Origin of the sequence: Paracoccus sp. P2 (assembly GCF_046335115.1) — a bacterium.
Lineage (GTDB): Bacteria > Pseudomonadota > Alphaproteobacteria > Rhodobacterales > Rhodobacteraceae > Paracoccus > Paracoccus pantotrophus.
Map to the genome: position 1 here is coordinate 1 of NZ_JBGOSN010000036.1, position 41229 is coordinate 41229.

The 41229-nt window shown below is 69.7% G+C and carries 37 protein-coding genes and 1 tRNA gene; 26 read left to right on the forward strand and 12 right to left on the reverse strand.

Annotated elements, in window-relative coordinates:
* The first annotated feature begins 321 nt into the window (after nt 1–321).
* From ACDP63_RS18355 to ACDP63_RS18420, 14 genes are all read left to right on the forward strand, one after another.
* On the forward strand, nt 322–1623 hold the full coding sequence (locus ACDP63_RS18355; RefSeq protein ID WP_024845214.1) for an efflux RND transporter periplasmic adaptor subunit: 1302 nt from the start codon (nt 322–324) through the stop codon (nt 1621–1623).
* A 37-nt stretch (nt 1624–1660) separates the two neighbouring features.
* On the forward strand, nt 1661–4783 hold the full coding sequence (locus ACDP63_RS18360) for an efflux RND transporter permease subunit (RefSeq protein ID WP_024845215.1): 3123 nt from the start codon (nt 1661–1663) through the stop codon (nt 4781–4783).
* Nucleotides 4784–4927: 144 nt separating this feature from the next.
* Nucleotides 4928–6331 (forward strand): LapD/MoxY N-terminal periplasmic domain-containing protein, encoded by a 1404-nt coding sequence (locus ACDP63_RS18365; protein WP_024845216.1) that lies wholly within the window; start codon nt 4928–4930, stop codon nt 6329–6331.
* Complete coding sequence (locus ACDP63_RS18370; RefSeq protein ID WP_024845217.1) at nt 6328–7005, forward strand: response regulator transcription factor; 678 nt, start codon at nt 6328–6330, stop codon at nt 7003–7005. Before ACDP63_RS18365 ends, ACDP63_RS18370 begins: the two co-directional genes overlap by 4 nt.
* 3 nt (nt 7006–7008) lie before the next feature.
* Nucleotides 7009–8439, forward strand: a complete 1431-nt coding sequence (locus ACDP63_RS18375; RefSeq protein WP_409928393.1) for a short-chain fatty acyl-CoA regulator family protein — start codon at nt 7009–7011, stop codon at nt 8437–8439.
* 106 nt (nt 8440–8545) lie between these two features.
* A complete protein-coding gene (locus tag ACDP63_RS18380) occupies nt 8546–8908 on the forward strand; it encodes a response regulator transcription factor (RefSeq protein WP_024845219.1) in 363 nt (120 codons plus the stop codon).
* Nucleotides 8909–8916: 8 nt separating this feature from the next.
* Nucleotides 8917–9159, forward strand: coding sequence for a hypothetical protein (locus ACDP63_RS18385; protein ID WP_024845220.1), 243 nt, complete (start codon nt 8917–8919; stop codon nt 9157–9159).
* A complete protein-coding gene (locus ACDP63_RS18390; protein ID WP_024845221.1) occupies nt 9149–11815 on the forward strand; it encodes an ATP-binding protein in 2667 nt (888 codons plus the stop codon). Before ACDP63_RS18385 ends, ACDP63_RS18390 begins: the two co-directional genes overlap by 11 nt.
* A gap of 59 nt (nt 11816–11874) precedes the next feature.
* Nucleotides 11875–13044 (forward strand): FliM/FliN family flagellar motor switch protein, encoded by a 1170-nt coding sequence (locus ACDP63_RS18395; protein WP_024845222.1) that lies wholly within the window; start codon nt 11875–11877, stop codon nt 13042–13044.
* A 183-nt stretch (nt 13045–13227) separates the two neighbouring features.
* Complete coding sequence (gene infA / locus ACDP63_RS18400; protein WP_010397442.1) at nt 13228–13446, forward strand: translation initiation factor IF-1; 219 nt, start codon at nt 13228–13230, stop codon at nt 13444–13446.
* Nucleotides 13447–13472: 26 nt separating this feature from the next.
* A complete protein-coding gene (locus tag ACDP63_RS18405; RefSeq protein WP_231486862.1) occupies nt 13473–14105 on the forward strand; it encodes a Maf family protein in 633 nt (210 codons plus the stop codon).
* Entirely contained in the window at nt 14102–15163 is a 1062-nt protein-coding gene (locus tag ACDP63_RS18410) for a ribonuclease E/G (protein ID WP_409928394.1), read from the forward strand. Before ACDP63_RS18405 ends, ACDP63_RS18410 begins: the two co-directional genes overlap by 4 nt.
* Nucleotides 15160–15309 (forward strand): DNA gyrase inhibitor YacG, encoded by a 150-nt coding sequence (locus ACDP63_RS18415; RefSeq protein WP_024845225.1) that lies wholly within the window; start codon nt 15160–15162, stop codon nt 15307–15309. Before ACDP63_RS18410 ends, ACDP63_RS18415 begins: the two co-directional genes overlap by 4 nt.
* A 75-nt stretch (nt 15310–15384) precedes the next feature.
* A tRNA-Phe gene (locus tag ACDP63_RS18420) sits at nt 15385–15460 on the forward strand.
* A 454-nt stretch (nt 15461–15914) separates the two neighbouring features.
* On the opposite strand, the gene ACDP63_RS18425 is transcribed toward ACDP63_RS18420, so the two are convergent.
* The 7 genes from ACDP63_RS18425 to ACDP63_RS18455 all read right to left on the reverse strand — a co-directional run bounded on the left by ACDP63_RS18425 (nt 15915) and on the right by ACDP63_RS18455 (nt 23051).
* The gene (locus ACDP63_RS18425) at nt 15915–16217 is read right to left on the reverse strand and encodes a single-stranded DNA-binding protein (RefSeq protein ID WP_024845226.1); all 303 of its coding nucleotides are present in this window, start codon (nt 16215–16217) and stop codon (nt 15915–15917) included.
* Between the two features lie 709 nt (nt 16218–16926).
* Complete coding sequence (locus ACDP63_RS18430; RefSeq protein ID WP_409928395.1) at nt 16927–17853, reverse strand: LysR family transcriptional regulator; 927 nt, start codon at nt 17851–17853, stop codon at nt 16927–16929.
* A gap of 61 nt (nt 17854–17914) precedes the next feature.
* A complete protein-coding gene (locus ACDP63_RS18435; RefSeq protein WP_024845228.1) occupies nt 17915–18736 on the reverse strand; it encodes a sugar phosphate isomerase/epimerase family protein in 822 nt (273 codons plus the stop codon).
* Nucleotides 18737–18743: 7 nt separating this feature from the next.
* Complete coding sequence (locus ACDP63_RS18440) at nt 18744–19355, reverse strand: NIPSNAP family protein (protein WP_024845229.1); 612 nt, start codon at nt 19353–19355, stop codon at nt 18744–18746.
* Entirely contained in the window at nt 19352–21085 is a 1734-nt protein-coding gene (locus ACDP63_RS18445; RefSeq protein WP_409928396.1) for an FAD-dependent oxidoreductase, read from the reverse strand. Before ACDP63_RS18445 ends, ACDP63_RS18440 begins: the two co-directional genes overlap by 4 nt.
* A 38-nt stretch (nt 21086–21123) precedes the next feature.
* Complete coding sequence (locus ACDP63_RS18450; RefSeq protein WP_024845231.1) at nt 21124–21960, reverse strand: IclR family transcriptional regulator; 837 nt, start codon at nt 21958–21960, stop codon at nt 21124–21126.
* A complete protein-coding gene (locus ACDP63_RS18455; protein WP_024845232.1) occupies nt 21957–23051 on the reverse strand; it encodes a Gfo/Idh/MocA family protein in 1095 nt (364 codons plus the stop codon). Before ACDP63_RS18455 ends, ACDP63_RS18450 begins: the two co-directional genes overlap by 4 nt.
* 258 nt (nt 23052–23309) lie before the next feature.
* Between ACDP63_RS18455 and ACDP63_RS18460 the strand changes: the two genes are divergently transcribed.
* The 6 genes from ACDP63_RS18460 to ACDP63_RS18485 all read left to right on the forward strand — a co-directional run bounded on the left by ACDP63_RS18460 (nt 23310) and on the right by ACDP63_RS18485 (nt 28793).
* Complete coding sequence (locus tag ACDP63_RS18460; protein ID WP_024845233.1) at nt 23310–24125, forward strand: shikimate dehydrogenase family protein; 816 nt, start codon at nt 23310–23312, stop codon at nt 24123–24125.
* Nucleotides 24126–24270: 145 nt separating this feature from the next.
* On the forward strand, nt 24271–25395 hold the full coding sequence (locus tag ACDP63_RS18465) for an ABC transporter substrate-binding protein (protein WP_024845234.1): 1125 nt from the start codon (nt 24271–24273) through the stop codon (nt 25393–25395).
* An 84-nt stretch (nt 25396–25479) separates the two neighbouring features.
* A complete protein-coding gene (locus tag ACDP63_RS18470; RefSeq protein WP_024845235.1) occupies nt 25480–26355 on the forward strand; it encodes a branched-chain amino acid ABC transporter permease in 876 nt (291 codons plus the stop codon).
* Nucleotides 26352–27326: a branched-chain amino acid ABC transporter permease gene (locus ACDP63_RS18475; RefSeq protein ID WP_024845236.1), complete on the forward strand. Its 975-nt coding sequence runs from the start codon at nt 26352–26354 to the stop codon at nt 27324–27326. The genes ACDP63_RS18470 and ACDP63_RS18475 overlap by 4 nt, the downstream gene beginning before the upstream one ends.
* The gene (locus ACDP63_RS18480; protein ID WP_024845237.1) at nt 27323–28069 is read left to right on the forward strand and encodes an ABC transporter ATP-binding protein; all 747 of its coding nucleotides are present in this window, start codon (nt 27323–27325) and stop codon (nt 28067–28069) included. Before ACDP63_RS18475 ends, ACDP63_RS18480 begins: the two co-directional genes overlap by 4 nt.
* Nucleotide 28070: 1 nt before the next feature.
* On the forward strand, nt 28071–28793 hold the full coding sequence (locus ACDP63_RS18485; RefSeq protein WP_024845238.1) for an ABC transporter ATP-binding protein: 723 nt from the start codon (nt 28071–28073) through the stop codon (nt 28791–28793).
* An 11-nt stretch (nt 28794–28804) separates the two neighbouring features.
* On the opposite strand, the gene ACDP63_RS18490 is transcribed toward ACDP63_RS18485, so the two are convergent.
* From ACDP63_RS18490 to ACDP63_RS18505, 4 genes are all read right to left on the reverse strand, one after another.
* Complete coding sequence (locus ACDP63_RS18490) at nt 28805–29005, reverse strand: hypothetical protein (protein ID WP_024845239.1); 201 nt, start codon at nt 29003–29005, stop codon at nt 28805–28807.
* A gap of 149 nt (nt 29006–29154) precedes the next feature.
* The gene (locus ACDP63_RS18495) at nt 29155–29907 is read right to left on the reverse strand and encodes an SDR family NAD(P)-dependent oxidoreductase (protein ID WP_024845240.1); all 753 of its coding nucleotides are present in this window, start codon (nt 29905–29907) and stop codon (nt 29155–29157) included.
* Nucleotides 29900–30679: an SDR family NAD(P)-dependent oxidoreductase gene (locus ACDP63_RS18500; protein WP_028710379.1), complete on the reverse strand. Its 780-nt coding sequence runs from the start codon at nt 30677–30679 to the stop codon at nt 29900–29902. Before ACDP63_RS18500 ends, ACDP63_RS18495 begins: the two co-directional genes overlap by 8 nt.
* On the reverse strand, nt 30676–32361 hold the full coding sequence (locus ACDP63_RS18505; RefSeq protein WP_024845242.1) for an FAD-dependent oxidoreductase: 1686 nt from the start codon (nt 32359–32361) through the stop codon (nt 30676–30678). Before ACDP63_RS18505 ends, ACDP63_RS18500 begins: the two co-directional genes overlap by 4 nt.
* Nucleotides 32362–32475: 114 nt before the next feature.
* Here ACDP63_RS18505 and ACDP63_RS18510 point away from each other — a divergent pair, with 114 nt between their 5' ends.
* The 3 genes from ACDP63_RS18510 to ACDP63_RS18520 all read left to right on the forward strand — a co-directional run bounded on the left by ACDP63_RS18510 (nt 32476) and on the right by ACDP63_RS18520 (nt 35983).
* The gene (locus ACDP63_RS18510; RefSeq protein ID WP_024845243.1) at nt 32476–33375 is read left to right on the forward strand and encodes a helix-turn-helix domain-containing protein; all 900 of its coding nucleotides are present in this window, start codon (nt 32476–32478) and stop codon (nt 33373–33375) included.
* 75 nt (nt 33376–33450) lie between these two features.
* Entirely contained in the window at nt 33451–34011 is a 561-nt protein-coding gene (locus ACDP63_RS18515; protein ID WP_024845244.1) for an NIPSNAP family protein, read from the forward strand.
* A 91-nt stretch (nt 34012–34102) separates the two neighbouring features.
* Entirely contained in the window at nt 34103–35983 is a 1881-nt protein-coding gene (locus ACDP63_RS18520) for a bifunctional sugar phosphate isomerase/epimerase/4-hydroxyphenylpyruvate dioxygenase family protein (protein ID WP_024845245.1), read from the forward strand.
* Here the strand turns inward: ACDP63_RS18520 and ACDP63_RS18525 are convergent.
* Nucleotides 35980–36873: an NAD-dependent epimerase/dehydratase family protein gene (locus tag ACDP63_RS18525; protein WP_024845246.1), complete on the reverse strand. Its 894-nt coding sequence runs from the start codon at nt 36871–36873 to the stop codon at nt 35980–35982. The genes ACDP63_RS18520 and ACDP63_RS18525 overlap by 4 nt on opposite strands.
* A gap of 117 nt (nt 36874–36990) precedes the next feature.
* Between ACDP63_RS18525 and ACDP63_RS18530 the strand changes: the two genes are divergently transcribed.
* The 3 genes from ACDP63_RS18530 to ACDP63_RS18540 all read left to right on the forward strand — a co-directional run bounded on the left by ACDP63_RS18530 (nt 36991) and on the right by ACDP63_RS18540 (nt 41209).
* On the forward strand, nt 36991–38676 hold the full coding sequence (locus ACDP63_RS18530) for an FAD-binding protein (protein ID WP_036747959.1): 1686 nt from the start codon (nt 36991–36993) through the stop codon (nt 38674–38676).
* A gap of 248 nt (nt 38677–38924) precedes the next feature.
* Nucleotides 38925–40313 (forward strand): MFS transporter, encoded by a 1389-nt coding sequence (locus ACDP63_RS18535; protein WP_028710377.1) that lies wholly within the window; start codon nt 38925–38927, stop codon nt 40311–40313.
* Nucleotides 40314–40375: 62 nt separating this feature from the next.
* On the forward strand, nt 40376–41209 hold the full coding sequence (locus tag ACDP63_RS18540; protein ID WP_024845248.1) for a shikimate dehydrogenase family protein: 834 nt from the start codon (nt 40376–40378) through the stop codon (nt 41207–41209).
* The last annotated feature ends 20 nt before the right edge of the window (nt 41210–41229 follow it).

Consider the following 41229-nt stretch of genomic DNA (forward strand, 5'->3'; position numbering starts at 1 on the left):
CGCAGGCCAAGGCCGGCGCCGGCAGATGGATCGCCTTCTGCAGCCACCAGAGCGGCCTCGCGCCGCCCATGGCGGACAGCCGCCCGCCGCGGTCTGCGTCAACAGCAAAGCGAAACCGACCGGCAGAGCCAGAGAGCGGCTTAAGTCACCCCAGAGCCCGCCCAATGATCGCGGAGTGGCTCAACGGGCCGCCCGCTGCCCCAAGCCTGCGGCCGGGTTTCGCCGGTGGCGCAACGTCGCGGACCGAAGCGGTTTCGGGATTGATCATCCCATGCGAAACTGTTCGTTATGCAACCGTCAGCAAATAGCCGGAGCAAACCGATGTTCGCGCTATCGCGCCGCATGGCGATTTCCGTGATCCTTCCGCTCGCGGCGGGGCTTTCTCCGATGGCCGTCCTGGCCCAGGATCCCTCGCAGATGCCGCCGCCGGCCGTGACCGTGGTCACGCTTCACGCCCAGGACGTGCCCTTGACCACCACCCTGCCCGGCCGCGTCACCGCCTCGGCCGAGGCCGAGGTGCGGCCCCAGGTCAACGGCATCGTCACCGAGCGGCTGTTCGAGGAAGGCAGCCATGTGAAGGTCGGCGACCCGCTGTTCCGCATCGACGCCACCACCTACCAGGCCACCGTCGCCCAGGCCGAGGCCGCCGTGGCCCAGGCCCGCGCCCAGGCCGAGGCGGCGCGCCGCGAGGCCGAGCGCGTGGGCGCCCTGCGCGACCGCCGCGTCGCCAGCGAAAGCACGACCGACAATGCCATCGCCGCCCGCGATTCGGCCGAGGCCGCGGTCAAGGTCGCCGAGGCGCAGCTGCAGACCGCCCGCATCGAACTGGAACGCACCACGATCCGCGCCGAGCTGGACGGCGAGATCGGCCTGGCGCAGACCAGCCAGGGCGCGCTGGTGACGGCCAGCCAGCCGACGCCGCTTGCCGTGATCCGCAAGCTCGACCCGGTGCATGTGGACGTGACGCAATCGGCCGCCGAACTGATCCGCTTCCGCCGCGAGATGGCGGCGCAATCCGCCGAGGGCCAGCCGGACCGCAAGGTGACGCTGCGCCTGGCCGACGGCACCGAATACGCCCAGGAAGGCCGGCTGACCGCGGCCGAGCCCTATGTGAACGAGACGACCGGCGTGGTGACGCTGCGCCTGGCCTTTGCCAATCCCGACCGTACCCTCTTGCCGGGCATGTATGTCCAGGCGGTGGTGCAGCAGGCCACGGCGCGCAACGTGATCCTTGCCCCGCAGGAAGGCGTCACCCGCGACCGCCGCGGCCAGCCCGTCGCGCTGGTGGTCAATGCCGACAATGCGGTCGAGCAGCGCCAGCTGACCATCCTTCAGGACATGGGCAATAGCTGGATCGTCAGCGCGGGGCTGCATGACGGCGACCGCATCGTGGTCGAGGGCCTGCAGAAGATCGGCCCCGGCATGACCGTGACGCCCGAGGAACGCCAGGCCGCCGCGCCCCAAGCCGCGGCAGGCGGGGCCGCCGAAGCGGCCGCGCCCGCAGCCGGCACCGGCGAACAGCCCGCGGGGCAATCCCCGCAAGAGCCCGCAGAGCAACCCGCCGCGGAAGCCGCGGGTGCAGAGACCGCAGCCGAGGCCGGCGCCGCACAGCCGACGAACTGACCCCGGACGCCGCGAGGGAACAGCACAGGAACCGCACATGGCCCGCTTTTTCATCGACCGTCCGGTCTTCGCCTGGGTGATCTCGATCCTGATCATGGGGCTCGGGCTTCTGTCGATCGCATCGCTGCCGGTGGCGCAATATCCGCAGATCGCGCCGCCCTCGGTGACGATCCGCGCCACCTATCCCGGCGCCTCGGCCGATACGGTCGCCAATACCGTCACCCAGATCATCGAGCAGCAGATGACCGGGCTGGACGGGCTGCGCTATTTCTCGTCCAGCTCGACCTCGGCCGGAACCTCGACCACGACGCTGACCTTCGAGACCGGCACCGATCCCGACATCGCCCAGGTGCAGGTGCAGAACAAGCTGGCGCAGGCCACCGCGCTTCTGCCCGAGCCGGTGCAGCGCCAGGGCATCACGGTCGAGAAATCCGCCTCGGGCTTCCTGATGGTCGTCGGCCTGACCTCGTCGGACGACCGCTATGAACAGGTGGACCTGGCCGATTACCTGATCTCGAACCTGGTCAACGACCTTTCGCGGGTCGATGGCGTGGGCTCGGTCCAGGTCTTCGGCGCGCAATATGCCATGCGCATCTGGCTGGACCCGTCGAAGCTGGCCGCCTATGAGCTGACCCCCTCGGACGTGGTGGCGGCGGTCTCGTCGGAAAACGCGCAGATCTCGGCCGGCTCCTTCGGCAGCCAGCCGGCGCCGCAGGGGCAGATGCTGAACGCCACCATCACCGCGCAATCGCTGCTCTCCACCCCCGAGGATTTCGAGCAGATCGTGCTGCGCGCGGAACAGGACGGCGGCCTGATTTTGCTGAAGGACGTGGCCCGCGTCGAGATCGGCGCCGAGGACTACATGACCAATGCCCGTTACAACGGCCAGCCGGCCTCGGGCATGGCGATCAGCCTGGCCTCGGGCGCGAACGCGCTGGACACGGCCGAGCGGGTCAAGGCGCGGATGGAGGAGTTCGCCCGCTTCTTCCCCGAGGGCATGGAATACGTCATCCCCTTCGACACCACGCCCTTCGTGCTGATCTCGATCGAAGAGGTGGTCAAGACGCTGATCGAGGCCATCGTGCTGGTGTTCTTCGTCATGCTGCTGTTCCTGCAGAACTGGCGCGCGACGCTGATCCCGACGCTGGCGGTGCCGGTGGTGCTGCTCGGTACCTTCGGCGTGCTGGCGGCGCTTGGCTTCACCATCAACACGCTGACCATGCTGGCCATGGTGCTGGCCATCGGCCTGCTGGTGGACGACGCCATCGTCGTGGTCGAGAACGTCGAGCGTATCATGGAAGAGGAAGGGCTGGAGCCGCGCGAGGCCACCCGCAAGTCCATGGGACAGATCACCGGGGCGCTGATCGGCATCGCGCTGGTCTTGTCGGCGGTCTTCGTGCCCATGGCCTTCTTCGGCGGCTCGACCGGGGTGATCTACAAGCAGTTCGCCATCACCATCGCCTCGGCCATGGGCCTGTCGGTGCTGGTGGCACTGACGCTGACGCCGGCGCTTTGCGCCACGCTGCTGAAGAACGAGCACGGCCACAAGACCCGCGGCTTCTTCGGCCTGTTCAACCGCGGCTTCGACCGCACCATCCATGGCTATGGCAATTCGGTGAACTGGCTGATCCGCCGGCCGCTGCGGATGATGCTGATCTATCTGTGCATCGGTGCGGCCATGGTCCTGCTGTTCCTGCGCACCCCCACCGGCTTTCTGCCCGACGAGGACCAGGGCATCATGTTCGTCCTGATCCAGGGCCCGACCGGCGCCACTTCCGAGCGCACGGATGCGGTGATCGACCAGATCCAGCATTATTTCGCCGAGAACGAATCCGCCAATGTCGAGTCCTTCTTTGGCGTCTCGGGCTTCAGCTTCGCCGGATCGGGGCAGAACATGGGCATCGCCTTCTTGCGACTCAAGGACTGGGACGAGCGGCCGGGTGCCGAGCAGTCGGTGCAGGCCATCGCCGGGCGGGCCTTTCCGGCGCTGATGGGCATCCGCGACGCCATGGCCTTCCCCATCGTGCCGCCCTCGGTGATCGAGCTGGGCAACGTCTCGGGCTTCGACTTCTACCTGCAGGCCCGCGCCGGCCAGGCGCATGAGCAATTGCTGGACGCGCGCAACCAGTTGCTGGGCATGTCCGGGCAGGACGGCCGCATCGCCTCGGCGCGACCGAACGGGCTGGAGGACGCGGCGCAATACAATCTCGACATCGACTGGCGCAAGGCGGGCGCCATGGGGGTCTCGGCCACCGATGTGGGCAGCCTGCTCTCGGTCGCCTGGGCCGGGCGCTATGTGAACGATTTCATCGACCGCGGAAGGATCAAGCGGGTCTATGTGCAGGGGGAATCCGAATCGCGCGCGCTGCCGACCGACATCGACAAGTGGCGGGTCAGGAACAGCTCGGGCGGGCTGGTGCCGTTTTCCAACTTCGCCGAGGGCCGCTGGAGCTATGGGCCGCAGGGCCTGGACCGCTATAACGGCGTGCCCGCCATGCAGATCCAGGGCAGCCCGGCGCCCGGCGTCTCGTCCGGGCAGGCCATGGCCGCGATCGAGGAACTGGCCGGGCAGCTGCCGGCCGGCTTCGACGTGGCCTGGACCGGGCTTTCGCTGGAAGAGCAGCAGGCCGGCAACCAGACCATGCTGCTTTACGGCCTGTCGCTGGCGGTGGTGTTCCTGTGCCTGGCCGCGCTTTACGAAAGCTGGTCGATCCCCTTCGCGGTGATGCTGGCCATGCCCATCGGCGTGCTGGGCGCGCTGGTCGGGGCCTGGCTGGGCGGCTTCGACAACGGCGTGTTCTTCCAGGTCGGCCTGCTGACGGTGATCGGCCTGACCGGCAAGAACGCCATCCTGATCGTCGAATTTGCCCGCGAGCAGGCCGAGCAGGGCAAGCCGCTTTACGAGGCGGTGGCCGAGGCGGCACGCCAGCGGTTCCGGCCGATCATCATGACCTCGGTCGCCTTCTCGCTGGGCGTGCTGCCGCTGGTGCTGTCCACGGGCGCCGGCGCCAACGGCCGCAACACCATCGGCGCCACGGTGCTGGGCGGCACGGTCTCGGCCACGGTGCTGGGCGTGCTGTTCGTGCCGCTGTTCTTCGTGCTGGTGCGGCGCGCGCTCGGCCGCCCCGAACCGGCCGAGCCCGCCGGCTCGCACGCCTGAGCCGGGCACCGCATCTCCAGGGGCCGGGACTGCATCCCGGCCCTTTCGCTTTGGCCCCTTCGCGGGACGCGCAGCCCGCTTGCCCCGCCCCGATCCGCATCCTAGTCTTTCCTTGGGGAGCCGCCGCAGGCGGCAGGGAGAGACATGGACGCAACCAGCCACATCGCGGCTGCCGATGACGCGCCGGCCCGGCACGGGCGGCCGCATGGCGTGGCGTTGCGGCTTCTGGCGCTTGGCGGCTCGGCCCTGGCCTGGCTTGCGATCTGCGCCGTCGTCGCCTCGGTGCTGGTCCTCAATGCCCGCGGCTCGGTCCGGGACGAGACCGGCTCGGCCTTCCGGCTGGCCAATGCCTTTGCCACGCTGCACCTGCCCACCGCCTTCGAGCGGCGCGACATGATGGAGCAGGCCGCCCGCATCGCCGCCGAAATCGAGGCGCAGCGGCACCTGTCCGCCGAGCTGCGCGACGCCTCGGGTCAGCCGGTCGCGCTGGCCCTGCCGCCGCGCCTGCCGCCCGGGCGGGTGCCGGAATGGTTCGCCGCGCTGATCCGCCCCGAGCCGCAGCGCGAGCTGATCGCCATCGCGCAATATCCCAATGTGCTGGGCGTGCTGGAGATCCGCAGCGATCCCCGCGACGAGATCGCCGAGGCCTGGGCCGATTTCCGGCTGATCCTGCCGCTGCTGGCCGCCATGGCGCTGGCGGCAATCGGCGTCACCATGGCCATCACGGCGCTGGTGCTGCGGCGGCTGGGGCTTCTTGGCGCGGCGCTGGACCGGATGCGGGCGGGCGATCTGGACCATCCCGCGCCGCAGACCGGGCTGGCGGAACTGGCGGCGCTGACCGATGGCGTGAACGCGCTGGCCGCACATCTGGCCGAGGAGCGGGCCGAGAACCGCCGCCTGCAAGGCCGGATGCTGACCCTGGCCGAGGCCGAGCGCGCCCGCATCGCCAGCGACCTGCATGACGGCATCGGCCCGCAGCTTTTCGCGCTGCAGGCGGCCGTGGGCCAGGCCGGCCGCGCCGCCGAAACCGCCCGCGATCCGGCCCTGTCCGAGGCGCTGGCCGCGGTCTCGCGCCACGCCCGGGCGATCCGGCAAAGCGCCCGCGCCGCCATCGACGACCTGCGCCTGGCCCCGGCCGAGGGCGCGAGCCTGGCCGAGATGCTGCAAGAGCTGCTGATCGAATTCGCCGAGATCGCGCCCGACACCGCCATGACGCTCGGCTGCCCGCCCGACCTGCCCGAGCCGGGCGAGGCCGGGCGGATCGCGCTTTACCGCTTCGTGCGCGAAAGCGTGCTGAATGCGCTGCGCCATGCCGCGCCGGCCAGGATCCGGGTCGAACTGGCGCGCGAGGACACGGGCATAACCGCGCAGGTCGCCGACGATGGCGGCCGCCCCCCGGCAGCAGAGCGCGCGGGGCTGGGCCAGACCGGGATGCGCGACCGCGCCGACGCTCTGGGCGGCCGCTACCGGCCGCCGCGGCGCGCGGGCGGCTGGACCCTGACCGAATGCCATCTGCCCTGCCCGACCGACCAAGGACCAGCCCGATGACCGCAACCGCCCTTGCCCCGCCCGACAAGCCCCTGCGCGTGCTGATCGTCGACGACCACCCGGTCGTCGCCGAGGGCTGGGAATGGATCACCCGCGGCCGTCTGGATTGCCAGGTGATCGCCGCGGCCACTCCCTCGCAGGGCTGGCGGGCCTGGCGGCGGCAGGCGCCGGACGTGATCGTCGTCGACCTGACCATGGGCGAAGCCAGGCTGGCCGGGCTGCGGCTGATCGAGCGTCTGCGCGCCGCGGGCGCGACCCAGCCGATCCTGGTCTTCACCATGCATCGCAGCCCGATCATCGCGCGGCGGGCGCTGCAGGCCGGCTGCAACGGCATCACCATGAAGGACTCGCCCTCGGAGGAGATCTGCGAGGCGCTGCGCGCGGTGGCGGACGGCGGTGATTACGTCCCGGCCGACCTGGCGCGCCGCATCGCCCTGCTGGAGCGGCCCGGCGCCACGCCGCCGCGCCCGCGCCTGACCCCGCGCGAGCTCGACATCCTGCGCGCCATCGCCGAGGGGCTCAGCTATCGCGAGATCGCCGAGCGGGCCAATATCAGCTACAAGACGGTGTCGAATGTCAGCCAGACCCTCAAGGACAAGCTGTCGGCGCAAAGCTTTGCCGACCTGGTCGTCAAGGCGATCCGTCACCTGGAGGAAACCCGCGACGGGATCTGAGCCATGCCACGTTCCTTGCCCCGCCATCCCGTCGCCCGCCCCCTGATCGGCACCCGCATCCGCGAGCGCCGCCTGTCGCTCGGCCGGCGCCAGACCGAGGTGGCGCGGCGGGCCGAGATCTCGGCCGCCTATCTGAACCTGATCGAGCATAACCGCCGCCCGGTCGGCGAGGAGCTGCTGTCGCGGCTGGCCGAGGCGCTGGAGATCGACGCGACCGAACTGGCCTCGGACCGCGAAGAGGCGCTGGTGGGCGCCCTGCGCGAGGCGGCGGCGCGCGCCGCCGACCAGCCCGGCGCCCCGGTCGAACTGGACCAGATCGCCGAATTCGCCGCCCGCTTTCCCGGCTGGGCCTCGGCGCTGGCCGGGGCGGCGCGCCGCGCCGATGCGCTGGAGCGCCGGCTGATCGCGCTGTCGGACCGCATGACTCGCGACCCCTATCTGCTGGCGACGCTGCACGAGGTGCAATCGGCGGTGACGGCGCTGCGCTCGACCGCCTCGATCCTGGCCGNGGCGGCGCGCCGCGCCGATGCGCTGGAGCGCCGGCTGATCGCGCTGTCGGACCGCATGACTCGCGACCCCTATCTGCTGGCGACGCTGCACGAGGTGCAATCGGCGGTGACGGCGCTGCGCTCGACCGCCTCGATCCTGGCCGAGACGCCCGAGATCGAGCCGGAATGGCGCGACCGCTTCCACGCCAACCTGGACAGCGACAGCCAGCGCCTGTCGCGCACCGCGCAGTCGCTGGTGGCCTATCTGGACAGTTTCGAGGACGAGGCGGTGCCGATGTCGCCGCAGGAGGAGGTCGAGGCCTGGATCGCCGCCGGCCAGCCCGAACCCGCGGATGCGGCGGAACTGGCCTCGGATGCAGCGCGGGCCATGGCGCAGGATCTCTTGGCGGCGCAGGCCCGCGACCGCGCCGCCCTACCCGACGCGGCGCTGGCGGCGGCTGTGGAAGAGGCGGGCGAGGCGGCGGGCGATCCGGCGCTGATCGCCGCGCGGCTGGGGCGGCCGCTGGAGCTGGTGCTGCGCCGGCTGGGCATGCTGCGTCCCGGCCCCTGGGCGCAGGCCGGGCTGGTGGTCTGCGACGGCTCGGGCGCGACGCTGTTCCGCCTGGCCGCGCCGGGTTTCGAGCTGCCGCGTCCGGGCGAGGGCTGCGCGCTCTGGCCACTGTTCGAGGCGCTGGCCCAGCCGCAATTGCCGGTGGCACGGCTGATCGAGACCACGAACGGCAACCGCTTCGCCGCCTGGGCGGTGGCCGAGCGGCTGCTGCCGATGGGTTTCGGCGGCCCCGCGCTCAGCCGGGCGCAGATGCTGCTCCACCCCGCCCCCAGCCGCGACGGCCGCCCGGCGCTGGCGGTGGGCCCGGCCTGCCGCATTTGCCCGCGCCCGGCCTGCGCCGCCCGGCACGAGCCCTCGATCCTGGGGCCGGTCTGATCCGGAGGCGGTCTGATCCGGAAGCGGTCTGATCCGAAAGCAGCCTGGTTTTGACAACGCCCGCGCCCGCCGCCATGATCGCCGCGAATCTCCAGGAGGGTCGCCCGTGACCGCAAGTGTCGATGTGCTGCTGATCGAAGACGAACCCAGCATCGCCGAGGCGGTCCGCTTCATCCTGTCGCGCGAGGGCTGGCAATGCGAGCAATGGCCCGAGGGCAGCGACGCGCTTCAGCGCATCCGCGCGCTGGCGCCGCGGCTGGTCATCCTCGACGTGATGCTGCCCGGCCGCAGCGGCGCCGAGGTGCTGGCCGACCTGCGCGCCGATCCCGAGCTGCAGGCGCTGCCGGTGCTGCTGCTCAGCGCGCGCGGCATGGCGAACCTGCCCCAGGGCGCCGACCGGACGCTGGCCAAGCCCTTTGCCAATGCCGATCTGCGCGCCATGGTGCGCGAGCTTCTGGACGCGGGCTAGGGTCGCGCATGCGCCGGCTGTTTCTGGGCCGCGACGCCTATCGCAAGCGCCGGCTGGGCGATGCGGCCCGCGTCCTGCCGGTGCTGTTCGCGGTGCTGGTGGTGTTGCCGCCGATCTGGCTGCCGCAATATTTCAGCTACGGCCGCGGCGCGGTCTGGCTGGCGGCAAGCTGGGCGCTGACCATCGCCGCGACCGCCGCGCTGCATCGCGCCATCGGGCGCGCAAAGCCGGAGGACGAGGATGACGCCTGAAACCCTGGGCGCCGCCTCGGTCGTCTATGTCGCGCTGATGTTCCTTCTGGCCCATGCCGCCGACCGCGCCGCAGCCGCCGGCCGCTGGCGCTGGATGGACCGGCCGGTGATCTATACTCTGTCGCTCTCGGTCTATTGCTCGGCCTGGACCTTCTACGGCGCCGTCGGCTACGCCACCCGCTCGGGGCTGGAGTTCCTGACCATCTATCTTGGCCCCGGCATCGTCTTCGCCGGCGCCTGGTGGGGCCTCAGACGCCTGGTGCGGGTGGCGCGGCTGCATCGCGTGACCTCGATCGCCGACCTGATCTCCAGCCGCTTCGGCAAATCCGCCGCGCTCGCCGCGCTGGTGACGCTGATCGGCGTGTTGGCCTCGACCCCCTATATCGCGCTGCAACTGCAATCGGTCTCGATGGCGCTTTCGGCCTTTGCCAGCAGCGGCCATCCCCTGCCCGGCAATATCGCGCTGTGGGTGGCGGTCGGGCTGGCCGCCTTCGCCATCCTGTTCGGCACCCGCAACCTGGCCGCGAACGAGCGCCACCACGGCGTCGTCATCGCCATCGCGGTCGAGGCGGTGATCAAGCTTGCCGCCTTTCTCGCCGTCGGCGCCTATGTGCTGTGGGGCATGGCCGACGGGCCGGCCGACGTGCTGGCGCGCATCGACCGCATGGCCGTCTCGGCCGGAGGCGAGGGCTGGCAGATCCGGCCCGAACGCTGGTTCACCCTGATCGCCCTGTCGGGCGCCGCGGTCATGGTGCTGCCGCGCATGTTCCACGTCCTGGTGGTCGAGGCCAATGACGAGAGCCGCCTGCGCCAGGCCGGCTGGGCCTTTCCCGCCTATCTGGCCGCCATGTCCTTCCTGGTGCTGCCCATCGCCGTAGTCGGCATGGACCTGCTGCCCAAGGGCTCGAATCCCGACCTTTACGTCCTGGCCCTGCCCCTGTCGCAGGGGCGCGACACGCTGGCGGCGCTGGTGTTCCTGGGCGGCTTTTCCTCGGCCATGTCGATGGTGGTGGTCAGCGCCATCGCGCTGTCGACGATGATGGCGAATCACTGGCTCGTGCCCTTGTGGCTGTGGCTGCGCCAGACCGCGCTGTCCGAGCCGGCCCAGGCACGCGAGGATCTGGGCACCTTGATGCTGAACGCGCGGCGGCTGGCCATCGTGGCGGTGATCGGCGCGGGCTGGCTTTACCACCGCACCACCGGCGGCACCACGGCGCTGGCCGCCATGGGCACGGTCGCCTTTTCCGGCATGGCGCAGGTGCTGCCCGCCATGGTCGCCGGGCTGGTCTGGCGCGGCGCGACCCGGCGCGGCGCCATCGCCGGCATCGTGGCCGGGGCGCTGATCTGGGGGCGGGCGATCTTCCTGCCGTCGCTGGGGCTGGCCGCGCCGCCGGCGTTTCCGGCCGGGATCGACGCCTTCGCCGGCGCGGTGCTGCTGGCGCTGGCGGTGAACCTGCTGCTTCTGGTGCTGATCTCGCTGGTGGATTTCCCCGAACCGACCGAGCGGTTGCAGGCGCTGTCCTTCGTCCATGCCATCGCCCCCGATGCCTCCGCCAGCGAAACCGCCCCGGCGATCCAGGCCGAGGCGCTGCTGACACTGGCCGGGCGGATCTGGGGCAACGACCACGCGCTCGAGGTGTTCCGCAAGGCCGCCGAGGGCCAGGGGAAATCCGGCTATCTGCCCGACCTGACGCCGCGCTTCCTGGCGGGTTTCGAGCGCCACCTGGCCGGCACGGTGGGCGCGGCAACCGCCTCGGCGCTGATGGCGCGGGTGGGCGGACGCGGCTCCGTTACCGTGGCCGAACTGATGGAGGTCGCGGGCGAGGCCAGCCGCGCGCGCGAGGACAACCGCCGGCTGGAACTGACCTCGGCCGAACTGGCCCGAACAGCCGCCATGCTGCGGGAAAGCAACGAGAAGCTGACCGTGCTTTCGGCGCAGAAGGACGCCTTCCTGGGCCAGATCAGCCATGAGTTGCGCACGCCCATGACCTCGATCCGCGCCTTTTCCGAGATCCTGATGGAGCCCGACCTGCCCGCCGCCGACCGCAGCCGCTTTGCCGGGATCATCCAGGACGAGGCCGGGCGCATGACCCGGCTGCTCGACGACCTGCTGGATCTTTCGGTGCTGGAATCGGGCCGGGCGCAACTGAAGCCCGGCATCGTCAACCTGCACGACCTGATCGAGCGCGCGCTGGCCGCGGGCGGCGCAAGCGCCGCGGGGCGCGATTTCGCCATCCGCCGCAACCCCGTGGCCGAGCATCTGCCGGTCATCACCGACCCCGACCGACTGTTGCAGGTGCTGATCAACGTGATCTCGAACGCGCGGAAATATTGCGACGCCAGCGAGCCGGCGATCCGCATCGACGCCCGCCGCAGCCCCCAGGGGGGAACCGAGATCGACATCCACGACAACGGTTCGGGCATCCGCCCCGAGAACCGCGCGCTGATCTTCGAGAAATTCGCCCGGCTGGACGACCCCTCGCGCGCCGGCGGCGCCGGGCTGGGGCTGGCGATCTGCAAGGAAATCATGGGCTTCCTTGGCGGCTCGATCAGCTATCTGCCGGGCCAAGGCGGCGCCTGCTTTCGCATCGCGCTGCCGCCCCGGCCGCCGCGCCCACATCGCGGGACGGAAAGTGCCGAAAATGCGACGGGTTAAACCTTTTCGCAACCGGTCCATGCCATCTTGCGCCAAAGCCAGCATCGATTCGGACCGCAATGGAAAGCGCAGCAAGGCAACAGTCGGACGACCCCGGACAGGCCGGGGCGGAACGGGACGGGTCCGCCGCCCCGGCGCCCGGCCAGGTCTTGCGCCGCCTGATCGCCGAACGCGACCGGGCCCGCGCGGCGGCCGGCCCTTCGGCCCGGCAGGTCGCGGAATTCCGGCTGGAACGTGCCGCCGCCACCGCCCTCGCCCGCGCGGCCGAGAAGCAATTGCACCTGCCGGTCTTCGTCGAAAAGGTGGAACGGTCGGGCATGGTGCTGGCCGAACTGCCCGAACTGCTGCCCGAGCGTGCCTTGCTGGCTGTGCTGGGGGGGCGGCGTGACGCGCTTGGCGTGGCCGCGCTTTGCCCCGGCCTTCTGGCCGCGCTGATCGAGATGCAGGCGATTGGGCGCGTCACCGCGCGCGCCGCGCCGCCGCGCAGGCCCACGCGGACGGATGCCGCGATCTCGGCCGATTTCGTGAACGCGCTGCTGGCCGAACTGGGCCGGGAATGCGCGTCGCAGCCGGGCTGCCCCGATTTCGGCGCCTTCCGCTATGCCACCTACCTGGACGATCCCCGCCCGCTGTCGCTGATGCTGGAGGATGGCGAAATGGCGCGGCTGGACTTTCGCTTCCGCCTGGGCAGCGGAGGGCAGCGCGACGGCCGGCTGATGATCGCCCTGCCCGTCGAGCCGGGAACGCTGGCCGATCCGCCGCTCGGCGCCGGAAACCCGGCGCGACTGCCCGCCCCATCCAAGGCCGCGCCCGCTCCGGCAACGCTGGCCGGGCCGATGCAGCAGGCGCCGGTGCGGCTGGCCGGCATTCTCTGTCGTCGCAAGCTGAGCCTGCATCAGCTGCGCAGCCTCACGCCCGGATCGCTGCTGCCCCTGCCCCAGAACGTGCTCGACGATGCCAGGGTGGAAACCGTGCACGGCCAGATTCTTGCGCGCGGACGGCTGGGCGAAAAGGACGGCTTCCATGCCATCCGCCTGCGCGGTACCGGCCAGGGCGTGGCGCCGGCGGCCCCTTTGCCTATGCAGGACGGCTGGCGGGCGGACAGCTTCGCCCCGCCGCCGGAGGGCGCAGCGCCCGCCGACCAGGCCGAATTGCCGCTGGCGGATCTTGACCATCCCGATGCCTTCCGCCTTGCCGAGCCGGTGCCGCCCCTGGTCAGCGCCGGATGAACCACCGCCGCGCCGCCCTGCCCGAATGCCGCAATCGCGCAACTTTTCCGCGAAATCCCGGCGCCGACAGGCCATCCGACCCAGGAAAGCCCGCCCAGGTCCAGATTCCCCTTGAAAAACCGCCCGTCTGGACGCATGTAGCTTGCGCCCGCCCAAGGCGCGGGTCATCCTACAGGAGAGAACATGGCCAAGGAAGAAATGCTCGAATTTCCCGGTGTCGTGAAGGAACTCCTGCCCAACGCGACATTCCGGGTCGAGCTAGAGAACGGCCATGAGATCATCGCGCATATGGCAGGAAAGATGCGCAAGAACCGCATCCGCGTCCTCGCCGGCGACAAGGTCCAGGTGGAAATGAACACCTATGACCTGACCAAGGGGCGGATCAATTACCGCTTCAAGTAAGCCCGCCGACCGTCCGGGAGCCTAGGATGACAGCGGTGCAAGATCTGCGGGATGCTGCCCAGTCCCCGCTGCAAAGCGCCGCCGCGCCGGCGCTGGTTCTCGGCTCGGCCAGTCCGCGCCGGCTGGAACTGCTGGCCCAGATCGGCATCGTGCCGGACAGGATCCTGCCGGCGGAAATCGACGAAGCCCCGCAGCGCGGCGAAAACCCCCGCGACTATGTGCGGCGCATGGCGCGCGAAAAGGCCGCGGCGCTTGCCGGTCACGCCGGAGACGCCGTTCTCTGCGCCGATACCGCCGTGGTGGCCGGGCGCAGGATCCTGGGAAAACCGGCCGATGCCGCCGAAGCGCGGCGCTTTCTGCAGCTGCTCTCGGGCCGCCGGCACCGGGTGCTGACCTCGGTCGCGCTGGCCCATGGCGGCCGGCTGCGCGAGCGGCTGGTGGAAACCGTCATCCGCTTCCGCCCCCTCACCGCCGCGCAGATCGACGCCTATCTCGCCACCGGCGAATGGCAGGGCAAGGCCGGCGCCTATGCCATCCAGGGCCATGCCTCGGCCTTTGCCATCTGGATGCAGGGTTCCTACAGCGGCGTCGTCGGCCTGCCGCTGGCCGAAACCGCGACGCTTCTGGCTGCCATCGGAATTCAAGGAAAAGCAATATGAAGGGACGCCAGATCGTCCTGGGACGGATTTTCGGCCGCGATGCGGCGGCGCTGATGCAGGACGGCAGGCTCGAGGATCTGATCGTCGATCCGTCCGGCGTCACCCCGCTTGCCCCCGGCGCGATCTGCCGCGCCAGGGTGGACCGGCTGATCAAAGGCCAGGGCGGCGTCTTCCTGCGCCTGCCCGAAGGCGCACGCGGCTTCCTGCGCGACCGCTCGGGCCTGCGCGAAGGCCAGTCCCTGCTGGTTCAGGTCAGCGGCTGCGCCGAGGACGGCAAGGCGGTTCCGGTCTCGGCGCGGCTGAATTTCCGCGGCCGGCACGTGATCGTGACGCCCGGAGCGCCCGGCGTGAACGTCTCGCGCCGGATTCGCGACGGCGCGCTGCGCGACGGGCTGGCCGGCCTGGGCCTGTCCGCCCTGGACGGCCGGGAAGATGCGCCCGGCATCGTCTTCCGCTCCGCCGCAGCCACGGCCGGAGACGACGAGATCGCGACCGAGCTTGGGCAGCTTCTGGAACTGGCGCAAGCCGTCGCGGCCGATTGCGAAGGGGCGCCCGAGCTGCTGCTCGACGCGCCCGAGCCTGCCGAACAGGCATGGCAGGATTGGGCCGACCCGCCGCCCGACGCCGTCGAGGACGCGCCCGATGCCTTCGAGGCGAGCGGGGCCGAGGCGGCGGCGCTGCAATTGCTGCGCCCGCGCCTGGAACTGGGCGGCGGCGCCTGGGCCGAGATCGAGGCGCTACGCGCGCTGGTCGCCATCGACGTCAATACCGGCGGCGACCATTCGCCGGCGGCTGGGCTCAAGGCAAACATCGCCCTGGCGCGCGACCTGTCGCGGCAATTGCGGCTGCGCGGTCTTGGCGGCCAGATCGTGGTGGATTTCGCGCCCATGCCCAAGCGCGACCGCGGCACGCTGGACCAGGTGCTGCGCGCCGCCTTCCGCCCCGACCCGGCCGAGACGGTGCTGATCGGCTGGACCGCGATGGGGCTTTACGAGATCAGCCGCAAGCGCGACCGCGTGCCGCTGTCGCGCCTCGCCCGGCCGGAGGACAAGGCATGAAATGCCCGATCTGCGGCAAGCCCGCCGCCGAGCGGTATCGCCCCTTCTGCTCGCGCCGCTGCGCGGATGTGGACCTGGCGCATTGGCTGCGCGGCGACTACCGCATTCCCGCCGAACCGGTTCCAGATAATGACGGGGAAGCGTGAAAAAGTTGTTTTTGGCTCTGGACAGCGGAGCGGCCCTGCCATAACAACGCGCCTGTCCGAAGCAAGACGCTCGGCGCCCGGATAGCTCAGTTGGTAGAGCAGCGGATTGAAAATCCGCGTGTCGGTGGTTCGAATCCGCCTCCGGGCACCATTCAACCCAATGAAAAGAGTTTTTTTTCCGGCCGGATTCCTGGAGCATCTTTGGCATCTCGCCTTCGTGGCACAGCGACGGCACGAATGCCTGCAGCGTGACACGAATTTTTGCACGGCGTGACAGCAAGATTTGCAGCAGACGGGTTTTGCTGAACATCCCCATTCAAGGCCATATTCAGGGCGGCGCTTTCGACCCGGCGGTGCGTCAACCCTCCTTCCCCCTCTCTCCCCGAAACTCGGTCACCAGCCCCCCATCAAGACGGTGACTGACCGACTTCGGATGCCATGTGCCTTTCAGTTCCGGCGCCGACCCTTCCAACTGGACCCTGGCGCCGCCCGGCAACGCTCGAACCCGGACATGGCGCAGGTGATTTTCATGGCCGCGCAGCCCGCACCTCGCAAGGCTGCTTCGGCGACGCGACATTCTGTCCGCAGAAACCGCGCATCAGGCATCAAACTGATAACGTTGAAAAAAGGCCGCGCCAACGGTGCTGGCCTTCCGAATCCCGCCGTTTCATGTAATGGATGCGGCCGCGGACCAGGCGTTTCATGCCGGTCTCGCAATAGTGCCGGATGGTCCAGCCCAGGCCGTTGAAGGCGACGATGCGGCGCCATTCCGCGTCCTCGACCTGATAGCCCTTCTCGTCGCGCACCGCCCGGCCTTCCGAACAGTGCGGGCGTGCAGTGACCGGCCCGAAGCGGGTGATGTCGGTTCCGGCGCGGGTGTTACCGGCGAGGATGACCATGTTCTGCATTGCAGGTCTTCATGGCTCGCAGGAGGAACCATTCCCCCGACGAGATCCGGCCGGGTCCATCGGGAGGCGCCTGCAGCCGGCGCCCTCCGGGCGGCAGCTTGCCCGCAAGGCCCGGAGTGGGGCGGACAGCCGCACGCCCCGCGCGGCAACACGGTCCGGAGCCTTGGGGTTGCTGGTGAAAGCCGAACGGCGTTAGGGGATCGGGCAGGCAGAGGGATTGGGCAGGCAGAGGGATTGGGGCGTCCGGCCGAAGGGGTCGACGAGCGAGACAAGGGCACATCGACCCGCCGATGACGCTGCTGGCCGGGCCAAACGCCAGCATGGCCAGCAGAAAGCCGGCATATCGCATGGCAAAGCCGAGCCTTTGCGACCGCCGGCCTCTGACCGCACCAAAGAGCGGGATGACGTGAGCCCCAGGCCAGGCTGGACGGGCAGAAACGCCGGACAGGGCAGCCGCAGGTGTCCGCCGGAATCCCCGTTCCGGCGGAATCCACCAGACGGATCGTTACGGCGTCGCAACCATACGGGCCTTGGAATCCGGCGCCGGAAACACGCTCTCGCAAGCGCAGCAGGCTCGTCAAAATCGACCCGGCCTCGGGCAGGTCGAGTTTCAGGCCGGCAACGATCGCGACCTCCAAGCCCCTGACGCCGGCCGCGCAGCCCTGCCGAGAGAAACGGCAGCGGGGGTCGGATCGGGTCCGGCCACCCGTCAGACCGCAGGCGCATCCCAGCTTTCCCGCGCCACCGCAGCGGCGAGTTCGCGGCGAAACCGGCCGACGGCGTATTCCGCAAAGCTGGAGAGCTGGCGATCCTTTTTCGTCACCACCCAGGCGGTGATACCGCCGGGCTCGGCCAATGGCCGGCGCACCACGCCGGGCATATAGACCTCGGCCACCGAAAATTCGTCGATCACCGCCACCCCCAGCCCGTGGCGCACCAGGCTGACCACCGTCTGCGCGAAGCGGCCGCGCATGGAATAGCGCGGCTCGATCCCCGCCTCTCGGAAGGGCTGGGCCAGGATCTCGCCATAGGGATCGGCCGGATCGACGCTGACAAAGGGCTCGCGCGCCAGGTCGTGGACCGAGATCGCCCGCTGCTCGGCCAGCCGGTGCCCCTCGGGGACGATGGCGACCAGCCGGCCATGCGCCAGCGGCGCGCTCGACAGCGCCGAATTGTCGATGGCCGAGCTCATCAGCACGAATTCGCCGCGCTCCAGCAGCAGATAGTCCGAGGTTTCCTCGATCTTCAGGATGTTCAGGTCGATGAACAGGTCGGGAAAGCGCGTGCGGATGCCGCGGATCGCCCGCGCCGCGATGAATTGCGCGATCGAGGGGGCCGAGGCGAAGGACAGCCGCACATCCTCGCCCTTGCGCAATGATGCGACGGCGGCGTTCAGATTCTCCATCTGGCGATGGACCTGATGCACCATCTCGAAGATCGCCGCCGCCTCGGTCGAGGGCACGAACAGCCCCGCCTTGCGCTCGAACAGGCGGATGTCCAGCGATTCCTCGGTATGCTTGACCAGCCGGGAAATGCCGGGGGCCGAGACGTTCAACAGTTTCGCGGCGCCCTGGATGGTGCCGGCCATCATCACGGCGCGGATCACCTCGACCTGGCGGAGAGTCAGTTCCTTCATGCGCCGATCCTAGCCGGGAACGCTGCGGATTTCTCGCGGAAATTCGCCGCGCCGATGCGGTTCAGGCCCGGCCCGCCGCACGCAGGATCGCCATGGTCGCGGCATGGGCCATGGCGGCGCGGCCAAGCGCATCGACCTTGGCGGCCAGGGCGCGATGCGGCACCTCGACGCTGACGGTGACGCCCTCGGGGATCGCCCGCGCCAGGCCGATCAGGTCGATGCCGCCCTGCCCCGGAAACAGCCGCTCGCCCCGCGCCACCCGGATCAGGCCCTCGTCGCTGGGGTCATAGGGCACGGCGCCGTCGCAGAGCTGCACATAGTTCACCCGATGGCGCGGCAGCGCCGCGATCTGCGCCAGCGTGGTGGCCGAGCGGTCGTAATGCAGCGCATCGACCAGCACGCCGCCGTTCGGCCGGCCGGCATCCTCGACGATGCGCAGCGCCGCGGTCAGGTCGGGCACGGCGGTCCAGGGCATGAATTCCAGGTCCGCCGTCAGCCCGTGCGGTGCGGCCAGCGCGCAGAAGCGCGCGAAACTGTCGGTCAGCCGGCCAAGGTCCGCATCGTCGCCGGCGACGAGGACATGTTTCGCCCCCAGCGCCTCGCAACGGGCACAGAAGCGGGCGAAAACATCCCAGTCGTTTTCCGGCTTCAGACGGACGATCTCGACATCGCCGACCCGGATGCCGGTATCGTGCAGCGCCGCGCGCACCTCGGCCAGCAGCCGGTCGTCGGTCAGCAGCGGATAATCCGGCTCGGCCCCCGGCGCGGCGGGCAGGATGCGCAGCCCGACCATCTGGTATCCGGTGGCGGCGGCGATGCGGACGGCCTCGACCGGGCCGGCTTCGAATGTGGTCAGGAAGGCCAGCGATAGCGGATGCGTCATCACAGCCTCACTTGAGCGGAGAGAAGCCGAGCGGCAGCGCGATCTGGCTGGTCATGTCGGGCGACAGCCAGTCCGGCCCGCCCTTGGGCGGCCATTTGCCGTCCGCGACCGATTTCGCCCGCGCCTCGCTGCGCGCGGCCAGGCTTTCATAGGGCCAGATCTGGGTCAGGCGCGGTTCGCCGTCCAGCCCGTACATGGCGACGGTCAGCTTCGAATAGGCCTCGCGCTCCGGCACCGCCGCGCGCCATTTCTCCATGGTGGGCAGGATGCCGTTCACCCTGGTCCTGTAGGTGCGGAACTCGTAGACCGGGCCGAAGCTGCCGGGCTGGACCGGCGGCAGGAAATCCAGCGCGCGATAGCTTTCCATCGACAGCCGCACCAGCTCATCGGCGCAGCCGAAGGGGTTGTCCGAGCGCAGGGCGCGCTCGCGCTCCTCATAAAGCTGCGCGAGGCTCTCGAAGGCGCGCAGCACAAAGACCCGGTTCAGCGTGCCGATATCGGTGCCCCAGGCGCCGCACAGCCGGCCCTGCCCTTGCGCCGCCCAGGCCTCGATGCCCGGCGCGGCCTTGCCGGCGCCGAAGATCACCGTGTCGAGGGTGGCGAGTTCGTAATAGCTCATGGCGTTTCCTCCTGTGAAAGCCCGGTCACGGGCAGGCCGGCCAGAACGCGGCCGGCGATATAGCCGAATGTCATGCCGGGCCCCAGCGTGATGCCGCCCGACGGGTAATGCCCGCCCATGACCGAGGCCATGTCGTTGCCCACGGCGTAAAGGCCGGGGATCGGTAGGCCGTCCCGGTCCAGCACCCGCGCCGCCGCATCGGTCCTGACCCCGGCAAAGGTGCCGAGCGAGCCGGGCACGATCCTGACCGCGTAGAACGGCCCCCGCAGCAGCGGCCCCAGCGAAGGGTTCGGCCCATGCTCCGCATCGCCCTGCACGCGGTTGTAGAGGCTTTCGCCGCGCTGGAAGTCGGGATCCTCGCCGCGTTCGGCATGGGCATTGAAGCGGGCCACGGTCTCGGCCAGCGCCACGCCGGGAATGGCGCAGGCGCGGGCCAGTTCCTCCAGCGTGCGGCCGCGCTTCAGATAGCCGCTGCGGATCGCCGGCCCCAGCGGGAATGGGAAGGGCTTGGACCAGCCCAGCCCCCAGCGGCGCTGCGCCTTGTGGTCGGCGATCAGCCAGCAATGCGGCGGCTCGCCCGGCGGCGTGGCGGCGATCAGCGCCCGCATGAAATCGTGATAGCTGTCGGCCTCGCTGACGAAGCGCCGGCCCTGCGGGGTCACGGCGATGATGCCGGGCTTGGCGCGTTCGACCAGATGCGGGAAATGCGCGGGCGGTCCGTCACGGCGCGGCACCAGCGACACCGGCGCCAGCGCGACGTTCGAGGCCAGCTCGCCATCGACGGCAGCCCCCGCGCCCTCGGCCAGCCGCAGCCCGTCGCCGGTATTGGCCCGTGGCGCGGCCGAGAAATGCCCCGCCCCGCCGCCCGCCTGCGGCGCCAGCGCGTCGAGCCGCGCCGGATCATGCGGGAAGCCGCCGGTGGCCAGCACCACGCCGCGCACCGCCTCGACCAGCAATGCGCCCCGCGGCGTCGAAAGCCGCGCGCCCGTGACACGGCCGCCCTGCCGCTGCAACGCCAGCACCGGCGCGCTGTCGAGCAGCGTGACCCCTTTGTCCAGCGCCGAACGCAGCAGCCGCGCCACCAGCGCATTGCCGTTGACCAACTGCATGCCGCGCCGGTGCAGCGCCAGGTCGCGCAGATGCCGGGCGATCCGCCCCGTCGCGTAAAGCGCCGAGCGCGGGCTGCGGCTGGCGCGGAAGAAATGCCGCATGTCGGCGCCGCTGGCGATGCCCATGCCCCAAAGGCTCGCCACGTCCAGCGGCGGGCGCAGCTTGCCGATCCAGTCGCCCAGCTCGCGCCCGTCATAGGGCATGGCCGTGACCGAACGCCCGCCTTTCGCGGCGCCCGGAGTCTCGTGGAAATCCGGGACCGCATTGCCGTCCATCCAGCGCATCGCGGTATGGTCCTGAAAGAAGGCCACCATCTCGGGGCCGTTTTCCAGGAACACCTCCAGCCGCGGGTCGCTGGCGCGATTGCCCAGTTCGCTGCGCAGGTATTCACGGGGCGCTTCCGGCGGCTCGTCGATGCCGGCGGCACGGGCCAAGGGATTGCGCGGGATCCACAACCAGCCCCCGGACCAGGCCGAGGTGCCGCCGAAAACCGGCGCCTTCTCGGCCAGCACCACGCGCAGGCCGAAATGCGCCGCCGTGACTGCAGCCGCCAGGCCCGAGGCCCCCGAGCCAATGACCAGCACATCGCAGGCCAGCCTGCGTTCGGATGAAGCTTCCATTCTCTCCTGCCCGTCAGGGGCGTGAGCCGGGAAAAAGCCTATGCGCTTTTCCGCCCGTCCTCGGCATCGGCGTCGATCGCCCTGACATTTGCCTGAAAATACTTGGTTCCCGCGGCGGCGGCGCCCAGCTCCCCGGCCGCGGCCTGAAGGCGCGGCGCCAGTTCCGCCATCCGCTCGGGCGTCATGCGCACCGCCGGACCGGCGATGGACAGGCAGCCCAGCACCGGCCCGTCGCCGTGATAGCGCACCGGCACCGCCATGGCCGCCATGCCGGCGATATAGCTGTCCACCGCCGTGGCATAGCCGCGCGCCCGCGCCTCGGCCAGCTGCTGCAGCAGCAGGGTGATGCTGGTCGGCGCGTTCGGCCCCATGCCCTCGGCCTGGCGCAGCAGGCCCTGCGCGCCGACGCACGCCAGCGCCTCGTCGTCGCTCATGCTGGCGAGCCAGGCCTTGCCTCCGGCCGAACTGGCAAGGTGCACGACCACGCCCTGCTCCTGCCCCGGATCGTAGCGCAAGCCGCGCGTCGCGCCCTGTGCCACCGCCACCCAGATCAGCCGCTCGCCGTCGATCACCGACAGCCGGATCAGCTCGCCGCTGTCGGCGGCCAGCTGGTCCAGCACCGGCTGGGCGACATCGGTGATGCCGGCGCGCCCCATGAAGCCCAGGCCCAGGGCCGGCAGCTTGATGGTCAGCGCGTAGTCGCCGCCCGCCTGCAGCTGCCGGACATAGCCCAGCCGCGCCAGTTCCTGCAGGGTACGGTGCACGCCGCTGGCCGGCTGTTCGGTCACCGCCGCGATGGTGGTGACCGGCAGGCCCATCGGGTGATCGACCAGAAGTTCGACGATGGCGAGGGCTTTTTCCAGAACGCTGCTCATGATCCTCTTCCGCTGTTGAAGGCGGTTTCAGGTTCGCGATTCAGCGCCGAAAGGTCAACCGCGACACGTTGCCCCGTCTCGGCCGCCGCGCGAATGGCGTCCAGCACGATCAGGTTGGCGGTGGCGTCGCGGGCCGAGACGCGCGGCGTCCCGCCATGGCGCACCAGATCGGCGAAATGCACCAGCTGCGCCTGATAGGGATCGCCGTGGCTGACGGGCAGCGGCCGGGGTTGCAGTTCCTGCGTCCAGTCCGGCGCGCCGGGCGGCTGCCACAGCAGCAGGTCGGGCAGCGACAGCCCCGCCCGGCTGCCGGCATAGTGATGCGCCGGGACGCGATGCGCCGGAAACCGCGCCATGTTCTCGCCCGCCGTCAGATCCCAGGCCCAAGGCCCGACCGCCGCGTCCGAGATGCACAGCGTCGCCAGCCCGCCCTCCGCAAAGCGCAGGCAGACCGCCGCCGTGTCCTCGACCGGGAAGCCGCGGCGGGCATGGCTGGCGATGGCCTGCACCTCGGCGATCTCGCCGAAGAAATGCCGCAGCAGGTCGATCTCGTGCACCAGGTTGATCAGCAGCGGCCCGCCCGCGCCCTTGCTGCGCCGCCAGGGCGCCTGGAAATAATCGTCGGGCTTGGCCAGCGAGCAAGTCACGGTCGCCATGACCAGATCACCCAGCAGGCCGCCGCGGATCGCCCCATGCGCGGCGCGGATGATCGGATTGTGCCGGCGGTGATGGCCGACCAGCAGCGGCACGCCGGTCTCATCCGCCACCGCGATCAGCTGCCGCGCCGAATCGAGGCTTTCGGCCACCGGCTTTTCCAGCAGCACCGGGATGCCGGCGCGCAGCAACGCGGCCGAGACCGGCAGATGCGTCTCATTCGGCGTCGCCACGATGGCGGCCTGCGCCAGCCCCGAATCGATCAGCGCCGCCACGTCCGGCAGGCAGGGCACGCCCAGCGATTCGGCCAGCGCCCGGCCCGAGGGGGCGGGATCGACCAGCGCCGCCAGCCGCAGCCCCGACATGCGCGTCAGCGTATCGATATGGGTGCGCCCGATGACACCTGCGCCGATGACGACAACCCCGATCCGATCCATGGACACCCTCCTTCCGGCCTTCCCGGGCATCAAGTCAGAAATAAAATCGGAAGTCAATTTTAATATTGAATGATATTCCATTTTCTGCGATCTTCCGCTTCGAACCGGATGAGGTGCCGGAATCGCCCCCGCGGCGCAGAGGCGCGAAAATCCAATGTTCCGCCCCTATCGTCCATTTCCTGACGGCGGGGCGCGTGATTGTTTCAAGACGCGGCCAGCCCCGGGGGCGCTGTCCGCAACAGGGAAAGAGGAACCAGCATGGCCCAACCGCTGCGCATCGACGGAGAGACGGCATTCTTCCCGATCATCGGCCATCCGATCGGGCAGGTGAAATCGCCGGCATCGCTCAGCCAGATCATGGCGGATCGCGGCCATAACGGCATGGTGGTGCCGATCCACGTCCTGCCCGAGGATCTGCCCGGCTGGCTGGCGCAGGCCGCGGCGGTCCAGAACTGTCCGGGTATCGTGGTGACGGTGCCGCACAAGGCACCCTGCCTGGCCTTCTGCAGCCGCGTCACCGCGCGGGCGCAGGCCGCGGGCGCGGTGAACATCATGCTGCGCCGGGACGGGGGCTGGGTCGGCGACGCGACCGACGGGCAGGGCTACATGGACGGCATCGCCGCGCAGGGCTTCGACGTCGCCGGCAAGCCGGCGCTGCTGGTCGGGACCGGCGGCGCCGGCTCGGCCATCGCCTACGAGATCCTGGCGCGCGGCGCCTCGGAACTGGCGCTGCACGACATCGATGCGGCGCGGCGCGACGCGCTGATCGCGCGGCTGGACGCCGCCTTTCCCGGCCGGGTCCGCATCGGCGGCACCGATCCGCGCGGCTTTGCGCTGGTGGCGAACGCGACGCCGCTGGGCATGCGCGAAGGCGATCCGCTGCCGGTCGAGGCCGGGCTGCTGACCGCCGAGCAATTCGTCGCCGACGTGGTCACCCGACCGGCCATCCCGCCGCTGATCGCCGCCGCCCGCGCCACAGGCTGCGGCACGATGCCGGGCTCGGGCATGTTCGAGGCGCAGGCGGTGCTACTGGCCGAACTGCTGATGGGGGTCCGGCAGATCGCGCTGGACTGAGCGGCGCAAGGGCGCTGCATAACCGCCCGATTATGTATCTTTGCGCGTTTTGCAATGTTCGCGTGGAACGCGACATGGCAGATTATGGAGAGGAAGAGGAGATCCCATGAAAAACAGGATCCGAACCAGGGAGGAAAGAAACGCAATGATCAGGACACTGACCGCAACCGCCGCCGCGCTGGCGCTGACCACCGTGCCGGCGCTGGCCGAGCTGAAGATCGGCTCGATCGTCGAGCTTTCCGGCCCCGGCGCCGCCGCCGGCACCAATTTCCGCGACGGCGTGCGGATGGGCTTCGAGGAGATCAACGCCGACGGCGGCGTGCTGGGCGAACCGGTCGCCATCACCGAATATGACAGCCAGACCGACCCGCAGGTCAGCCGCGCCATGGTGCAGAAGGCCATCGACGACGGGGTGGTGGCGATCACCGGCACGGTGTTCTCGTCCTCGACGGTGGTGAACATGCTGGTGGCGAAACAGGCCGGCATCCCGCAATTCACCGGCTCCGAGGCGCCCTCGATCACCGGGATGGGCAACCCCTACATCTTCCGCACCGCCTTCGGCTCGCAGAAGGGCGTGCCCAAGATGGCCAAATACATGGCCGAGGAAATGGGGGTGAAGAAGGTCGCCGTGGTCTGGGCCAACACCGAATTCGGCAAGGGCGGGCACGAATCCTTCCTGAAGGAGGCCGAGGCCCATGGCTTCGAGATCGTCGCCGACCTGCCCACCGAACAGGCGCAGACCGATTTCTCGGCCGATGTGGTCAAGCTGAAGGGCATCCAGGCCGACGCCGCCTTCGTCTACCTGACCGAGGAGGAAAGCGCCCGCTTCCTGCGCGAGGCCCGCAAGCAGGGCGTGACCCTGCCGCTGGTGGGCGAGACGACGCTGATCGGCCACAAGGTCATCGAGCTGGCCGGCGACGCCGCCAACGGCGCCATGGGCCATGTCGGCCTGACCCCCGACGCCAATATCCCGGCGATGACCGAGATGGTCGAGAAGTTCAAGGCCAAGTTCAACTACACGCCCGACCACAACGCCATCAAGGGCTACACGGCCGCCTATACCCTCAAATGCGTGGCCGAGATGGTGGGCGAGGCGGACAGCCAGGCCATCGCCGACAAGATGCACGGCCTGACGCTGACGGTGGCCGAATGCCCCGGCGTGCTGATGGACGTCAGCTGGGACGAGACCGGCGAAATGTCGCGCGAAAGCTTCTTCGTCGAGGTCCAGGACGGCAAGCAGGTGGTCAAGGCCATCCTGCCGCCGAACTGACCGGCCCGCACAGCGCGCGAGGCAGGCTGGCACCGGCATTCCGCCGGCCTGCCCCCGTATCCGTCAACCTGACGTGAGGCTCTCATGGCCGAGTTAATCCAGATCCTGATCTCCGGCCTTGCCGCCGGTTCCATCTACGCCCTTGCCGCGGTGGGCTTCACCCTGCTGTGGCAGGCATCGCAGACCATCAACTTCGCGCAGGGCGAATTCGTCATGCTGCCGGCCTTCTTCGTGCTGGTCGGCATGGGGCTGGGGCTGCCGATGTGGCCCGCCATCGGCTTTGCGCTGCTGCTGTCGCTCTTGATCCTGGGCGTCGCCTTCAAGAAGCTGGTGGTCGAGCCGATGCTGCCGCATGGCACCTTGCCGCTGGTCATCGCCACCATCGCGCTTGGCCTGCTGATGAAGGAAAGCGTCAAGGAATTCTACGGCGCCACCGCCCAGCCCTTCCCGGCGATCTTTCCGCAGAAGGTCTATCACTTCGCCGGCGCCAGCGTCTCGGCGCAGGATATCGGCAACCTGATCGTCTCGATGCTGGCCATCGGCGGCTTGCAGTTGTTCTTGAACCGCACCCGCACCGGGCGCTGCATGCAGGCCAGCGCCCAGAACCCGGCCGTGGCCGAGATCCTCGGCGTCGATGTGAAGCGGATGGTGATGTATACCTTCCTGATCAACGCGGCGCTGGCGACCATCGCCTCGGTGCTGATCTCGCCGATCTACCTGGCCAAGTTCTCGAATGGCGAGACGCTGGGCCTGGTGGCCTTCATCGCCGCCATCGTCGGCGGCTTCAACCAGATCCGCGGCGCGCTGGTCGGCGGGCTGCTGATCGGCGTGATCGACAATCTCTCGGCGGTCTATGTCTCGGCCGAATACCGCTCGGCCATGCCGCTGATCCTGCTCATCGCCATCATCCTGCTGCGCCCGCAGGGGCTGCTCGGCACCAAGGAGGGACGCGCCGTATGACCCGCACCCGCATCATCCTGATCGTCCTGGGCATCGCGGCGCTGGTCGCCGCGCCCATCGGCCAGGGCAATTACATCATCTATACGCTGACCTCGTGGCTGCTGTTCTCGATCTCGGCCATGGGGCTGAACCTGACGCTGGGCTATGCCGGGCAGGTCAGCCTGGCGCAGGCGGGCTTCATGGGCATCGGCGCCTATGTCACCGCGCTCTTGACGCTGGCGGGCGTGCCCTGGATCGCGGGGGCGCTGATCTCGATCTCCTCCTGCTTCGCGGTCGGGCTGCTGCTCGGCTGGCCGGCGCTGAGGGTGCAGCACCATTTCCTGGCCTTCGTGACGCTGGCGTTCAACACGCTGCTGTTCCTGGTGCTGCGCAACGAGGAAGAGATCACCGGCGGTTCCTTCGGGCTGGTCGGCATGCCGCGCCCCTCGGTTTTCGGCATCGCGACCGACAGCAACCTGAATTTCTACTATTTCGCGCTGGCCTGCTTCCTGGTCTCGGCCTTCGTGATGTGGTGGATCCTGCGCTCGCCCTGGGGCCGGGCCTTCAAGGCGCTGCGCGAGAACCCGATCCGCGCCGAAAGCCTGGGGCTGAAGATCCGCCGCCAGACGCTTCTGGCCTTCGCCATCGGCTCGGCCTTCGGGGGACTGGCCGGGGCGCTGCAATCGCCGCTGGTGCAGTTCATCGAGCCGGGCAGCTTCGCGCTGATCCATTCGCTGAAGCTGCTTCTGATGGTGGTGGTGGGCGGCGCCGGCTTCTTCTTCGGCCCGATGCTGGGCGCGGCGGTGGTGATCCTGCTGCCGGAACTCTTGCGCTTTACCGAGGGCTATTACCTCATCATCTATTCAGCTCTGGTGATCGTGCTGATGGTGTTCTCGCCCCAGGGCCTGATCGGGCTGGGGCAGAAAATCTGGAACCAGTTCCGGCCCCGGCACGAGACGCGCCGCGACATGAAGAAGGGATTCCAGCTATGACGGCCTCCGTGCTTTCCGTCCGCAACATCTCGAAGCAGTTCGGCGGCATCCGCGCCGTGAACGATGTCAGCTTCGACGTCCAGAAGGGCGAGATCCTGGGCCTGATCGGGCCAAACGGCTCGGGCAAGTCGACGCTGTTCAACTGCATCCTGGGCCAGCTGCGCCCCAGCGCCGGCCATTGCCAGATCAACGGCCAGTCCACGGACGGCGTGCGGCCGGCCGACCTGTCGCTGATGGGGGTCGGCCGCACCTTCCAGCAGCTGTCGGTCTTTCCGCGCATGACGGTGCTCGACAACGTCATCCTGGCCGGACAGGAGCACGAGGGCTCGATGCTGAGCCGGCTTTTCGGCAAGTCCGACGCCGGCCTGACCGACAAGGCCGAGCAGCTGATCGAGTTCTTCAACCTGACCCCCTATCGCGACACCGAGGCGGGCTCGCTCTCCTACGGCCAGCAGAAGCTGGTCGATGCCGCGATGGCCTTCATGGCCGGGCCCGGCATCGTGCTGCTGGACGAGCCGGCGGGCGGGGTGAACCTGACCATGCTGGCGCATCTGAAAGAGCGGCTGATGACCTATAACCGCGAGCACGGCACCACCTTCGTGGTGATCGAGCACAACATGGAATTCGTCATGTCGCTTTGCACCCGCATCATCGTGCTGGCGCAGGGCGAGATCATCGCCGAAGGCTCGCCCGAGGAGATCCGGGCGAACCAGATGGTCATCGACGCCTATCTGGGGGGCTGACATGCTGGAACTCAAGGACGTCACCGGCGGCTATGGCCGCATCACCATCCTGAACGGCACCTCGTTCAGCATTCCCAAGGCCTCGATCACCACGGTGATCGGGCCGAACGGCGCCGGGAAATCCACGGTGTTCAAGGCGATCTTCGGGCTACTGAACATCCATTCCGGCCAGATCCTGCTGGAGGGCGAGGACGTGACCCGCAAGCGCCCGGCCGAGATGATCGCCCGCGGCGTCACCTATGTGCCGCAGGGCCGCAACGTGGTGCCGCAGCTGTCGGTGTTCCACAATCTCGAGCTGGGCGGCATCACCGCCCGCGACCAGTCCCGGGTCCGGCAACGGATGGAGCAGGTCATGGACCAGTTTCCCATGCTGCGCGAGCGCCGCGACCAGAAGGCCATCGAGCTGTCGGGCGGCCAGCAGAAGCAGCTGGAGATCGCCCGCGCCCTGCTTCTGGACCCCAAGCTGATCCTGATCGACGAGCCCTCGATCGGGCTGTCGCCCAACCTGGTGCAGGAGGTGTTCCAGACCCTGATCCGGCTGCGCGACCAGGGGGTGACGGTGCTGATGGTGGAACAGAACGCCAAGGCGGCGCTGGCCATGTCGGATTACGGGCTGGTGCTGGAACTGGGTCAGACCCGGATGTTCGACAGGGCCGACGCGCTGCTTCGGGATCCGCGCGTCGGCCAGCTGTTCCTGGGCGGCCATATCGAGGACGCGGCCTAGGCGCCGCCCCGTCAGATGCTGCGCTCGCGGCGCAGCGTCTGGCAGGACCAGCGGGCGATGCGCCAGTCGGGATGCGTCTCGACCCATTGCGCCAGCGCAGGCTGCGCGCCATGCATGCAGACCAGGGGCGTGACCTCGGTATAGATCAGGCTGTGTTCCCGGCAATCGGCCGGGGCGCCGCCCATGCAGGCGATGAAGACCAGTTCGATCATGGCAAGCCCCCGTCGAATCGGAGATGGCTCATGCCCGATTGTCGCGCCTTTCCGGGCCCAGGGCCACCGGAGGGGGCCGGAAATCCGGCTTGGGGCAAGGCGCCTGCCCGTTCCTTGTGCAGCCCGTGCGCAAACCGGCGGGGCCGCGCTCAATCGGGGCGGCTCGCCTCGCCGAAATCGCCGAAGGCGGTCCAGCCGCCATCAACCGGCAGCACCGCCCCGGTGATGCCCGAGGCCGCGTCCGAGGCCAGGAAGGCCACCGCCGCCGCCACCTCGCGCGCCTCGATCAGCCGGCCCAGCGGCGTGCGGCGGCGGATGGCCGGCAGGTCGATCCGGCCCGCCTCGGCCAGCGTCCGGACCAGCGCGGTCTCGACGAAGGCCGGGGCCACGGCATTCACGCGCAGCCCCTGCCCCGCCCATTCGCAGGCCATGGCCCTGGTCATCGCCACGATGCCGGCCTTGGCCGCGCCATAGGCATTGCGCCGCGGCAGGCCGGTCAGCCCGGCGATCGAGGACAGGTTCACCACCGCCCCGCGCCCGCGCGCCAGCATGCCGCGCGCCACCTGCCGCGTCATCAGGAAGGTTCCCGACAGATGCACGTCCAGCACCCGGCGAAAGGCGGTCAGATCCTGGTCCAGCGTCGGCAGGTGGCTGTCGCCGATGCCGGCATTGTTCACCAGGATGCCGAAAGGCGCGACGGCCGCCGCCGCTCGCGCCTGAACCTCGTCGGTGACGTCGCAGCGGATGCCGCGATGCCCCGCGCCCAGTTCCGCCGCCCGCAGCGCCGCCTTGTCGCCGTCGAGATCGGCAATCGTGACCCGGCAGCCCTGCGCCGCAAGCGCCTGCGCGATGGCCCAGCCGATGCCCTCGGCCCCGCCGGTGACCAGCGCCTCGCTAGGCATAGCCCGGCCTCGGCACCAGCCCCATCAGGCTTTGCGACAAGCCGCCATCGACGACGATGTCCTGCCCGGTGACATAGGCCGCCCGGTCCGAGGCGAGATACAGCACCGCATCCGCCATGTCCTGCGGCGAGGCGATGCGGCGCAGCGGCACCATGGCCTCGCGCCGGGCCTTGACCTCGGGATCGGCATAGAAGGCGGCGGACATCGGCGTCAGCACCAGCCCGGGGCTGACGCAGTTCGAGCGCAGGCCGCGCGGCCCCCATTCGGCGGCCAGTTGCCGCGACAGCATCGCCACCGCCGCCTTCGAGGCGGAATAGGCGCCGCTGGCCGGCTGCGGCTGGCTGGCGGCGATGCTGGCGACATGGACCAGTGCGCCGCGCCCGCGCCCTAACATGCCGCGCCCGAAAGCCTGCGCCGCGGTCAGGTAGCCGGTCAGGTTCACCGCCAGCATGGCCGACCAATCCTCGGGACTGACGCTCTCCAGCGCGCCGGGGCGCAGGATGGCGGCGCTGTTGACCAGCACGTCGGCGCCGCCCTCGGCCTCGACCCGCCCGGCGGCGGCCGCGACGCTGCCCGGATCGGCCAGATCGCAGGCCAGCGCCAAGGCGCCGCCGCCCAACTGCTCGGCCAGCGGCCCGGATCGGTCAAGGTCGCGGTCCAGCAGGATTGCCCGCGCCCCCTCGGCGGCAAAGCTCCGCGCCAGCGCCTGCCCGATACCGCCGCCGGCACCGGTGATGACGACGGTCCTGCCTTCCAGTCCAAGCCAGCTCATGCTGCATCCTCCGTTGCGGCCGCGCGCCCGGCCAGATGGCGGCCGGTGATCCAGCCGAAGGTCATGGCCGGGCCCAGCGTGATGCCCGCGCCCGGATAGTTCCCGCCCATGATGCTGGCGCGGTCGTTGCCCACGGCATAGAGCCCCGCGATCGCCGCGCCCTGCCGGTCCAGCACCGCGCCCTCGACCGTGGTCCTGAGCCCGTCGAAAGTGCCCAGATCCCCCATTTCCATGCGCACGGCGTAGAACGGGCCGCGCTCGACCGGCGCCACGCAGGGGTTCGGCTTGTGCTCCGGATCGGCGAGATAGCGGTTGAAGCTGGTCTCGCCGCGGCGGAACTGCTCGTCCCGCCCCTCGCGCGCGCCGCGGTTATAGGCCGCGACCGTCGCCTCCAGCCCTGCCGGGTCGATGCCGCAGGCCCGCGCCAGACCGGCCAGCGTCCGGCCGCGCTTCAGATAGCCGCTGCGGGTCCAGAGCCATAGCGGCATCGGCGCCGGCTTGGCATGGCCAAGGCCGTATTTGCGGATCGCGCGATGGTCGCAGATCAGCCAGGCCGTGCCGTCGCCTGCGGCCATGGCCGCGCCGACATCGTGATAGCTGTCGCTTTCGTTGACAAAGCGCCGCCCGTCGGACCGCACCGCGATCATGCCGGGCTTGTAGCGGTCCAGAAGATGCGGAAACACGCCCTTGCCCGGCACCAGGCTGACCGGCATCCAGGCAGCGGGCTGCGGGTATTCGGCCTCGAAGGCGCCGCCGACCGCCTCGCCCAGCCGGATGCCGTCGCCGGTATTGCCCGGGGGCACCGGCGAGTGATGCGCGCCCCCCGCCTTCAGATGGGCATAGATCCCGGCGCGGCGGGCCAGGTCCTGCGCATAGCCGCCGCAGGCCAGCACCACGCCGCGTGCGGCCATGATGCTGCGCGGCTGCGCGCCGCCGACCTGCGCACCGGTAACGCGGCCGCCCTGCTTCAGCAGATGCAGCGCCGGGGTCTCGGTCAGGATCGGGATGCCGAGGTCGAAGCAGGTCTTGGCCAGCCGCGCCGCCAGGGCGTTGCCGCTGGTCACCTGCACGCCGCGGCCGTGGCGGACGACCTCGGCCGCATGGGCGGCCAGCCGCTTCGCCACATAGGCGAAGGAGGTCAGCGAGCGGGTGGCGTTGAAGAAATGCCGGATGTCCGCGTTCGAGGAATTGAACATCATCCCCATGAAGGTGATGGTCGCCAAGGGCGGCCGCAGGCGGCGCAGGTTTTCCCCCAGCGCGCTGCTGTCATAGGGCGCCGCCAGCACCGAGCGGCCGACATCCACCCCGCCAGGCACGGTCGGGTGATAATCGGGGTAAAGCGTGGGGACGAACTTCACCTCGGTCTCGGCCTCGAACCAGTCCAGCATCTTCGGTCCGGCCTCCAGGAAGGCCTCGACCGCCTCGGGCTGGTGGAAATTGCCGGTCTCGGCCCGCAGATAGGCCCGCGCCGCCTCGCGCGTGTCGTCCGGGTTCAGCGCCCGGCCGTGGCGGTTGCCGGGGATCCACAGCACGCCGCCGGAAAAGGCGGTGGTGCCGCCGAAGACCGGCTCCTTCTCGATCACGATCACCGACAGCCCATGCTTCCTGGCGGTGATCGCCGTGGCCAGCCCGCCGGCGCCCGAGCCGATCACCAGCACGTCGCAATGCTCCTGCGCGCCCATTGGCTCCCTCCCTTTTTCGCTGCCTTCCTGCTACTGCGGGGGGCATGGCGAACCAATGGACGCTGGCGCGCAATTCTTGCACTATTCGCCACCGACCGGGGGACGGAGGAACGCATGGGCGACAAGGCGACGGGCGGCATCCCGCATTACTATCTCTATGGAGATCAGGAGGCGGATGTCGAACTGGACCTGCTTCATATCGAGCCGATCCGCGAACGCAGCGGCCCGAACGATTGGAGGATTCGTCCGCATGCCCATCCCGATCACATGCAGGTGCTGCTGGTGAAATCGGGCGGCGGCGGCATCCGCATGGAGGACCGCCAGCTGCCGATCCCCGCCCCCGGCATCCTGGTGGTGCCGGCGGGCGTCGTGCACCAGATCGACTTCGATCCCGGCACCGACGGGTTCGCGGTGACGGCGGCGCTTGGCTGCCTGCGCACGGCATCGGCCGGCGATCCGCGGCTGGCGACGGCGGCGGGCCGGCCGGCCGTCTATCCGCTGGCCGGGACCGGCCTCGACATCCCGGCGGTGATCGACACCTTTCACTGGCTGCACCGCGAATTCATCTGGTCGGCGCCGGGCCGGCGCACGGCGATCCTGGCGCAATACATGCGCATCCTGGTGGTGGTGCTGCGGCTGTCGATCGCGCATCAGGACGCCGGCACCGCCACGCCGGACCGCGACTACGACCTGCTGGTGCGCTATCGCGCGCTGCTCGAAGAGCATTTCCGCAGCCAGCGTTCGCTGGGCTTCTTTGCCGGCGAGCTGGCCGTCACCCCGGCGCGGCTGAACGCGGCCTGCAAGGCGCGCAGCGGCAAGACCGCATCCGAGTTGCTTTACGAGCGCATCGTGATCGAGGCCAAGCGTTATCTGGTCTATACCGAAAGCACGGTGGCACAGGTGGCGCATCTGACCGGCTTCGACGATCCGGCCTATTTCAACCGCTTCTTCACCCAGCGCGTCGGCATCTCGCCCGGCGCCTTCCGCAAGCAGGCCGCGCGATCCGAGGGCTGAGTCCAATCTTTCCGACGCGCGGTCCATTTCCGCGCGTCGCCGCCCGCGCCAATCTGCGCGACAGGAGGGACCGGCATGATCCATGAATGGCGCAGCTATCGGCTGAAACCCGGCGCGGCGGGCGATTACCTGACCCTGCTGGCCGAACGCGGCCTGCCGCTGGTGACCCGGCACCTGCCCCTGATGGGCTATTGGCTGGCCGAGACCGGGCCGCTGAACACCATCCATCACCTGTGGAGCTATGCCGACTGGACCGAACGCGAATCCCGCCGCGCCGCGCTGGCGCAGGAGGAAGGCTGGACCAGGGGTTTCATCCCCGCCGCCTTCGCGCTGGTCGATGCGCAGCAGAACCGTTTCCTGCGGCTCGACCGCGCCTCGCCGCGCTTCCATGCGGCGCTGGCGGGACGCTTGCGCGCCCATGCCGCGCCCGCCCCCGGCGCGGCGCTTTTCGCCGCCGATTGCGCCGCGCTGGTGATCGGCGCGGACCCGGCCGGGGCAGAGGCACTGTGGCAGCCGGTCTCGGGCGATGCGCGCGGTCCCGTCGCGCTGATGCCGCGCAGCGCCGAGCCGGTGCCGGCAGCGCCGCAGCCGGGACGGCATGTGATCCTGCGTCCGCTGGCCTTCTCGCCGCTTTGAATTAACGCAAGGTTAATCACAGCGCAGAATCGGCATTTGCCGTTACGCCGATTCTCTGCGACGCTTGGCGTATCAGGGAAAGGGGTGCGGAATGAAGACCTCGATTGCCACCGTGTCGATTTCGGGCAGCTTTACCGAGAAACTCACCGCGATCCAGCAGGCCGGATTCGACGGGATCGAGATCTTCGAGCAGGATTTCCTCGCCTCGGACTTCACCCCGGCCGAGGTCGGCCGCATGGTCCGCGACCATGGGCTGGAGATCACCCTGTTCCAGCCCTTCCGCGATTTCGAGGGCCTGCCCGAGCCCTTGCGCAGCCGCGCCTTCGCCCGGGCGCAGCGCAAGTTCGACCTGATGGCCGAGCTGGGCACCGACCTGGTGCTCGTCTGCTCCTCGACCCATCCCGAGGCGCTTGGCGGCATCGACCGCGCCGCCGCCGATTTCCGCGAACTGGGCGAGATCGCGGCAGAGCGCGGCATCCGCATCGGCTACGAGGCGCTGTGCTGGGGCCGGCATGTCAACGACCACCGCGACGCCTGGGAGATCGTGCGCCGCGCCGATCACCCGAATGTCGGCCTGATCCTCGACAGCTTCCACACACTCGGCCGCAAGCTCGACCCCGACAGCATCCGCCGCATTCCCGGCGACCGCATCTTCTTCGTGCAACTGGCCGATGCGCCGCTGATCGAGATGGACCTGCTCTATTGGTCGCGGCATTTCCGCAACATGCCGGGCGAGGGCGACCTGGACGTCGCCGGCTTCACCCGCGCGGTCATGGCCACCGGCTATGACGGGCCGCTGAGTCTGGAAATCTTCAACGACCAGTTCCGCGCCGGTCTGCCGCGCCTGGTGGCCCGCGACGGCCATCGCAGCCTGGTGGCGCTGATGGACCGCGTGCGCCGGGCCGAGCCTTCGCTCTCCGTCGATCTGCCCGCCTTTCCCGCCCCGGCCCCGGTCGAGCGGGTGGAGTTCGTCGAATTCGCCACCTCGGTCGAGGATGCCGGGCCGCTGGAGACCCTGCTCGCCGCGGCCGGCTTCGAAAAGGCCGGCCGGCATCTCAGCAAGCAGGTGGCGCTGTGGCGGCAGGGCGGCGTCAACCTGCTGGTCAATGCCGAGCCCGGGGGCTACGCCCACAGCGCCTGGGTCACGCATGGCACCGGCGTGTCCGAAATCGGGCTGATGGTCCCCGACGCCCGCGCCGCCTTCGACCACGCCCTGGCGCTGGGGGCCGCGCCGCATGTCGCCCCTCATGCCGCGCAGGAGCTGGATATCCCCGGCATCCGCGGCGCCGGCAGCAACGTGATCCGCCTGCTGGACCGCCAGGGCGAGCTGGGCCGGATCTGGGAGGTGGATTTCGCCCTCGACGCCCCCGCGCCGCCGGGCGCCGGGCTTGCCGGCGTCGATCACCTGGGCCAGACCATGGCCTATGACGAAATGCTCAGCTGGTCGCTGTTCTACACCACCCTGTTCACGGCCCAAAAGGCGCCGATGGTCGATGTGGTCGATCCCGACGGGCTGGTGCGCAGCCAGGCCATCCAGGCCGGCGGGCTGCGCATCACCCTGAACGGCGCCGAGACGCGGCGCACCCTGGCCGGGCAGTTCCTGCACGAGACCTTCGGCTCCTCGGTCCAGCACCTCGCCTTCGCCAGCGACGACATCTTCGCCACCGCGGCCGAGATGGCGGCGCGCGGCTTCCCCTTCCTGCGCATCGGGGCGAATTACTACGACGATGTCGAGGCGCGCTTCGGGCTCGATCCGGATTTCACCGCCCGGCTGCGCGCCCATCACATCATGTATGACGAGGATGCCGGCGGGCAGTTCCTGCAATTCTACTCGACCGCCCTGCCCGGCGGCTTCTTCCTGGAGATCGTGCAGCGCCGCGGCGATTACGCCGGCTATGGCGCGCCGAACGCCCCGTTCCGCATCGCCGCGCAAAAGCGCACCCAGCGGCCCAAGGGCATGCCGAAAGCCTAGCCGCCCAGTTCCGCCAGCGTCCGGCGGATGCCTTCCTCGATCGGCGTGACCGGCTGCGTGCCCAGCCAGTCCGGCACCGGGTCCGAGGCCAGATCCGCCGGAATGCGCAGCGGCGGGCCGTCGATGGCGATGCCGTCCCAGCCGCTCTGCCGGGCCAGCTCGGCGGTGAAATCCGCCATCCCGCGCGTGTCGCCGGCCATGGTCAGCACCGTCGCGCCCTGCATCGGCCGCAGCATCGCCGCGGCCAGCAGCCGCGCCACGTCATCCACATGCACGAAGCCCACCCGGCCCGAGAAGCGGATCACCGCCGGCTCGCGCCGGACCGAGGCCGCCAGCGCGATGGACGGCCCGGCCGCAATGCCGCTGCTGATCCCCGGCCCGTAGACGATATAGGGCCGCAGCCCCAGGCTGGGCAGGCCGTGATCCGCGGCATGGACCCGCGCCAGCCCCTCGACCGCCAGCTTGGTCACGCCATAGACGGTCATCGGCCGCGGCAGCGTGGCGCTGTCCGGCCCGAACACCCCGGCGGTGCTGAGCCAGGCGACCGGCACCCGCAGCCGGCGCGCCAGTTCGAAGACATGCGCCGAGCCCAGCACATTGACCCGCACCGCCCGCGCCGGGTCGGCGGCGCAATCCACCGTCATCAGCCCGGCCAGATGCACGATGCCGTCGCAGCCCTCGCCGGCCCGCGCCAGCGAATCGGCATCGGTCACATCTCCCGCCGCCGCCTCGCAGCCCTTTGGCAGCACGGTGCGGCGGATCGCGGCTTCGAGGTCGAAAAGGCGCGGGACGATGCCCTGCGCCGCCAGCGCGGCCGCCACCCGCAGGCCGATGAAACCGGTGCCGCCGGTCAGAAGAATGCGGCGCGGCCGCCTTGTATCCTGTGTCATGCTGTCTCCTCCGGCTCACACTATATGGAATGATATTCAATTATAAAAGTATCTTCCATTTTTATGCTACCTGTGGCAAGTTCCGCCGCGCATCGGGGCAAAGAGGAGGGAGCGCGCATGACGGACATGGCTTTCGACGAAGAGGTCGATCTTCTGGTGATCGGCGCCGGCGCGGGCGGCATGACGGCGGCGCTGAGCGGCGCCATCGCCGGCCTGTCGGTGCTGCTTTGCGAAAAGACCGGCATGGTCGGTGGCACCACTGCCACCTCGGGCGGCACGACCTGGGTGCCGGGCACCGAGCTGAGCCACCGGGCCGGGGTGCCCGACAGCGCCGAGGACGCCGCCGCCTTCCTGCGCCATGTCGTCGGCAACCGCGGCGGCGATGCACGGCGCGAGGCGTTCCTGGCCGCCGGACCCGAGGCCATCGCCGAGCTTGAACGCCATTCCGAAGTTCGCTTCGTCGCCGCCGCCGCGCATCCCGACTATCTGGACGGTCCCGGTTCGGCCTATGGCGGGCGCGCGCTCGCGCCGCTGGAATTCGACGGCCGGCTGCTCGGGGCCGAGTTCGACCGGGTGCGGCCGCCGCGCGACGTGTTCATGGGGCTGGGCGGCATGATGGTCGGGCGCGGCGAGCTGGGGGCGCTGCTTGCCCCCTTTGCCAGCACCGGCAACCTGACGACCGCGCTGAAGATCCTGCTGCGCTATGCCCGCGACCGGCTGGGCCATCGGCGCGGCACCCGGCTGCTGATGGGCAATGCGCTGGTGGCGCGGCTGTTTTTCAGCCTGCGCCGGCGCGAGGTGCCGATCTGGTTCGACAGCCCGCTGGTCGATCTCATCCGCGACGGGCAGGCGGTGATCGGCGCGGTGGTCGAGACCCCGCAGGGCCGGCGCTGCATCCGGGCGCGGCGCGGCGTGGTGCTGGCCACCGGCGGCATCGGCTGGAACCGCGCCCTGCGCGAGCGGCTGTTCCCGCCGCAGATCGCCCCCTTCTCGCAGGCGCCCGAGGGCAATAGCGGCGACGGCATCGCCCTGGCGGTCGAGCGCGCCGGCGCGGCGCTGGACGATGGCTGCGACAGCGCCGGGCTGTGGATGCCCTGCTCGCTGCTCGGCCGTCCGGACGGGTCGCAGGCAATCTGGCCGCATATCATCCTCGACCGCGCCAAGCCGGGGCTGATCGCCGTCGGCCGCGACGGCCGCCGCTTCGTGAACGAGGCCGGAAGCTATCACGATTTCTGCATGGGCATGATCCGCGCCGGCCTGTCCGAGGCCTGGCTGGTGGTCGATTCCGGTTTCATCCGCCGCTACGGGCTGGGGCTGGTCCTGCCGGGCGGGCGCGGGTTGCGGCGGCTGCTGCGGCAGGGCTATCTGCGACGCGCAGGCAACCTTGACGCGTTGGCAGCCGCCATCGGGGTCGATGCGCAGGGGCTGGCCGAAAGCGTCCGGGCCAATAACCGCTTCGCGGAAACCGGTTCCGACGCCGATTTCGGCCGCGGCTCGACGGTGGTGAACCGCTTCAACGGCGATCCCGAGGTCAAGCCCAATCCCTGCCTGGGCCCGATCCGGCAGGCGCCCTTCTATGCGCTGCGCGTGGTGCCGGTCGACCTGGCCGGCAGCGGCGGGCTCGACTGCAATGCCGATGCGCAGGTGCTGGACCGCGAGGGCCGGCCGATCCCCGGGCTTTACGCCTGCGGCAACGACGCCGCCTCGATCTTCCGCGGCACCTATCCGGGGCCCGGCACCACCATCGGCCCGGCCATGGTCTTCGGCTGGAAGATCGCCCGACAGTTGGCAGAGCAGGGCTGATTTTCCGCCCTTGCCGGAAAAACACCGGCCATCGGGCCATCGGGGCAATTTCGCCAGCGGCAGGCACGAAAATCAATCCCTTGCCCGGAATCGCCACGTCGTTCCAGCCGATCCCGGCGCCAATGGATTAACTTGATGTTAACATAAAGCGTTAAACGGTCTTTGACGTTATTCGGCTGTTTTACGACCTTTTGCCACAGACCGCGCAATCAGAGGAGCTGGCGTGGTCAGCTTCAGGGAGGTTACCCATGACCGCTTCACCGGCCATCGCGCCCAAGGGCAGGCATCAATCCGGCAAGGCTGCGGCCAGCGGCTGGATCGGCTCTGCGCTGGAATATTACGACTTCTTCATCTACGCCACCGCCGCCTCGCTGGTGTTTCCGCAGATCTTCTTCCCGTCGGAAAACCCGCGCGTCGCCATCGTCGCCTCGCTGGCGACCTATGGCGTGGGCTATGTCGCCCGGCCGATCGGCGCCTTCGTGCTGGGCCATTGGGGCGACACCCATGGCCGCAAGAACGTGCTGATCCTGTGCATGTTCCTGATGGGCATCTCGACCCTGCTGGTCGGCTTTCTGCCGACCTATCAGCAGGTCGGCATCCTGGCCCCGATCCTTCTGGTGATCCTGCGGCTGGTGCAGGGCTTCGCCGTGGCGGGCGAGATCTCGGGCGCCAGCTCGATGATCATGGAACACGCGCCCTTCGGCCGGCGCGGCTTTTTCGCCAGCTTCACGCTGCAAGGTGTGCAGGCCGGCCAGATCCTGGCCGCCGCCGTCTTCCTGCCGCTGGCGCATTACATGCCCGACGAGGCCTTCAACAGCTGGGGCTGGCGCATCCCGTTCCTGCTGAGCTTCGTCGTCATCATCGCCGGCTGGATCATCCGCCGCGAGGTCGAGGAAACCCCCGCCTTCCGCCAGGAAGAGGCCGAGCACGCCACCCCGCGCTCGCCCGTCGTCGAGGCGATCCGCACCACCTGGCCGGACATGATCCGGGTGATCTGCATGGCGCTGATGAACACCATCCCGGTCGTCGCCACCGTCTTCGGCGCCGCCTATGCCGTGCAGGCCGCCTATGGCATCGGCTTCCACAAGGACGTCTATCTGTGGATCCCGGTCCTGGGCAATATCGTCGCCTGCCTGGTGATCCCGCTGGTCGGCAATCTGTCGGACCGCATCGGCCGCCGCCCGCCGATCATCGTCGGCGCGCTGGGATCGGGCCTCCTGGCCTTCGGCTATCTCTATGCGATCTCGATCCATTCGGTGCCGCTGGCGATCCTGATGTCGCTTCTGATGTGGGGCGTGGTCTATCAGGGCTATAACGCGGTCTTCCCCAGCTTCTACCCCGAGCTGTTCCCGACCCGGACCCGCGTGTCCTCGATGGCGATCTCGCAGAACATCGGCACCACGATCACCGCGCTCTTGCCTGCGCTCTTCGCCACCGTCGCTCCTCCCGGCTCGACCAATGTGCCGCTGATGGTGGGTTCGATCACCTTCGCCATCTGCTGCATCGCCGCCGCCGCGGCCTGGTCGGCGCGCGAGACCTACCGGGTCCGCATCGAGGATCTGGGCAAGCCGAATGCCGCACCGGTGACAAAGGCGGAATACGACCACTTGCGGACCGAGGCCGCCGCCAGCCGCTGAACTCCACCGCAAGGCCCCGGTCCATCCGGGGCCTTTCCCCCGAGCAGGAAAGGCAAGGCATCATGATCCGCGGAACCACCAGACTGATCGCGCATCTGGGCTATCCGACCACGACCTTCAAATCGCCGATGATCTACAACCCGTGGTTCCAGCGGCGCGGCATCGACGCCGTGGTGGTGCCGATGGGCTGCAAGCCCGAGGACTATCCCGATTTCCTGCGCCTGCTGTTCCGGCTGTCGAACATCCACGGCGCCCTGATCACCATGCCGCACAAGGTCAGCACGCTGGCGCTGGCCGACCGCGTCTCGGTCACCGCCCGCATCGCCGGCGCGGCAAACGGGCTGCGGCTGGCCGAGGACGGCGCGCTCGAGGCCGACATGTTCGACGGCGAGGGCTTCGTGCGCGGCGTGCTGGCCAAGGGCCAGGAGCTGCAGGGCCGCTCGGCGCTGGTCGTCGGCTGCGGCGGCGTCGGCTCGGCCATCGCCGCCTCGCTGGCCCGGGCGGGCGTGGCGCGGCTGGCGCTCTACGACCCGGCGGCCGCCAATGCCGAGGCGCTGGCCGGCCGTATCGCCGCCGCCTATCCCGGCATCGCGCTGGAGACCGGCGCGAACGACCCGGCGGGCTTCGACCTGGCGGTGAACGCCTCGCCCTTGGGCATGACCGAGGGCGACCCGCTGCCCATGGATCCCGAACGCCTCGACCCCGCCACCTTCGTCGGCGAGGTGGTGCTGAAATCCGAGATCACGCCCCTGCTTGCCGCCGCCCGCGCCCGCGGCTGCCGCTATCAGGTCGGCACCGACATGCTGTTCGAGCAGATCCCGGCCTATCTGGAGTTCTTCGGCTTCCCCAAGCCCAGCGTCGCGGAACTGCGCGAAAGCGCCGCGATCAGCTATTGACCGGCGGCGGGGGGGGGGGG

Bases quoted from the DNA above. Each gene is read 5' to 3' on its own strand.
- ACDP63_RS18355 (WP_024845214.1), top strand. From the start codon at position 322: ATGTTCGCGCTATCGCGCCGCATGGCGATTTCCGTGATCCTTCCGCTC.
- ACDP63_RS18360 (WP_024845215.1), top strand. From the start codon at position 1,661: ATGGCCCGCTTTTTCATCGACCGTCCGGTCTTCGCCTGGGTGATCTCG.
- ACDP63_RS18365 (WP_024845216.1), top strand. From the start codon at position 4,928: ATGGACGCAACCAGCCACATCGCGGCTGCCGATGACGCGCCGGCCCGG.
- ACDP63_RS18370 (WP_024845217.1), top strand. From the start codon at position 6,328: ATGACCGCAACCGCCCTTGCCCCGCCCGACAAGCCCCTGCGCGTGCTG.
- ACDP63_RS18385 (WP_024845220.1), top strand. From the start codon at position 8,917: ATGCGCCGGCTGTTTCTGGGCCGCGACGCCTATCGCAAGCGCCGGCTG.
- ACDP63_RS18390 (WP_024845221.1), top strand. From the start codon at position 9,149: ATGACGCCTGAAACCCTGGGCGCCGCCTCGGTCGTCTATGTCGCGCTG.
- ACDP63_RS18395 (WP_024845222.1), top strand. From the start codon at position 11,875: ATGGAAAGCGCAGCAAGGCAACAGTCGGACGACCCCGGACAGGCCGGG.
- infA (WP_010397442.1), top strand. From the start codon at position 13,228: ATGGCCAAGGAAGAAATGCTCGAATTTCCCGGTGTCGTGAAGGAACTC.
- ACDP63_RS18405 (WP_231486862.1), top strand. From the start codon at position 13,473: ATGACAGCGGTGCAAGATCTGCGGGATGCTGCCCAGTCCCCGCTGCAA.
- ACDP63_RS18410 (WP_409928394.1), top strand. From the start codon at position 14,102: ATGAAGGGACGCCAGATCGTCCTGGGACGGATTTTCGGCCGCGATGCG.
- ACDP63_RS18415 (WP_024845225.1), top strand. From the start codon at position 15,160: ATGAAATGCCCGATCTGCGGCAAGCCCGCCGCCGAGCGGTATCGCCCC.
- ACDP63_RS18425 (WP_024845226.1), bottom strand. From the start codon at position 16,217: ATGCAGAACATGGTCATCCTCGCCGGTAACACCCGCGCCGGAACCGAC.
- ACDP63_RS18430 (WP_409928395.1), bottom strand. From the start codon at position 17,853: ATGAAGGAACTGACTCTCCGCCAGGTCGAGGTGATCCGCGCCGTGATG.
- ACDP63_RS18435 (WP_024845228.1), bottom strand. From the start codon at position 18,736: ATGACGCATCCGCTATCGCTGGCCTTCCTGACCACATTCGAAGCCGGC.
- ACDP63_RS18440 (WP_024845229.1), bottom strand. From the start codon at position 19,355: ATGAGCTATTACGAACTCGCCACCCTCGACACGGTGATCTTCGGCGCC.
- ACDP63_RS18445 (WP_409928396.1), bottom strand. From the start codon at position 21,085: ATGGAAGCTTCATCCGAACGCAGGCTGGCCTGCGATGTGCTGGTCATT.
- ACDP63_RS18450 (WP_024845231.1), bottom strand. From the start codon at position 21,960: ATGAGCAGCGTTCTGGAAAAAGCCCTCGCCATCGTCGAACTTCTGGTC.
- ACDP63_RS18455 (WP_024845232.1), bottom strand. From the start codon at position 23,051: ATGGATCGGATCGGGGTTGTCGTCATCGGCGCAGGTGTCATCGGGCGC.
- ACDP63_RS18460 (WP_024845233.1), top strand. From the start codon at position 23,310: ATGGCCCAACCGCTGCGCATCGACGGAGAGACGGCATTCTTCCCGATC.
- ACDP63_RS18465 (WP_024845234.1), top strand. From the start codon at position 24,271: ATGATCAGGACACTGACCGCAACCGCCGCCGCGCTGGCGCTGACCACC.
- ACDP63_RS18470 (WP_024845235.1), top strand. From the start codon at position 25,480: ATGGCCGAGTTAATCCAGATCCTGATCTCCGGCCTTGCCGCCGGTTCC.
- ACDP63_RS18475 (WP_024845236.1), top strand. From the start codon at position 26,352: ATGACCCGCACCCGCATCATCCTGATCGTCCTGGGCATCGCGGCGCTG.
- ACDP63_RS18480 (WP_024845237.1), top strand. From the start codon at position 27,323: ATGACGGCCTCCGTGCTTTCCGTCCGCAACATCTCGAAGCAGTTCGGC.
- ACDP63_RS18485 (WP_024845238.1), top strand. From the start codon at position 28,071: ATGCTGGAACTCAAGGACGTCACCGGCGGCTATGGCCGCATCACCATC.
- ACDP63_RS18490 (WP_024845239.1), bottom strand. From the start codon at position 29,005: ATGATCGAACTGGTCTTCATCGCCTGCATGGGCGGCGCCCCGGCCGAT.
- ACDP63_RS18495 (WP_024845240.1), bottom strand. From the start codon at position 29,907: ATGCCTAGCGAGGCGCTGGTCACCGGCGGGGCCGAGGGCATCGGCTGG.
- ACDP63_RS18500 (WP_028710379.1), bottom strand. From the start codon at position 30,679: ATGAGCTGGCTTGGACTGGAAGGCAGGACCGTCGTCATCACCGGTGCC.
- ACDP63_RS18505 (WP_024845242.1), bottom strand. From the start codon at position 32,361: ATGGGCGCGCAGGAGCATTGCGACGTGCTGGTGATCGGCTCGGGCGCC.
- ACDP63_RS18510 (WP_024845243.1), top strand. From the start codon at position 32,476: ATGGGCGACAAGGCGACGGGCGGCATCCCGCATTACTATCTCTATGGA.
- ACDP63_RS18515 (WP_024845244.1), top strand. From the start codon at position 33,451: ATGATCCATGAATGGCGCAGCTATCGGCTGAAACCCGGCGCGGCGGGC.
- ACDP63_RS18520 (WP_024845245.1), top strand. From the start codon at position 34,103: ATGAAGACCTCGATTGCCACCGTGTCGATTTCGGGCAGCTTTACCGAG.
- ACDP63_RS18525 (WP_024845246.1), bottom strand. From the start codon at position 36,873: ATGACACAGGATACAAGGCGGCCGCGCCGCATTCTTCTGACCGGCGGC.
- ACDP63_RS18530 (WP_036747959.1), top strand. From the start codon at position 36,991: ATGACGGACATGGCTTTCGACGAAGAGGTCGATCTTCTGGTGATCGGC.
- ACDP63_RS18535 (WP_028710377.1), top strand. From the start codon at position 38,925: ATGACCGCTTCACCGGCCATCGCGCCCAAGGGCAGGCATCAATCCGGC.
- ACDP63_RS18540 (WP_024845248.1), top strand. From the start codon at position 40,376: ATGATCCGCGGAACCACCAGACTGATCGCGCATCTGGGCTATCCGACC.